A 57,671-nucleotide genomic window follows, 5' to 3' on the forward strand; every position below is an offset into this window, starting at 1 on the left:
CCTCCTCCGTCGATTCCTTTCATGATGAGCATGAACGCTATAAAGGCAATGCCTATTCCAAGAAACACCCGCATTTTCCTCAGTATGATCCCCGGCGGGATCTTCCCACCGATGCAGCCGAGGAGCAGCGCCATCAGAAAGGTACATAGCGGCAGCACCGGATAAAGGGACAGGCTGATCAGTATAGTGACAATAACTATGAGACATAGCTTTATAAGCGGATTCCTTCTGTGAAGGAACGAATCCCTCCATTCATATGTGAACATGTTCAAGCCTCCTTTACACACCGGATCAAGTAATCTGTCATCTGCTTTCTGCTGACGAAAAGCGGGACTTCTTCCGCATATTTGTGAAGTTCTTCCGAAAACCGCCAGACAGACGGGACCTCAAGCTTTCCTTTTCTGACCGCGTCCGCATCACGGAAGATGTCTTCAGGCGCGCCGCAGAATTCTGTCTGTCCGTCTGCGAGCACGACCACCTTTTTCGCGTAGTCGGCCACAAGCGTCATATCGTGAGTGACGACGATGATCGTGACCCCTTCCCGGTTCAGTTCCAGCATCAGTTCCATAAGCTCCCTCTGGTTGTCGAAATCCTGCCCGTAAGTAGGTTCATCCAGTATGAGGACTTTCTGTCCGGTGAGCAGCATGGCCGCAACGCTCAGTCTGCGCTTTTGTCCCTGGCTCAGAAGAAACGGGCTCTTGTTCTTCTCGGAACTGAGGTGAAATCTCTCCAGCATGCCGGCGGCCCGCTTTTTCTTTTCCGTCTCATCCATTCCGTTCTTCTTCAGGCTGAACATGAGCTCGTCAAAAACATTGTTTGTCACAAACTGGTCCTCCGGATTCTGAAATACGAGACCAAAGTCACGGTACAGGCGCTTTTTGTCACAGCAGTCAAGCTCTCTGCCGTCCGCCTTGACGGAACCGCCGTACGGGGAGAGCACCCGGAACAAGACTTTGAGAAAAGTAGACTTGCCGGCCCCGTTGGCCCCCACGACAGCGACGAACTCCTCTCTTCCGATCTCAACGTCAACACTTTTTAATACCTTGTCTGCCTGTCCGCCGTATGCATAGGCGAGGCTGTTCGCCTCTACCACATTCTCCCGCGCACGCGCTGACACGGCGGCGCTCCTGTCGGCAGGCGGAAACACCGCCAGTTCCCGCAAAAGTTCTGCGAACCGTCTTACGGGCAATATGTCCCCTTCCCCGCATAGAAGCTGCTGTTTTTGAAAGTTCCTCACTTGCGGAATATGATCCAGCGCGTTTATCCACTCTTTCATGATAAGATATTTCTCCGGCAGAAAAATGTTGAGGCCGCGGTAGTTTTCATCGTACACGAGACTCCGGATGACAGAAGGCGCGCTGCCTTCCAGACATACTTTGTTCCCGCCATCCATCACGATCACATGACCTGCTTTATCGAGCAGATGCTCCAGATTATGTTCTACAAGTATGATCGTTTTGCCGTATCTGCCCACAAGCTGCCCAAGAAGCGAAAAGACTTCCGACCTGCTTGCCGCGTCGAGATTGGCCGTCGGCTCGTCGAGTATAAGGATCTCCGGCTGCATCGCAAGGACAGATGCAATGGCGATCTTCTGCTTCTGTCCTCCTGAAAGGCTTGTGAGCAGAGTGCTGCGCAAGGCTCTCATTCCGACCATGCCGAGCGCCTCATCTATACGGCGGTCCATCTCCTCCTGCGGCGTGTTCTCGTTCTCCAGCCCGAAAGCGATCTCGTCCTCTACTGTAAATGTACAGAACTGTGTCTCCGGATTCTGGAACACCATGCCCATGTGGCGTACCATGTCTTTCGTCCTTTTCGTCAGGATATCTTCCCCTTTAAACCAGATATGTCCTTCGGCTTTTCCTTCATAGAAGTTGGGAATGATCCCGTTGAGCATATAGAGAAGCGTACTCTTTCCGCAGCCGCTCGGCCCGAGCAGCAGATTGACCGTACCTTCCTCGAAATAACAGTTTAAGCCCTGCCATACGGGGAGTTCTTCCCCGTCATAGACAAAGCTTACATTTTCCATTTCCACTATTTTTTTATGTACCATCTGCTCCATACCGGCTATACCTGCGCGCATTTAAAACCACGCAGAACCCCAGTCTTTTTAAGCCCTGCCGTAATGCCCTTCGTCAGAATGATCCCGATGACTACCGCACTTATAAGCCTTACGATCACAATACCTGTAAACGTCTTTGCCCCTAACGTGAGATAACCGAAAACGACACAGTCTCTTCCGAGCACACAGAGCGCGCCGAGCACAGCGCCCACTGTCATATTTGCCATATTTCCCCCGTACCGCTTACAGACCGCATAGCCGATCTCCATTCCGACTGCCTGCAGCGTGCCTGCAAGGATAAGCTGGATGCCGTAGGCGCTGCCAAGCAGCAGATTCACAAATGCCGTGACGAGCGCACCGAACAGTGCAAATCCCGGCTTGCGTACTATATACATCGGCAGGGACGCCGACAGCAGATATATGCCGAACGTCAATTCCATAAACACAGGCCCAAGCAGAGAGGATAGCGGCATATAAAGATAATCCATTATCGTGTATACGACACCTATCACTGCTGCGACCATTGCTACGACCACTACTTCTTTTGTTTTCCATTTCAGTTCCATTTTCTTCCTCCTCTTCCATCCCTAATGTCCGTTTTTTACTATATCATATCTTTTGAAAGTATCAATATTTTTGCTTATTCATAATTTTCATATATCATATTGACATCATCTATAAGCGATTGAGTACTTGTAAATTCTGCAAAATGTGGTAAACTAATAAAGTTGTATATAATAAATAGGTAGAAATCGTACAGGAAAAGGGAAATATTTATGAAAACAAAACGAGAAGATATACGTAATATAGCCATTATCGCCCATGTCGACCACGGAAAAACAACTCTTGTAGATGAGTTGTTAAAGCAAAGCGGTGTGTTCCGTGAAAACCAGGATGTAGAGGAACGTGTCATGGATTCTAACGACATCGAACGGGAACGGGGGATCACCATCCTTTCCAAAAACACGGCCGTTTACTATAAAGGAACAAAGATCAATATCATCGACACACCCGGACATGCTGATTTCGGGGGTGAGGTAGAACGTGTACTGAAGATGGTAAACGGTGTCGTCCTTGTAGTGGATGCATTTGAGGGCGCTATGCCTCAGACGAAGTTTGTGCTCAGAAAAGCACTGGAACTAAAGCTGCCGGTCATCGTATGTATCAACAAGATCGACCGTCCCGAGGCGCGCCCCGAGGAAGTGATCGATGAAGTGCTGGAGCTTTTTATCGACCTGGATGCCGACGACGAGCAGCTCGACTGTCCGTTTGTCTACGCTTCCGCCAAAGCCGGTTACGCGCTCGTGGAACTGGACGACAGCCCGCAGAATATGCTTCCGCTGTTTGAGACGATACTTGACTACATCCCCGCCCCGGAAGGTGACCCTGATGCAGATACCCAGGTATTGATCAGCACGATCGATTATAACGAATACGTCGGACGCATCGGCGTGGGCAAGGTAGACAACGGAACGATCCGGGTGAATCAGGATATGGTCGTCGTCAATGCCCACGACCCGGAGCGGAAAGATAAGGTGCGCATCAGCAAGCTGTATGAATTTGACGGGCTTAACAAGGTGGATGTAAAAGAGGCGACCATCGGTTCAATCGTGGCGATCTCAGGGATCTCCAACATATCGATCGGAGACACACTCTGCTCACCTGAGAACCCGGAAGCGATCCTGTTTCAGAAGATATCGGAGCCGACCATCGCCATGCAGTTTATCGTAAACGACAGTCCGTTTGCGGGACAGGAAGGTAAGTTTGTAACTTCCCGGCATCTGAGAGACAGACTCTACAAGGAACTGAACACAGATGTCAGTCTCCGCGTGGAAGAGTCTGACAGCACCGACAGCTTTAAGGTATCCGGCCGGGGTGAACTCCATCTGTCCGTCCTCATTGAGAACATGCGCCGGGAAGGGTATGAATTTGCGGTGAGCAAGGCGGAGGTCCTGTATAAAAAAGACGAACACGGCAAGTTATTAGAACCGATGGAAGCTGCATATATTGATGTACCGGATGAATTTACCGGCGTTGTCATCGAAAAGCTCGGACAGAGAAAAGGGGAGCTGCGCGGCATGGGTACGTCCAACGGTGGGTACACGCGCATGGAATTCTCCATACCGGCCCGCGGTCTCATCGGCTACCGCGGCGAGTTTCTCACCGACACGAAGGGCAACGGCATCCTGAACACGTCATTTGACGGATACGCGCCGTACAAAGGTGACATCCAGTACAGGAAACAGGGCTCTCTCATCGCGTTTGAGACAGGAGAGTCAGTCACTTACGGCCTGTTCAGCGCCCAGGAACGGGGAACGCTTTTTATCGGACCCGGCGAAAAGGTATATTCCGGCATGGTGATTGGACAGAACGGCAAGGCGGAAGACATTGAGCTGAACGTCTGCAAAATGAAACATCTGACCAACACCCGTTCTTCAGGGGCAGACGAAGCTCTCCGCCTGACGTCACCAAAGGTGCTGAGCCTGGAGGAAGCCCTCGACTTTATCGATACGGATGAGCTTCTGGAGGTAACTCCTGAAAATCTCAGGATCCGCAAGAAAATATTAGATCCGAAAATGAGAAAAAGAGGAATAAAATAATGGCTTTTTTATCGCTGCTGGAAGGAATCCGAACACCCTTCCTTGACAGACTGATGCAGTTTATCACTTATTTTGGACAGGAAATTGTTATCATAGCGGTTATCTGCGCCCTTTACTGGTGCGCGGATAAGCGCTTTGCTTATATGCTCGGCTTTACCTATTTTACCGCCGGCCTTCTCGTACAGAGCCTGAAGATCACCTTCCGCGTCCCAAGGCCCTGGGTGATCGACCCTTCTTTTAAAGCCGTCGAAAGCGCCGTCCCCGGCGCCACAGGCTATTCCTTTCCAAGTGGACACACACAGGGCGCTGCCTGCCTGTTCTTTCCACTTGCGCTCAGGACTAAGAACACGTGGCGGAAGCTTTTATGTGTTCTCGCCTTTATACTGATCGGCTTCTCCAGAATGTACCTGGGCGTCCACACACCGAAGGATGTGATCGTATCCATGCTCCTCTCTGTCGCCGTCTCCTGTATGATCTGGCATTTTCAGCGGTTTTTTCTGGACAGTACGCAGTACGTGAAACAGACCGCCGCTGTGCTGGCCGCCCTGTCCCTCGCCGTGGCAGCCTATGCCCTCCTCCTTAAAAGCCGCGGCACCATCGACATGGAATATGCCCTGGACTGCTGTAAAGCCGCAGGCGCCGGACTCGGATTTTCGCTCGGCTATTATATTGAACGGACACGGCTTGATTTCGACACACACACCGGCCAATTCGGCAGTCAGGCGGTAAAACTCATTGCAGGCCTTGGCCTTACACTCTTAATAAAAGAAGGCTTTCCTCTCATATTCGGAGCATCCATTATCGCCAAAATGGCCGAATATTTTGTGCTCGTTTTGTGGGTGCTCGTCCTCTACCCGTGTATCTTCACCCGGTTGGGAAGGCGGCATTCATAATCCCATTTTTTAGGTCTTGGCAAAATCCCGGGGATAATTTATACTTGTAATGTACGCAGACGGTTCCGGCCGCAAGGTCTGAAACGATATGCCGTACATACGATGAAAACCGACCTGAAGGGGGAACTATATGAAGCACTATGTCGCTAAATTTTTAAAACGACTGGCGGTAACACTTGAATTTTTCATATCGCTCATGCTGGCGCTTGGGATCATCCTGCTCTGCCTGCGCATGGCAGTCTCGATGATCCACATTCCAAATCTGGACGTGTGGCCTAACTACAACGATCTGCTTGAAACATGCTTTAATCTCATCATCGGGGTCGAGCTCATAAGAATGATGTATTACCACACTCCGAACACAGTATTTGAAGTGCTGCTGTTCGCCATAGCACGACAGATCATCATAGACCACTCTTCTGTCTGGAGCAGCCTTATCGGAGTCTGCGCCATTGCGGTGCTGTTTGCCACACGCAAGTATCTGTTCTGTGAGTTCGACGTGGCTGACGAGATCATCTTCCGCGCAAGTACGCGGGTGAAAACAGTAAACAAGATTCTCGGCATCAGTATACCTCATGAACAGAATGAAACTCTGCTCAGCGTCATCGAACAGAAGTTTCTGGAATATAAGATCGAGACAGGCGTGGGCGCCTGTGTATACTTTTCCGACTTCGGCCTGAGAGTCGCGAAGATGCATGAAGGAAAAATTTCGAGAATTGAGGTAATACGTTCTATACATTAGTGTCCAAACATGTTATACTACATATATCAGATAGATTATTAGTTAAAGACCGAATTGTCAGACTATAGACATCTGAAATTATGTCGAAAAGGAGTTGGACAGCATGAAGTTTATTATTAGCGGAAAGAACATCGATGTAACACCTGGCTTAAGGGAGACCGTGGAGCACAAATTGGGGAAATTAGAGAAGTATTTTACTTCCGATACGGAGATCATCGTTACCTTAAGTGTGGAAAAAGAACGTCAGAAGATTGAGGTAACGATCCCTGTGAAAGGAAATATCATCCGTTCTGAACAGGTAAGCAGTGACATGTATGTCTCTATTGATCTAGTGGAGGAGGTTATTGAACGCCAGCTTCGCAAATATAAAAACAAATTGGTCGCAAGACATCAGGAAGGCGGCAACTTCCGCCAGGAATTTTTCGAGAGTGAATATGCTACAGAAGATGATGATGAAGTGAAGATCGTTCGAACCAAACGTTTCGGCATCAAACCAATGTACCCGGAAGACGCATGCATACAGATGGATCTGCTCGGCCATGACTTTTTCGTTTTCTGCAATGCAGATACCGATGAAGTAAATGTAGTCTACAGAAGGAAAAACGGAACCTTCGGCCTCATTGAGCCGGAGTTCCAGTAAAATATAAGAACAGAGCGTCACCAGTGAAATGTATGTGATACAAAGAGAGGGCGGACAGGTTTAAAACCTGTCCGCCCTCTCTTTGTACTTCTATCCTTCCAGCACTGCCGGCTGTCCGCCAATCTGTGCAAACCAGCAGCTCTCTCCTGCTTCCAGCGATGCCTGTCCGTTTGTCCCTTCCGTGATCTCTGAACATACAGCTTCAAGTTCTTCCCCGGGGACAAGTACATGGATTTCTACTTTGTCCGTATATTCAGATTCCAGGATCTTAAGCCCATTCTGCCCGAGAATATACTGTATTTTACCGAGACCGGTATAATCTGTTGCGATCTTAAGTTTAACCCCCCGAATTTTGGTTATAATTACAGAAGAGGCCAGGCCTTCCTTCACAGCCTGTGAGTATGCGCGCACAAGCCCGCCTGTTCCAAGAAGCGTTCCTCCGAAGTAACGGGTCACTACTACAGCAGTGTTGCAGAGCGCCTCCCCTTTCAGTACGTCGAGCATCGGCTTTCCGGCTGTTCCCCCCGGTTCTCCGTCGTCACTGTACCGGGCAAGCTCAGACCTCTCTCCGATCACATACGCAAAGCAGTTATGACTGGCGTTCCAGTGCTTCTTTCTTATCGTTTCAATAAAAGCCAGCGCTTCTTCTTCCGTGGAGACGGGCCTGACAGAAGCGATAAAACGGGACTTCTTCTCCACGACCTCCCCCTCTCCGCCTTCGTAAACTGTCCTGTACTCTTTCGTCATACTTTGCACCTTTCTTTCATATTACATACTGGTTCAACTAATACTATAGCGAATTTCTTAAGTTTTTCCTACTGAAATATGAAGTTTTCATTTTTTTCTTTATTTCAATTACTATATTTGCTATAATGACTTGGTATGAAGGAGGCAGACATTCATGAATTATGGTAAAAAGAAAGCTTCGCAGAAGCAAAAAAAAATAACGTCCAAATCAACCATGCAGGGAAAAAGAGTTGGTGTAAGACTTTTTAAAGCATTTCTGCTCTGCCTGCTTGTTGTGGCAGTCGTCGGCGTCATCGGCGGCGGACTGTTCCTGAAGAAAATATTAGACAACACCCCGGACGTATCCCCGGCTGATGTACAGCCAAAAGGCTTTACGACCATGGTATATGCCGACGACGATAAGACGGAGATCGAACGTTTTGTCGCTTCGGGTGCCAACCGTATATATAAGAAAATAGACGAAGTGCCGAAGGATCTGCAGCATGCCTTTGTAGCGATCGAGGACGAGCGTTTCTACAACCACAACGGAATCGACCTCCAGGGTATCGCCAGAGCCGCAGTGGTCGGCCTGACGAGCGGCAACTTCTCAGAAGGCGCCAGCACCATCACCCAGCAGCTGATCAAAAACAATGTCTTCCCCAACTTCACGGAAGAGAAAACCTTCTTTGACAGGCTGGAACGTAAAGTTCAGGAACAGTATCTCGCAGTGGCCATTGAAAAACAGATGGACAAAGATACGATCCTGGAAAGCTATATGAACACGATCAACCTCGGCCAGAACTGTCTCGGAGTACAGTCCGCGGCCAAGAGATATTTTAACAAGGATGTGTCTGAACTGACGCTGTCCGAAAGCGCGGTGATCGCAGGCATCACGCAGAATCCGTCGGATTACAATCCGATCACCAATCCGGAACTGAACGCAAAACGTCGGGATAAAGTGTTAAAAAATATGCTGGACCAGGGATATATCGACCAGGCCGCGTACGACGAGGCAAAGGCAGACGATGTTTATTCCCGTATTCAGACGGTAAACAACTCTGAGACTGACGACACTCCTTACAGCTACTTTGTGGATGCGCTCGCGGATCAGGTTACACAGGATCTGATAGACCAGCTCGGCTATACGGAGACGCAGGCATACAATGCAGTCTACAGCGGCGGCCTGAGCATCTACTCCACACAGAATCTGGATATGCAGAAAATCTGTGACGAAGAGATGAACAACGATTCCAACTATCCGGGGCTGAAAGAATACGGTCTCGATTACGCCCTCACTGTTACACGGGCGGACGGAACGGTGGAGAACTACAGTTCCGGACATATCAAACAGTATGTAAAAGAAACGTACGGCAAAGAACAGGGGCTTCTCTACTCCAGCGAGGATGAAGCGCGCGCCATGGTGGAAGAATGGAAAGCGACCATCGCCAAGGAGGGCGACACATACGACGAGTATATCAATATTTCCCCTCAGCCGCAGGCATCAGTGACCGTCATGGACCAGTACACAGGACAGATCAAAGCCATGGTAGGCGGACGGGGCGCCAAAACAACGAGCCGAAGCCTGAACCGTGCGTATAAAGGCTCCCCAAGGCAGCCCGGTTCTACATTCAAGATACTTGCCGGCTACGCGCCTGCACTCGATTCCGCGGGACAGACGCTGGCCACGATCATAAAAGACGAACCATATACGTACCGCGACGGTACGCCTCTGAAAAATGCCAGCGCAACACACCGCGGCGATATCACAATGAGGGAAGCGATACAATGGTCCGTCAACGTATGTGCGGTTAAGACGATAGAAGCGATAACTCCAAAGCTTGGATATGAATACTGTACAGAAAAATTCGGCATCACTTCGCTGGACCCGCAGAACGATGTATATGATACTCTCGTTCTCGGCGGTCTGAGCAAAGGTGTGTATAACTACCAGCTCTGTGCTGCCTATGCATCGATCGCCAACGGCGGCGTATACAATACGCCTACCTTATACACAAAGATACTTGACCACGACGGTAATGTGCTTCTGGAAGGCGCCGGCGAATCTCACACGGCCCTCAAGGACAGCACGGCCGCTCTTCTCACAAGCGCGATGGAAACGGTTGTAGAGAGCGGTACCGGTACCGCCTGCCGGCTCGACAACATGCCGGTGGCCGGTAAGACAGGTACGACAGACTCCAACAAGGACCTCTGGTTCTGCGGTTTTACCCCATACTACACCTGTGCCGTATGGGGCGGGTATGACGACGGAAAAGTAAACGGCTATGACTTGAATTTCCGCTTCCGTATATGGCGCGGCATTATGAGCCGGATCCATGCCAACCTGGAATACAAAGACTTTGAAATGCCAAATTCCATCGAGAAGAAGACGGTATGTACCAGAACAGGAAAGCTTGCGGCGCCGGGCTGCCCGACGATAACAGAATACTTCGCGAAGGATACCGCACCGACAGAGTCTTGTCCTGGCCATGTAGATACAACGCCGAAGGAAGACGACACCGACGATAAGGATACAACCGATAATCCGGACGCAAATACACAGACTCCGACAGATCCGAACCAGGGCGGCGGGACTCAGGAGCCGACTCCTACACCGACGCCCCCCACAGATCCTGAACCGACACCGCCTGTGGATCCGCCGGTAGATCCAAACCCGCCGGTGGTAGATCCGTCGACGCCCTCAACGCCTTGACGTCTGTTTCCGAGAATACAGCATAACAAATAAAATATATGTAAAAAGATAAAAGCATCTGAAAAAATATCAGATGCTTTTATTTTATCTTATACCGCACATTTCCTATCCGATTATCAGCTTCGCCGCCCCGCAGATTCCCGCATCGTTGCCGAGCTCTGCCAGCACAAACTTCGTTTCCTTGTTCGCAAAAAAGGCCCGTTCCTTAAAATGTTTTTCCACATATTTAAGCAGAATGTCTCCGGCTTTGGAGACACCGCCTCCGATGACGATCACAGCGGGATCGGTGATCGCAGCCATATTTGCCATGGCATGTCCGAGGTACGTGCCGAATTCCTCCACGATCTCCTCCGCAGCCTTGTCCCCTTCCTTCAATGCGTCAAAGACAGCTTTGGCGCTTAAGTTTTCCTTCTTCAGCACTGTGTCACTGCTGTTCTTCTCCAGACGCCGTCTCGCAAGTCTCGTGATGCCTGTAGCCGACGTGTACTGTTCAAGACAGCCTCTGCTGCCGCAGCCGCACGTCTCATCTTCTTCGTAATTCACACAGATATGGCCTATCTCTCCGCCGGCGCCGTTCTCTCCTACGATCGGACAGCCGTTGACGATGACGCCTCCTCCTACGCCTGTGCCGAGGGTGACCATGATCATATTCTTCTGCCCCTTGCCTGCCCCGAGCCACATCTCCCCTAGGGCCGCAACATTGGCATCATTTCCTGCCTTAACCTTCAGCCCGGTAAGTTCTCCCATCTCCCGCTTTACTTCTTTATAGCCCCAGCCTAGATTTGCCGTATTCTGAACGATACCGCGGTCGTCTACCGGTGCAGGTATTCCGATCCCGATTCCTGCGATCTGCAGATGCCCTATCTCTTTTTCTTCCATCTTAGACTTCAAGGATGCGGCGACATCAGGAAGTATCGCTTCTCCGCGGTTTTCTGTCCTGGTCTTTATCTCCCACTTCTCCACAAGGGTGCCCTCTGTCCTGAAAAGCCCCATCTTAACCGTAGTTCCTCCGATATCTACGCCAAAACAATACTGCATTCTTTAAACCCCTCCTATTTCTTTGTAAGATTCTGCTGTACCCGCTTATAAAGCTCATGAGCCGCATTGTAACCCATCTTTTTCTGCCTGTGGTTGATAGCGGCCGTCTCTACGATAATGGCAAGATTACGGCCCGGCCGTATCGGGAGCTGATGGCATACGACTTTGTTGCCAAGAAATTCTGTATACTCCTCTTCCATGCCAAGACGGTCATATTCCTTCTCTTTATTCCAGTCTTCCAGCGTGATCACCAGATCGATATTCTGTGTCTCACGGACGCTCTGAACACCGAACAGCGTCTTTACATCTACGATCCCGATCCCCCGCAGTTCAATAAAATGCCTGGTGATATCCGGCGCCGTCCCGACCAGTGTCTCGTCGCTGACCTTATGGATCTCCACCACATCGTCGCTGACCAGGCGGTGTCCTCTCTTGATGAGCTCAAGCGCGGATTCGCTCTTTCCGATACCGCTCTCCCCCATGATAAGTACGCCGACGCCGTACACGTCCACAAGTACGCCGTGGATGGAAATGCAGGGAGCCAGCTCCACGTTCAGCCAGCGGATGATCTCCGCTGTAAATTCAGATGTCTTTTTTTCCGTCGAAAATATCGGTACCTGCGCCGCATTTGCCTTCTCCAGAAGCCGCTGCTCAGGCACAAGATCGCGGCTGAAGATGATGCACGGTATCTGATAAGACAGCAGTGTATCGTAGATATGTTCCTTTGTCTCCTCATCCAGAGTTTCCAGAAATGTATATTCCACATAGCCGATTATCTGTACGCGGTCAGAATCAAAGTGTTCAAAAAAACCGGTCAGCTGAAGCGCGGGCCGGTTGATATCCGGTACCTCCACCTCTCTTTCTGTCAGATCAACATCCGGCGTCAGATTCCGGAGATTCATCTTTTCGACAATCTTTTTCATCTTTACTTTCTTCCCCATGGCAGTCTCCTTTTCCTTTCAGTCTTCCTGCTCCCTGAAATGCACCTGCATCACAAGGTCCTGCATTTATTATATCATATCAGTGAAAAAAATTGTACACGTCACGGGCCGATTTTTCATTCATGGACGGCAGTCTCCCCAGTTCCTCCACCGTGGCATTCTTAATGGCATCCAAATTGGAAAAATGGCTCATCAAGTCTTTTCTCCTAGCCGGGCCAACACCTGGTATGTCATCCAGGACAGAATGCACCTGCCCCTGGCTTCTCAGCTTTCTGTGGAATGTGATGGCAAATCGGTGGGCCTCATCCTGGATCCTTGTTATGAGCTTAAATCCCTCAGAATCTTTTTCGATCGGAATTTCCTCATTTTGATAAAACAACCCTCTCGTCCGGTGATTGTCATCTTTTACCATGCCGCACACAGGGATATTGAGCCTCAGCCTGTCCAGTACCTGGACAGCTACATTGACCTGTCCCTTACCTCCATCCATGAGAATCAGATCCGGGAATGCGGTAAAGCTTCCCATGTCTTTTCCTTCCTCCATCTCTTTCATCCCGTGGACGAATCTCCGCGTGAGCACTTCCTCCATGCTGGCATAGTCGTCAGCGCCCTGCACGCCCTTGATCTTAAACTTCCGGTAGTCATTGCGCTTTGGCTTTCCTTTTTCATATACGATCATGGAACCGACAGAAGCGAATCCGTTCGTGTTGGAAATATCGTACGCCTCCATCCGGACGATCCCCTTCAGACCAAGTAATTTCTCCAGTTCCTTCACCGCGCCTATCGTACGTCCCTCTTCCCGTTTCAGCCGTTCTTTGTCCGTGCTGAGTACGAGGGCCGCATTCTTCTGCGCCAGCTCCACCAGCTTTTCCTTTGCCCCCTTCTTAGGTACGCGCAGATGGACCTTATGCCCTCTTCTACGCGTGAGCCACTCTTCCACAACTTCCAGATCCTCTATCTCTTCCTGCAGCATGAGCTGGGAAGGAATGTACGGTGTGCCGGCATAGAACTGCTTGATAAAGCTGGAGAGGATCTCTGCTTCGCTCTCTCCCTTTGTGATCCTTAGATAAAAATGATCCCGGCCGATGAGGCGCCCGCCCCGGATAAAGAATACCTGTACGACCGCGTCCTCTTCCTCTGTGGCCACCGCCAGAATATCCCTGTCATCCCCGGCAGTGTCGGTTATCTTCTGCTTCTGGGCGATCTTCTGGACACTGTTTAGAAGTTCCCGGTATTCAATGGCTTTCTCAAATTCCATCGCCTCGGAGGCGCACTGCATCTTCTCCTCCAGCTCCTTCAGGATGAGATCATAATTACCGTTCAGAAATCGTAGGACTTCATCGATGGACTTCCGGTAGTCCTCCTGTGATATATACCCCTGGCACGGCGCCTTGCACTGATGGATATGGTAATTCAGACAGGGGCGTTCTCTGCCAATATCCCGGGGCAGCTTCCGGCTGCAGCTGCGGATATTATAAAGCTTGCGTATAAGCTCGATCGTATCTTTCACTGCCCCCGCGCTCGTATAGGGACCGAAATATTTTGCCTTGTCTTTTACCATCTTTCTGGCAAGCATGATCCTCGGAAACGGCTCATCCACCGTAACCTTAATAAACGGATAACTCTTGTCATCCATAAGCATCGTATTGTATTTAGGACGGTGTTCTTTTATGAGGTTGCACTCCAGCACGAGCGCCTCAAGCTCAGAATCCGTCACAATATATTCAAATCTTGCTATATGGGTGACCATCTGGTCTATCTTGACGCCTTTGCTGCGGCTCATCTGAAAATACTGGCGTACCCTGTTTTTCAGGCTGATGGCCTTCCCCACATAGATAATATCATCCTTCTCGTCGTGCATGATATAGACCCCCGGCTTACCGGGCAGTTTCTTGAGTTCCTCCTGAATATCAAACATACATCTGCTGTCTCCTTGTCTGTCATCCTATAGCATTTACAAATGCGGCTTTCCCTGAATATTCCTGATTCAATAGATCTACATCATCATACCATATTACGGACGAAAAGTTAAATAGCCGGCTATATTTTTAAACCAAAAGCTTCATATGGTTTCAGCGTTATATTTTTATCTATGCTATCTCTGTTATAATTGCTGATAAGCACTTCTGCATCGGCCTCTTTAAATTCTGCCGGCAGTGCAAACGGTACCGCATCCTCTGTAAAACTGCATACCACGAGCAGTTTATGCCTTTCCGACGTTCTCGTATATACGTACAGTTCCTCGCTGTCCGGCAGGAGAAGTTCATAAGTCCCGGACACAATGATCTCCTCTTTCTTGCGCAGACGGATAAGCTTCTGATAATACCGGAACACAGAATCCTCCCTTGACAGTTGTTCTTCTGCGTTGATCTCTTTATAGTTTGGGTTCACCATGATCCACGGAGTACCGGCGCTGAACCCTGCGTTCACCCCGTCATCCCACTGCATGGGCGTCCGGGCATTGTCCCGCCCCTTGTATCTGATATACCTCATCATCGCAGACGCATCGACGATACCACTTTGTACAAATTCATGATATGCATTGATACTCTCTATGTCTCTGAAGTCTTCAAGAGTTTCAAACGGCGCGTTGGTCATGCCAAGTTCCTCCCCCTGATATATATACGGCGTTCCCTGCATCATATGCAGGCAGGTGGCGAGCATTTTGGCGGACAATTCCCGGTATGCAGGGCGGTCATCTCCGAACCTGGAGACGATTCTCGGCTGATCATGGTTACACCAGTAGAGACTGTTCCACGCCTTTTGGTAAAGTTCTGTCTGCCATTTCGACATCACAGCTTTCAGCTGCGGGAGTGAGACTTTCCGGTCGCTCCACTTATAACCTTCCCCCTCGTCAAGCCCCATATGCTCGAACTGAAATACCATATTGAGTTCTTTTCCGTCCAGCGACGCATATTTCTGCGCCTCCTCCACCGTAACGCCGGCACACTCTCCCACCGTCATCAGATCGTAATGGGACAATACCCTGCGGTTCATTTCCTGCAGGTATTCATGGACGTGAGGTCCGTTCTGCGCGTGAGGCGAAGGGTCTCCATAGAGCTGTGACTCTCCCTTCGGTCCGTCCGGAAGACCTTCAGCCTTTGATATCATACTGATGACGTCCATCCGGAAGCCGTCGATTCCTTTCCGGCACCACCAGTCCATCATCTCATACACCTTATCACGCACCTCAGGATTATCCCAGTTCAGATCAGGCTGCTTTGAAGAAAACAGATGCAGGTAGTACATATGTGTGGACTCGTCGTAGCTCCAGGCGGGACCGCTGAAGCAGGACCCCCAGTTGTTCGGCTCTTTCCCGTCCTTTCCCTCCCTCCAGATGTAATAATCCCGAAAGGGATTGTGTTTTGATCTTCTGCTTTCCACAAACCATCTGTGTTCGTCCGACGTGTGGTTTACAACGAGATCCATCACAATACGGATGCCTCTTTCATGCGCTTGCGACAGCATCCGCTCAAAGTCCTCCATTGTGCCGAATTCCTGCATGATCGCCTGATAGTCGCTTATGTCATAACCATTGTCATCATTCGGCGACTCATAAACGGGCGACAGCCAGATCACATCGATCCCCAGTTCCTTCAGATAATCCAGCTTTTCCGTGATCCCGTTGATATCCCCGATTCCGTCACCGTCAGAATCATTGAAGCTTCTTGGGTATATCTGATAAACAACACTTTGTTTCCACCATGTCTTTTCCATAATTTTTCACTCCTCTTAAAATTTTGATTGACGTTTTGCGCAAAACCTACCATACTTGAATTATAAGCAGTGGATCCGTGAACTTTCAACACGTTTTACGCAAAACGTAACTATGTACAAATATGGATTGTAACTTTTATCTATTCTTTACATTTTTACTTCCGGATCAACGAAAGGAGCGCTCATATGACAGTACGTATCAAAGATATCGCCAGGGAGGCCAACGTAAGCCCTACCACCGTGTCCAACGTCATACACGGCAATACAAAAAAGGTGTCTCCCGCAACGCTTGAGCGGATCGAGGCGATCCTGCACAAAAGACAGTACATTCCGAGTATGGGGGCCAGGATGCTGGCCGGAAACTCTTCGCACCTGATCGGAGTATTGATCGGCAGTAAGAGAAGACAGGAACGTGGCATCGACCGCGACCCGTTTACGAGTATTCTTCTTGAAACACTGGAGACAGAAATATTCCGCCAGGGCTATTACATGCTTTTTCATATTTCAGACAGGCCGGAGGAAAACTGGGCGCTTGCCGCCACCTGGAACATTGAAGGACTGATCACCATCGGGCTGAGTCCGGAAGAAAATGAAGGGATCAGGGAAAAATGCGGCATTCCCCTTGTGACCGTGGATGTCTATTATGATATCCCGGGAATGGCAAATATCGGTCTTAAGGATGAAGAAGGAGGGTATCTGATGGCGCAGTTTCTGTTTGATCAGGGACACACGGACTTCCTTTTTCTTGCAGACAACGACACTGGAGTAGATCATATGCGGTGGGAGGGAATCGTGACGTTTCTGAAAGAGCAGGGAAGCTCTGAAGGAGCCCTCCGGGAGCGTCACCTCCTCATACCTTCCGACATTGACGGAAGGCAGGCCTATTATCAGAAAAAGCTCCCTCTGTTTCTGGAGAAACAGGCGCTTTTTTTCGCTTCTGATTATTACGCCGCAGAAGCGGTACAGTATCTCAGACAGAATAACATACGCATACCGGAGCAGATCTCCATCGCAGGATTTGACGATAACGTATACGCTTCTATGTGTTCGCCGCCACTCACCACGATCCGGCAGAATGTTCCCCAAAAAGCAGCCGCCGCAGTACGCAAGCTGGCCGCTCTCATAAGGGGGGAGACAGGTATCCAGCTGGAGGAACGGTTTCCGGTGGAATTGATCATACGGGATTCTGTCGCTCTTAGAAGATGACCCAAAAGGAGCCGGGGCCCTTCCTGCAGAGGTCTTATCTTTGCCGGAAGGGGCCCGGCCCCTTTGATCATTCTTCTGTTTCTTCTTTTACAGCTTCGTTTGATTCCATATTTGAATCAATTGCCGCTTCACTCTTTTGCTCGATCTGCGGCTCTGCTTCTTTGACGGTGACCCTTTCTCCCTGTTTCTTCTCAGTCTCAGGATCGATACCCTCTGCCTCATGGAAGATCTCCATAAATTCTTTGCCTGTGATCGTCTCCTTCTCGATGAGGAAGGCTGCTATCTTATCCAGTGACTGCCTGTGTTCACTCAGCAGTCTTCTGGCCTCACTGTAAGCATTTTTCAGCATTTCCATGACTTCCCTGTCGATCTCAGCAGATGTCGCTTCACCGCAGTTTCTAACGGCCCTGCCGTCCAGATAACGGTTCTGAATGGATTCCAGTCCGATCAGTCCGAACTTCTCACTCATGCCGTACTGTGTTATCATGGCTCTTGCTATGTTTGTCGCCTTCTCAATATCATTGGCGGCCCCTGTCGTCACAGTGTCAAATACGATCTCTTCCGCCGCACGGCCTGCCAGCATGCCGACGAGCATCGCCTCAAGCTCTTTCTTCGTATTGAGGAACTTCTCTTCCTCCGGTGTCTGCATTACATATCCGAGCGCGCCCATGGTTCTCGGCACGATCGTGATCTTCTGTACAGGCTCTGCATCTTTCTGCAGTGCACTGACAAGCGCGTGGCCGACTTCATGGTAGGACACGATCTTCCGTTCCTCCGTACTCATGATACGGTCTTTCTTCTCTTTTCCTACCAGTACGACTTCCACCGCTTCAAACAAGTCACCTTGCGTAACCGCACTTCTTCCGTTCTTGACCGCGTTGATCGCAGCCTCATTGATCATGTTGGCCAGATCAGAGCCGACAGCCCCGGATGTAGCCAGAGCGATCGCCTCCAGATCGACGGTCTCATCCATTCTCACGTCTTTGGAATGCACTTTTAATACGTCCACACGGCCTTTCAGGTCCGGCTTCTCAACAATGATACGGCGGTCGAACCGTCCCGGGCGCAGCAGCGCCGGGTCAAGTATCTCAGGCCTGTTGGTAGCTGCCAGAAGCACGAGCCCATTGTTCATATCAAATCCGTCCATCTCCGACAGGAGCTGGTTCAGCGTCTGCTCCCGCTCGTCATTGCTGCCGAGCTGATTGTCACGGCTCTTGCCGATCGCGTCGATCTCATCGATAAAGATGATACACGGTGCCATCTGCTGCGCCTGCTTGAACAGATCGCGCACTCTCGATGCGCCGACACCGACATACATTTCTACAAAAGAGGAACCGGTCAGTGAGAAAAACGGCACCTTTGCCTCTCCGGCGACAGCTTTTGCAAGCAGCGTCTTTCCTGTACCCGGGGGACCGACAAGCAGCGCGCCCTTTGGCAGCTTTGCGCCTATCTGTGTATATTTACCCGGATTGTGCAGAAAATCAACAACTTCCTGCAGTGATTCCTTAGCCTCGTCCTGTCCGGCTACGTCTTTGAAGGTGATCCCCGTCTCCTTCTCCACATACATCTTGGCATTGCTTTTTCCAATGCCCATCATTCCGCCGCCCTTTGACATCCGCTTTGTCATCCAGACAAACATGCCTACGATGAGCGCTATCGGAAGCAGCGTCAGAAGTACGTTCAGTATGACGGCAGATGTCGTGTCCGGTATCTCCTGGCCAAACTTCACTCCAGCCTTGTCAAGCCGCTCTGCCAGTGTGTCATCCCGCACAACACCGGTGTAATACTGCTTGGATGTCCGGGCGTCTTTCTCTTTCTTCATTGTTATGGTGATTCTGTCACTGCTGATGATGACTTCTTCCACCTCTTTATCGTCCACGTATTTCAGGAACTGGTCATAACTGATTTCCTGGGAACCTGCGGAACCCTGGAACTGATACAGAGCCAGCACCAATATGGCGGTGATTAATGTTACTAAAATAATGAAGGAAAAACCCTGTCTGTTATTCTTGTTATTGGGCCCTTGATTATTTTTGTTCTGATTATTCTGGTTGTCCATTTTTATCCTCCTGTATCACCCTTTTATTATACGGACAGCCTACTTAGAAATCAATAAAAACATTATGAAAAGATTGTAAACTTCCTATATCTTGTAGTATACTTGGAATGAGATTGCTTATACTGAAGTTTATAGCTAATTTATAGGAATTAAGAGGGAATTTACGAATGAAAAAAGGATTTGACAATGAAAAATACTTGAAAATGCAGTCAGCCCATATCCGGGAACGCATCGACCAGTTTGACAACAAACTGTATCTGGAATTCGGGGGGAAACTTTTCGATGATTTTCACGCTTCCCGCGTTCTTCCGGGATTTCAGCCTGACAGTAAGCTGCGCATGCTGAAGCAGCTTTCGGACCAGGCGGAGATCATCATCGTAATCAGCGCTGAGGACATTGAGAAGAATAAAGTCCGCGGCGACCTTGGCATCACTTATGATTCCGACGTGCTCCGGCTTATGCACGCTTACCGTGAAAACGGTCTCTATGTGGGCAGTGTTGTCATCACAAAGTACAGCGGCCAGAGCAGCGCCGATTTATTTAAAAACAGGCTTGAGAAGCTTGGCATCAGGGTCTACCGGCACTATGTGATCCCCGGCTACCCTTCCAATGTACCGTTCATTGTCAGCGATGAAGGTTACGGAAAGAATGATTATATAGAGACAACGAGACCGCTCGTCGTTGTCACAGCCCCCGGTCCGGGCAGCGGAAAGATGGCAGTGTGCCTGTCCCAGCTCTATCTGGAGCACAAGAGGGGCATCTGTGCCGGATACGCCAAATTCGAGACGTTTCCCATCTGGAATATACCGCTGAAGCACCCGGTCAATCTGGCATATGAGGCCGCCACGGCTGATCTCAACGACGTCAATATGATAGATCCCTTTCATCTGGAAGCCTATGGCAGGACAACGGTCAACTACAACCGCGATGTAGAGATATTCCCGGTGCTGAATGCCATGTTTGAACGCATTTACGGAAAAAGCCCTTATAAGTCGCCGACCGACATGGGGGTCAATATGGCCGGCAAATGTATCTGCGATGACGAAGCGTGCAGAGAAGCTTCCTGCCAGGAGATCATCCGCCGTTATTACGACTCTCTGCGGCGGCTTCTCGTGGGCGCATGCCCGGATGAAGAGGCATACAAGATCGAGATGCTTATGAATCAGGCGGGCATCACGGTCCACGACCGGCCTGTCGTGGACGCCGCGCTGTCACGCGCCGAGGAGACAGGAGGGCCGGCGGCGGCGCTTCAGCTGCACGACGGCCGCATGATCACAGGCAAGACGTCAAATCTCCTAGGCGCCTCTGCCGCGCTTCTGCTCAATGCTCTGAAAGAACTGGCGGGCATTGACCACGAGCTGCACGTGATCTCTCCGGATGCCATTGAGCCGATCCAAAAGCTGAAGACACAGTATCTCGGCAGCCGGAATCCCCGCCTTCACACAGACGAGGTGCTCATCGCCCTCTCCGTCAGTGCGGCAGACGATGCGATGGCCCAGCTGGCGCTTGATCAGATACCGAAGTTAAAAGGCTGTCAGGCGCACACGTCCGTTATGGTAGGCTCCGTGGATATGAAGCAGTTTAAGAAATTATCCATCCAGGCCACATTCGAGGCAAAATTTGAAAAAAGTTCTGTATTTTTTAATGGAAAAGGTATATAATATACGGGTATTTTTTTTACCAACATTACATAGCCTAAGCTAAAGATATCAATTGCGATAAGATTAGCTTAGGCTAAAACATTTTATACAAGGAGGAATATATGGCAGTAAAATACGTATTCGTAACAGGCGGAGTAGTATCCGGGCTTGGCAAGGGAATCACGGCGGCCTCTCTTGGACGGCTGCTCAAAGCCCGCGGCTATACAGTGACCATGCAGAAATTTGACCCTTATATCAACATTGACCCGGGCACGATGAACCCGGTGCAGCACGGCGAAGTGTTTGTGACAGACGACGGCGCGGAGACCGACCTTGATCTGGGACATTATGAAAGATTTATCGATGAAAGTCTGAGTAAGAATTCCAATGTCACGACCGGCAAAATATACTGGTCTGTACTGCAGAAGGAGCGCCGCGGTGATTTTGGAGGCGGGACCGTGCAGGTGATCCCTCATATCACCAATGAGATCAAAGGACGTTTCTACCGCAGCCCGGCCGCAGAGAATACGGAAATCGCCATAATAGAAGTGGGCGGGACTGTCGGTGATATTGAAAGCCAGCCTTTTCTTGAGGCTATCCGCCAGTTCCAGCACGAAAAAGGGCGGGAAAATGTGATACTGATCCACGTTACTCTCATTCCGTACCTGCGCGCCTCACAGGAGATGAAGACAAAACCGACGCAGGCGAGCGTCAAAGACCTGCAGGGTATGGGCATCCAGCCCGATATCATCGTCTGCCGCTCCGAGTACGCGCTGGACGCCGGTATAAAGGACAAGATCGCGCTCTTCTGCAATGTGCCGGCCAACCATGTGCTCCAGAACCTGGACGTCGATTATCTCTACGAGGCCCCGCTCGCCATGGAAAAAGAAAAGCTCGCCGATGTAGTGTGTGAATGCCTGAACCTTCCGTGCCCCAAGCCGGACTTAAAAGACTGGGAAGAGATGGTGGACTACCTGTGCCACCCGAACACCGAAGTAACTGTGGCGCTCGTCGGAAAGTATATCCAGCTCCACGACGCCTACATCAGCGTCGTCGAGGCGCTCAAACACGGCGGCATCTTCAGCCGCGCCACGGTAAATATCAAATGGATCGACTCCGAATCTGTCAGCGCGGACAATGCGGACGAGCTCTTTCAGGACGTCAGCGGTATCCTCGTCCCGGGAGGCTTCGGCCACCGGGGCATAGACGGCAAGCTCGAAGCCATCCGATACGCCCGCACACACAAGGTGCCTTTTCTCGGACTCTGCCTCGGTATGCAGCTCTCCATCGTAGAATTCTCCCGTGATGTGCTCGGATATAACGATGCCCACAGCGCGGAGCTCCGGCCGGATACGACACATCCGGTCATCCACATCATGCCCGACCAGATCGGTGTGGAAGATATCGGCGGAACGCTGCGGCTCGGCTCCTACCCATGCGTGCTGGACAAGCATTCCAAGGCATACGAATTATATGGAAAAGAAAAGATCAACGAACGCCACCGCCACCGCTACGAGGTGAACAACGATTACAGGGAAGAACTCACCGCCCACGGCATGAAGCTGTCCGGCCTCTCCCCGGACGGCACCATCGTAGAAATGATAGAAATACCGGAGCACCCCTGGTTCATCGCGACCCAGGCACACCCGGAGCTAAAATCAAGGCCGAACAGGCCGCACCCGCTCTTCAAAGGCTTCATCGAGGCAGCGCTGAATTATCAGACAAATCATTAAATTGAAAGGGGTCAGACCCCTGCCATGTGCAGGGGTCTGACCCCTTTCAATTCAACGAATTGTCAGACACATTGTGACGAATACGATGCCGAGCAGGATGCTGCAGCACCATATGCTCTGTATGCCCCACAGAAATGCCAGGACTGTCCCCGCTACGGCGCCCAGTATGAACAGCAGGATGATCCCAAAGTAATGGGCCGCCTGTATTCCGGCCTTCGTTTCTTTGTTTATGACGTACTGGAACAACTTCTCTGTCCCCGACCTCAGGTTTCCGGTACACATGGTCGAGGCGTAAGGCAGGTTTTTCATCTTTCGGAAGCTGTTCACCTGCAGGGAGCAGACGAACGAGATGGTGACGTTCACGACACTGTCCGGCACAGAGGCCGGTACAAACCCAACAACTGACAATAATATAATTTCTATTGCTATGATCCAGTGCTCATATATATTAAATTCTTTCTCTGTAAAATACTTTTTAAACACCTCTGTTATAAATACACCGAGGGCGAATGCCAATATGGGGATGATGCAGTATCCGGCCTGGCGGTATCTTCCCTGTGCGGCATATACGCCGAGCAGGACCATATTGCCGGTCTGCGCGTTGGCAAACACGCCTCCTCTCAGTATATAGGTATATGCGTCCAGGAATCCTCCTACAACGGCAAGCAGAGCTGCTATCCTGAATGTCTCGTGTATGGGCACCGCCGCCGTGCCCGGCTGTTTTCCTTCCATAGTCTACTCTCCCGTCTCTCAGTCAAAAGACCAGCGTACGCTGCTGCCCTTTTCCGTCTTTGTCACTATGAGCTTGTTGTCGATCTGCTCTTTCAGCTCATTTACATGCGAAATGATCCCGACGAGCCTGCTGTCTCCGGCCAGCTCATTCAGCACCTTTATCGCCTGTTCTCTTGACCCGTCATCCAGTGAACCAAATCCCTCGTCCACGAACATCGTATCGAGATGGACCGCGCCTGCTGTATTCTGTACAATATCCGCCAGTCCAAGCGCCATGGACAGCGACGCCATGAAGGATTCTCCGCCCGACAGCGTCTTCACATCGCGCACCGTACCGCTGAGCAGGTGCAGGACATCCAGATCAAGTCCGGCCTGTCCCTGGCTTCCAAGACTTTTTACATCTCTGCACTGCAAAATGAATTCGTTGTTTGTCATCTGTATGAGCCTCTTGTTGGCGGCCTGGATGATCTGTTTGAAATACTGCCGCTGCACATATGTCTCAAAATCAAGTTTGACCGCTCCACTTAAATTGCCGTTGGCCGTACGGCTCAGATTTCCTACGAGCTCGTACTGCCGCTGCAGGCCCCCCTTTTTCTCAAATTCTTTCCGCAGTTCCTCTCTGATCTCTCTGTTCTTACTGTTCATCCCTCCAAGCCGGATCTGTCCGCCTCTTATATCCCTGATCTTCCGGCTGAGTTCTTCCGCCTCCAGCTTAAGCGCCTCCACATCCGCGCGCTCTTTCCCCTCGATCTGTGAGCCGAGCAGCTTAAGCGCCGCTTCATTGTCTCTGACCTGCGACAGGTACTGCTCCAGGGCAGATTCCATCTCCTTTGCCGACTCCAGAAGCGGCTTTTTCGCTTCGTACTCTTTGGCGGACGCAAATGCTTCCTGAGCGAGCGCCTCTCTGAAGCCTTCCTCCGCTTTCCGGCGCTGCACATCCAGCTGTCTGCCGCGCTTTTCCTCGCCGCTTCGCTCCCCTTCCGTCCTTCTCTGATCCTGCAGCGCACGCTCGTATCTCTCCCGGGCTTTGGCGCAGCGCTCTCTCAGTTCTTCAAGCAGCCCGTATACTTCATTGCGGCGCTTTTCGGCCTCGTCCTTAGAACGGTACTCCAGCTTGTTCTTCTTTTCCTCTGCAAGCGCATTCTGGCGGCTGTACTCACGCTCAAGTTCCTGCAGCTTCTGCCGGGATTCCTTTAACGCGTTATTTTTAAGCGAAAGTTCCCGCTCCTGCTTCTCGTATTCTTCCTGTACCGCGGCATACCGTTTGACATTCTTCTGCGCGCGGCAGAGCGCCTGCTTCGTATCTTCCGCCTCACGGCGGCACGCGCCAGCCTCCCTCCTTATCTCTGCCTCAGCTTCTGCCGGATCTGCCCCCGCTCCCGGACCAAGTATCTTTCTGCACTCTCTTTCAAATACTTCTCTTTCCGTCCGAAGTCTTCCTGCCGCCTCCCCAAGCGCCTGGGCCGCACTTTCACGTACGAGCTCTGCCTGATTCCTGCGCTCTTTTGCCGCTTCCACCTCTTCCTGTGACGGTGCATCATCCGACAGATGCGCCGGCGCCGGATGCCCGCATGAACCGCACACAGGACAGGGCTTTCCTTCCTCCAGCACTCCGGCCAGGACGCCGGCCTGCTCATCCAGAAATGCCCGGTACTTCTGCTCATAGACCGCCGACGCTTCCACATAGGCGGCCGAGCATTCCGCCTCATTTTGCTGTTTCTCCCTGCATGCCGTCTCAAATGCCCGGATATGCTGCGCCGACTGCTCCAGCGCTTCCAGTGCAGACGCTCTGTCCGTCAGAATACCGGCTTTTGCAGACAGCCGGTCCCTCTCTGCCTGACTGCCGGCCAGTTCTTCCTGCTCCTTCCTAAGTCCCCTGACGTACACTTCCAGGCGGTCCGCCTCCGCAGCTGCTTTCTCACACTCGTCTCTCATTTTGCAGAGCAGCGCAGACAGCCGGTCTCTCTCTTCTTCCTGCTCCTTCAATGCATCATACTGGCGCAGAGCGTCTCCGAGACGAACGAGCGTCTCCGTATACTCAGGCTCCTTCCGACTGAGTTCTTCCCGCGCAGCCTCCTCCTGAGCGTAAGCCTCACGGGCGGCTGCCGCGGATTCCTTTTCTTTCCTTTCCAGTCTGAGGAGGCTCTGTCCTGACTCCTCTGCCGCCGCCCTTATCGTTTCAAACTCTGCCTCTTTTGCGCGTACCCGCTCCACTCTGCGGGCACACGCAATGCCGGCCTCTTTCTCCCGGAAGGCCTCCTTCCTTTCCCGCAGCCGCATCCCCGTTTCACACGCCTCTTCATATGCCTGAAACAGACGGTTCACCGTCTCCCCTTCTTTCATGGCGCCGTGGAGTTCATCCAGCCGCCCCTGCAGCCGGTCCGCCTCCGCCCTTCGGCGCTTTTCCTTCTCCCCGCCTTCTTTTATGATAAGGCCGAGCAGCCGCAGCGTCTCTTCCCGGTCCGGGATCGGAAGTCCCTTAAGCGCGCTCCACTCTGTCTCATATGCACTGTCCGCCTCACATTCCGCCCGCCCGATCTCCCGGCGCACGCTTTTGACATTGTCTTCCAGTTCAATGTACAGACTTGTCGACTGCCGTTTCAACTCCTCCTGTACGCGGTAATAAAACCTCGTGTGAAATATCCTGGAGAATATTTTCTTCCGCTCCCGCGACTGTGCATGCAGCAGTTTTAGAAAATCTCCCTGTGCTATCATGGCGATCTGAGTAAACTGATCTGCATCCAGTCCGATGATATCCGCGATCTTCTGGTCGATCTCCCGCTTCTTCCCCTGAAATACCTTTCCGTCCGGAAGTGTCAGTTCCACCTTGGGCGCCTCTTTGACAAAACGGGGCGAACCATCTGCGCGGCGCCGTTTGCCAAGCCGTATATACTCCGGATTCCTCCTGACAGTATACACGTCCCGGCGGTAAGAAAATGTATACTCCACATAGGTCTCCACATCCTCGGACGCATACTGACTCCTCATCATACTGCCATCCCGCCTTCCTCCGCTCGTCTGGTCATAGAGCGCATAGGTGACGGCGTCAAAGATCGTGGTCTTCCCCGCCCCGGTATCACCCGTGATCAGGAAGATCCCGGACTGTACCCGGGTGAAATCAAGCTCCGTCCTGCCCGCATAGGAACCAAAGGCCGACATCACTAATTTTATTGGTCTCATCTGCGGCTCTCCTCTTCTCCTGCCCTGTCAATTACCTGTTCCAATATCTCTTTTTCCTCGTCTCCAGGCTCCCTTCCCTGTATCTCTGCGTAAAAATCGCAGAACACTGCCATGGGATCTTTTAATACGAGTTCCTCGTCAAACTCCGAGAGCTTCTGCCTTACCCTGTCATTGTCAAGCCTCACTTCGAGTATATGTGAATACACCTTTTCCAGCTGCTCTTTCGGCTTATACGGTTCCGACTCATCTGTCAGCGTTATGCTCACATAATCCTCTCTCTCTTCTTCCCGGGACACACGGAGAATATCCTTAAGCTTCCCCCTCTTCCTTATGACGTCCCGCAACGGGTGGAGAGGAAGTCTGACAACCTCTGGTTCTTCCCCCTTTTCCCGCAAAATAACCATAGCAAGCGACTTATTATGCCCGCTTTCACTGACAGAATACTTCATCGGACTGCCGCAATATTGTATGTGCCCGCAGCCGACACTCTGGGCCCCGTGCAGATGCCCGAGCGCCACATAATCAAACGGCTTCACAGCACTCGTGTCCACATTGTCGATGCCGCCCACCGCGATCGTCTCAGAATCACACGTACCGGGCGCGGTCCCCTCCCCGGTATAAAACTGATGAGATATAAGCACATTCCGGCGTCCCGCGAAATCTATACCCTCCCGCTCAATGAGCATCCGCACAGCGTCACTGTAGCTCTCCGGCGCATCATTTTCCCACAGATGCTTCACATACGCAGGCTTTAAAAATGGAAGCAGATAAAAATCCACTTCCCCGAATTCATCCCTGAGCGTCACTTTGGAGATTCGTTCCACACCCGTATCCGGCGCGCTCCCGGCCACATAGACCTGATGTGCCTTCAAAAATCCGGAGGCATAGCTGAGCCGTTCCGGCGAATCGTGATTTCCGCTTATAACGAGCACCGGAACCGGAGGCTCAATACCGGACAGCGCTGTCAGAAATTCATCGAATACAGTGACCGCCTCAGCCGACGGTACAGACTTATCATAAATATCTCCCGCGATGACAATGGCGTCAGGATGTATATCCCCGGCGTACGCGGCTATTTCCCCGAGCACCTTTCTCTGGTCCTCGATCAGGTTGTAATGATGCAGCTGTCTGCCGATGTGCAGATCAGACAAATGAAAAAATCGCAAAGTAACCCACCTCTTTTCAGACGTTTCCGCCTTCTATCTCATCCACAGCGCTGATGACGGCGTCCCGAAGGCCCGCCCGCTCCAGCGCAGCCACGCCTCTGATCGTCGTCCCGCCCGGTGAACACACCGCATCCTTCATCTCGCCCGGATGCTGTCTCTTCTCCATATAAAGCTTCCCAGTTCCGCAGAGCATCTGGGCGGCAAGTTCATATGCCGTACGCCTCGGCAGTCCGTATTTCACTCCCGCGTCCCCAAGCGCTTCCAGAAACATGCTGGCAAACGCCGGACCGCAGCCCGCCACCGTGCCTGCAGCTCCCACAAGATGTGTCTCTACCGGTGTCACAACCCCTATAGAGGAAAACAGACGGTAAAATATGTCATATTCCTGTCCGTCAAGCGAGTGTCTGTCCTCACACACAGTCACCCCTTCCCCGACAGATACCGGAGTATTCGGTATCGTGCAGATATAGTGCACTTCTGTTCCCAATATATCCCTGTATGTGTCAAATGTATATCCCGCAGCGATGGAAACAACGATCTTCCCTTTCAGCGCCTTTGCAAGAGGCTTCATGACTTCTTCCACCATATGCGCCTTCAGCGCTATGATGACGATATCAGAATTGTCGATCACCTCTTCATTCGTCCGGCACGGATTGCATCCGAACCTTCTGCAGTTCTTTTCAAGTCTCTCATAACTTCCTCCGCTCGCATATACCTGTCTTCCCTCAAGCGCTCCGCCTTTGATAAAACCTTCTAAAATAGCCTGCGCCATACTTCCCAGTCCTATAAAACCTGTCTTCATACTCTCTCTCCTCTCAAATCTTTATATAACAAGCTGTTTCAGACGATTTTTACCCCGAGCAGCCTTGCAATCTCCGCCGCCTGAAACATGTTTATTTTCATTCCTTCCAGCTCCCGGTGCTCTTCCGATACAGTAATGCCTTCGATGATACTGTCCGAAAAGTCGATACCTTTAAGCGGCGTGCGAAAGAAATCGGCCTTTGTAAAATCAGATTTTACAAACCGGACTGTACGGAACCGGACTTCTGAAAAAAAAGACTCCGCAAAATTACATTCCTCTGCACTGCAGTTTTCCCACACAGAACGTGTGAAATTCGTCAGATCCAGCCTGCAGTCCTCCAGACTCACATGCTTGAGCACCGCCATGTCAAACTTTGCCCCGTTTCCCTTGCATTCCCTTACAGCGGAAGCTTTCCAGTAGCTCCTGCTGAACCGGCAGTTGGAAAAATCACATTTTTCAAACAGTACACTGTAGAATCCTGCTCCACTGAAATCACAGTCAAAAAATCTGCACCTTAAAAATCTCGTGTTTACGAATTCTGTTTTCTGCATGTCTTCTTCCGTCAGCTGTTCGTCCGTATATTCCCTTTCCCGCAGCGGATACTCCTCCGCCCGGGCAAACTCGATATCCTCTGCGAGCATGTACCGTTTCCTCCGTCAAAATATTCTACTGTCTTCCTGTATCTTCTGTTAACTTTCTCATGATACACAGCCTGCTTCGCGCCTGTCAAAGCGTCAGCAGTCGATGCCCGCCTTCCTCGCCTGGCTTCCAAGCTCCCGGACGTTCAGTGTGTATTCTCTGCCGTCCTTTATAAAATGCGTGCCGCACTGCCGGAATTCAAAATGGACGCCTCTGTTCACACACTGCTCCCGCAGGGCGAGCACCCAGTCATAATGAAGCGGCCTCGCGTTCCGATCCGACTCGCCTCCGACGACGACCAGTTCCACACCATCCAGGTACTTTTCGATATCAATTCTTTCGATCAGCGGCTGACAGATAATATTCCTGTGCCGGATCGGCAAGGTCCCGAAAAAGGACAGCCGTTCGTCCGCCCTGGCCTGATTCTCCACTGTACAGCCGATCGTTACATTCTCATAGCCGTCTCCCCAGTCGCCGGGAATACAATCCCAGAAGCGCTCGATCCGTTTCGTCAGAAAGAGAAACTGAAGGTCCGGGCGCTCCCGCATCATCTTCCAGCATTCCTTCCTCCACTCGTCCGCTTCCTCGATAAAAAAGTCGGTGGAAAAACAGACGTACACCGTCTGCCCCGGCTTCATTTTATACTCTCCCTTTTTCGTCTTTCTGACCGGGGCGTCAAAACCACTCAGTTTCACGATATCTCCAGTGTCCATTCCCCTCTTTGCATCTCCCTTGTGGATGTAACAGAACTTACACCCTTCACTGTATTTGTGGCAGCCACGCCATGGATTCCACATCGCCACGGCTCATCACCTCCTTCATCAGGTTATCCCATTCTCCCGCCTAAAATTTTCTTTTGTGGCATATAAAGCTTTTGACAGCGAAAAGCACCGCTGCGTACCCGGCAAGCGCCGCAGACAAAAGTACCGTCTGAACGAAACGGAATTCATCCGCGTCGCCGTACACGGACGCTATCTTGTCCACCGGCGGGAGAAGCCACAGCACAAACCGGAAGAGTGGTATCTCCTGGACGAGACCTGTCCTGACCGCGGTAAGGACCGAAAACAGGACGGTCAGCACGACCGCGAGCTTACGGTCGCTCATGACTCTCGGATGCAGAAGGCCGCCGAGCGCACCGCCCGCAAAAGAACAGCCGGCCACGAGCAGGAAAGCGTTCAGCACGTCATACGCCGTGAGAGGCCTCATGAAAAGCGCCTTGTGGTTCAGCACGTTCTGAATGACAGGAAACAATACGCACACAGCGCTCACGAGAAGTCCGAGTACCACCGGAACCGCAGCCCTGCTCACATAATAGCAAAAGCTGCTCCTGACACGCAGCAGCTGAACCTGCTCCATCACCGGGTTCTCGTCCGCCGCCGTACTTAAGCCGGTCCATACAAGGACAAAAAACACAAAATAACACGTCATGACAAAGCTGTCCACAACGCCGACCGGCATGATCGTATACATCGTATACTCATAAATGATAATGACCACGAGCGGCATGATAAACCTGCTCCCTTTAAAATAAACCTGCAGCCCGTAACCTGTCAGCTCAATCATCTTCTTCATCATACATTCCTCTCAGTTTCCAGCCGCCAGAGAGCAGCCCGGGCAATATGCGGTCACATTCTTTCTCCTCCGCCTTCAGCCTGTAGTAACGTCCATATTTTGTCATGCCGCCTGGAACCGCAAAGTCTCCCCCATGTTCCAGCAAAACAGTACGCATCTTTACCTCTTCTGCCTTATATGCCTTAAGCCGCCCGTCCCGTATCGTATATACCTCTTCCGCCACCGCCTTTACGATATGTGTCTCGTGGCAGGACAGGAACACCGTCACATCCTTGCCGCGCAGCTCATTGACTTTATCTGTCAGCACCTTCTGAGACTCTCTGTCCTGTCCCGATACCGGTTCGTCCAGCAGCAGTACGTCCGGCCTTGTAAGGAGCGCCTGGATCACACCCACTTTCTGCAGTGTCCCCTTGGAGAGTGATCTCATGGGCACATCCAGAAGCCCGCCGAGAAAAAAGTCATCACCGAGAGACTCGATGCGCTTTCCCGCCTCGTCTCTTCTCATGCCGTCCAGCGCCCCCATCCGCAGCAGGTACTGCCTTGCAGTGACCGCAGCCGGCGGAAATTTCTCAGGAATATAGTGAAACAGCAGCGGCCGCTCGTGTACGACTCTTCCTCCCGACGGGACCGTAAGACCCGCGATGATTCTAAGCAGCGTACTCTTGCCGCAGCCGTTATGTCCTACAAAAGCAGCGGACTCCCCCTGGCAGAATCCCTTCTCTATACCGTCCAGGACAAGCTTAGCTCCATATTTTTTTGATACATTTTCTAATCTTATTATTTCCATTCCACTCCCTGCCCTGAATCAGCGGATCAAAGAAGATACCCCACCGCTATCAGGAGATAGCTGTATGCAGGCCTCCTCTTAACTTTCAAATACATAAAACCACTCAATACAGAAAAAATCATACACGAGATCCCATTCCACAGTTCCAGTCCCACGCCGCGGGATATAAAATGAAAGCTGCCCCACGTCAGAGCCAGCACGATACCGCCAAACGGTATGCCGCTCTCTCTTTTCAGCAGAACCTCGGCTGCCTTCTGTCCATATAGGATGATAAGCAGGACAAGCCCTGCCTCAAACATGTAGTAGATATACTGTGTGACGATCCGGGACATATCCTGTCCCCTGGATTCCCCGATAATCTTCAGCGTATGCCAGTCAATGAAGGTCAGCGCCTTACAACCCGCCAGAGCGAGCAGCGCAGCCGCCCAGTCCCCGGGCGGTATCCTGCCTGTATCTTCTGCCTTCCCCGGAAACTGATACCGCCTCCGGCTGTAATACAGCAGAGACAAAATGAAGACAGCCCACAGGCACGCCGTTATCACACTGTGGACACTTCTCTGGCCCGGTGTATAATTTCCGGCGTCTACATGGAGAAATACTCTTTCTATCACAAATATGGAGAACAACTCCAGCATGAACGCCGCAAACGAAAGCAGGCTCATCCAGAGATAGCCCGTCCATTTTCCTTCTCTGTCCATTATTATATCCTCATACCTCTTCCCTCAGACTGTTTCTGTCAAAAACCGTCCAAACCTTTCTGACTTCCGGCGGTTTCACCGCCGTCTTCCTTCAGGATCTCGACCCCTTCCACCTCAAAGCAGGTGATCCAGGGATATTCTATATAATTCACTGCTATATGATCTGGTATAATGATACCTTCTCTCGGATAATAGACATTTCCAAGCTCGCTTTCATCTGTCTCGTATCCTTTCGCCAGCATGGCATCGCTGCCCTCGTCGGTAAAGCTTACCGACATCTCCTTGTACGGAGGAGCACATCAGCTCGTTATATCCTCAATGTTCAAAACGATATGTTTCCACTCATATTTCAGCATGTAGGCTTTCGCCTGTTCATTCAGTTCTACCAAAACCATACCCTCCCTTTCTTAAATCAGTATTCCGGTCCGGTAACTATGATAATACAGAAACTTCTGCCTCATCCAATACATTATCAAAACAGCGCAGACCGTACTCTCTACCGCCTGCGCTGTGTATTTTTCACTTATATTCTGTAGTGATGGGCCCTTTATTTCTGCACGATGTTTATGATCTTCTTCGGCACATAGATCTCTTTGACAACCGTCCCCGTCAGCTTGTCGGCCACAGCTTCCCTTCCGGCCGCGATGGCGTCCTCCTTGGACACATCCGCCGGTACGGTGACTACCGCCCTTGTCTTGCCGTTGATCTGAACCGGAACTTCCACTTCATCATCTTTCATGGCATTCACATCATATGACGGCCATCCGGCGTTAAATACACTGCCTTCATGTCCGAGCTGCTCCCAGAGCTCCTCGCCCATATGAGGCGCGAACGGAGAGAGAAGCACTGCAAGTGTTGAAAGCGTCTCTTTGTCTATCCCGCCTTCTCTCTTGGCGATCTCGATCAGCTTGTTATTGTGTTCCATAAATCCGGATATTACCGTATTCAGGCTGAAGCTGTCCAGACGTGTCGTGATATCGTACACCATTTTATTGCGGACTTTGATCATTTCCTTTGTCGCTTTGATATCTTTGTCTTTGCTCTCCATCACAAGATTCCATGCCCGCTTCAGGAAACGGTTTACACCGTCAATACCGCGGTCATCCCACTCTGCGTCCAGCTCCGGGGGGCCGACGAAGAGTTCGTACATCCTCAGAGAGTCGCATCCGTAGTCTCTCACCAGATCGTCCGGAGAGACTACGTTTCCTTTTGATTTGCTCATCTTAATACCGTTCTTACCGGTGATCATCCCCTGGTTGAACAGCTTCTTAAACGGCTCGTCAAAATCTACCGCCCCGATGTCACAGAGGAACTTTGTGTAAAAACGGGAGTACAGAAGGTGAAGCACCGCATGCTCCACACCGCCGATATACATATCTACCGGAAGCATCTCATCTGCTTTTTCCCTCGATACGAGCGCTTCGCTGTTGTGGTTGTCCACATAACGGAGGAAATACCAGGAAGATCCTGCCCACTGAGGCATCGTGTTTGTCTCTCTTTTGGCCGGCTTTTTGCACACCGGACACGTACAGTTCACCCACTCCTCAATTCCGGCCAGCGGTGACTCTCCTGTTCCTGTCGGCTCATAGGACTCTACGTCCGGCAGTGTCAGCGGAAGTTCTTCCTCAGGCACCGGGACCGCCCCGCATTCCGGACAATGTATGATCGGGATCGGCTCTCCCCAGTAACGCTGGCGTGAGAACACCCAGTCCCTGAGCTTGTAATTTACCGTCGCCTTGCCGATCCCCCGCTCTTCGATAACGTGGGGCGCTTCCTTTTTCAGCACAGCAGATTCCATACCGTTCCACTCCCCGGAATTGATCATCGTTCCGTTTGCTTCTGTGTATGCCTCTGTCATATTTTCTATTTCTTTTCCGTCTTTTGCAATGACCTGCACGATCGGGATACCGAATTTCTTTGCGAACTCAAAGTCACGGTCGTCATGGGCCGGAACACACATGATTGCGCCGGTACCGTAATCTGCAAGTACATAGTCGGACAGCCAGATCGGCGTCTTCTCTCCGTTGAGAGGATTGACTGCATAGCTTCCGGTAAATACACCGGTCTTTTCCTTGTCCTGCATACGGTCTACGTTGGACTTCATGGAAGCGTCATAAATATATTTTTCAACTGCCTCTTTTGTCTCAGGAGTGGCCAGACTTGCCGCAAGCTCATGCTCCGGCGCAAGTACCATGAATGTTGCGCCGTACAATGTATCCGGTCTCGTCGTGTAGACTGTGATCTTTTCCTCTCTTCCTTCTACCGGGAAGTCGACTTCCGCGCCATATGATTTGCCGATCCAGTCGGCCTGCATCTTCTTCACTTTTTCCGGCCAGTCGAGCTTGTCCAGATCGTTGAGCAGACGCTCTGCATAGGCGGTGATCTTCAGCATCCACTGGCGCAGGTTCTTCTTCGTCACCTCGGTGCCGCAGCGCTCGCATTTACCGTTGACAACCTCTTCATTTGCCAGGCCTGTCTTACAGGAAGGACACCAGTTGATAGGGAATTCCTTCTCATACGCAAGGCCTTCCTTGAACATTTTCACAAATATCCACTGCGTCCACTTATAGAATTCCGGGTCTGTCGTATTCACTTCCATGTCCCAGTCGTACAGCGCCGCGATCTCATTGATCTGACGTTTGATATTCTCTACGTTCTCCGCTGTGGATCTGGCAGGGTGCACTCCCATCTTGATGGCATAGTTCTCAGCCGGAAGACCGAAAGCATCCCACCCCATCGGATGGACAATATAATACCCCTGCAGTAATTTATATCTGCTCCAGACGTCAGAAATCACATATCCTCTCCAGTGTCCCACATGAAGCCCGTTTCCCGACGGATATGGGAACATGTCCAGACAGTAATATTTCTGGCGTTTTCCATTCTCATCTTCTTTGACGTTCACCGGATTCTCCTCCCAGCGTCCGCGCCATTTCTTCTCTATTGCCTTATGATTATAAGGTGTGCTCATGGTTTATTCCTCCTATTTTAACACTATTTCTAATTGTACCACATGCGTTTTTTGTGTCAAGTTATTCCCTTCAATTTATTTCACTTTTCTGGTTGTCTATCATGGAGAATTAATGTATAATAAAAGACAAGAAAATACGTATGTCAAATACATAAAAAAGGAGTGTTTCCCATGGTAAATTTATTGATTGGCCCTAAAGGCAGCGGAAAGACACAGCAGATGATCGAACAGGCTAACAGCCAGGTGAAAGTCTGCAATGGCAATGTAGTATTTATTAAAAAGACACATCGTGATACGGCAAGTGTGGCGTTTGATATCCGCACGATCTGTATGGATGACTTTAAATCAATCGAAAATATTGATGAGTACATCGGATTTTTATATGGCATGTATAGTTCCAACCACGACATTGAATGTGTATTTATCGACGGGCTTTTGAAGCATGCCGATATCTCACTGGAAAATGTGCCGGAATTTATTGAGAGACTGAAAAAGGTTTCCAGGGAATGCGAAATTGAATTTTACGTAAGTCTCAGCGCTACAAAGGATGAACTGTCCGGAATAGACATGGCGGACTGTACGTTATTGAATTGATCTATTGAACCGTTCGTGTTCAGTATATATATTTATCTGTAACTACATAGTGAGGGAATGCAGGGCAGTTCAGAATTGAACTGCCCCTTTTACAAGAGAAAAAGATTATGAGTGGGATCAAAGACGCAAAACGAAAAAGGGACAGGCGCCGGAAGCAGAGAAAGCTCCGGCTGATGCTTGGCGCTCTCCTCGCCGTCATATTATGTATCGCAGTTGCCGCCGGCATAAAAAGTATCGTTGCAAAAGACAAGCCTGACAGCGGAAAAAAGACGGCAAAGACAGAGACAAAGAAAGAAAAACCTGACACGTCCAAAGTAGAGGTCAAAAATATTGTCATCCATACAAAAAAAGGGGAAAAGGACACAAAAAAATCGACGTCCATCACGGTCAGTTCCATCGGTGACTGCACACTCGGAACAGATGTGAACTTCAATCCCGACACAAGCCTGAACGCTTATTACATTGCCCGGGGCGCCGACTATTTCTTCCAGAATGTACGGCCCATTCTGGAGGCTGATGATCTCTCCATCGTCAACATGGAAGGTACTCTTACCACGGAAGATCAGCGCGAAGAAAAGACGTATGCCTTCAAGGGACCGCCCGAATACGCAGCCATCCTGTCCGGCAGCTCTGTGGAGGCGGCCAACCTTGCCAACAACCACAGCCGCGACTACGGCGAGAAAAGCTACACGGACACGGTCACGGCACTGGAAGACGCAGGCGTTGCCACCTTCGGTTACGAGAAGGTGGATATCCTCGAGATCAAAGGGGTAAAGGTGGGACTGACCGGTATATACGAACTGGCGGAACATATGGAAAAGAAACAGCAGGTGAAGGAAAATATCGCCGCCCTCAAAGAAGCCGGCGCACAGCTGATCATCGTCAATTTTCACTGGGGCATCGAGCGGGAATACGTCCCGAACGACACGCAGAAAGCGCTGGCGCGCCTCGCCGTCGACGAAGGCGCCGATCTCGTTATCGGACACCACCCGCATGTTCTCCAGGGCGTGGAAAAGTATAAAGGACGGTACATCGCCTACAGCCTCGGCAACTTCTGTTTCGGAGGCAACTCCAACCCGGAGGACAAAGATACGATGATATTCCAGCAGACATTCACCATCACGAAGGACGGCGTAAAGAAAGACGATAACATCAACATGATACCGTGCTCACTGTCGTCGGCAGGCGGATACAACGACTACTGTCCGGTTCCGCTGGAAGGTGCAGAAAAAGACAGAGTATTAAATAAGATCGACGAATATAGTCAGGCAATAGATTGAATTTTGAAAGGGGTCAGACCCCTGCTATGGCAGGGGGTCTGACCCCTTTCAAAATTCTTACCAATTATACTAAAAATTCGTACAATAATGTCATGGCCGGCATCGTTACAATACAGAATATGATGGACATTACATTTATGACGCTTGCATACATTGCGTCTTTATTGTATATCTGCGCCAGCTGCGTCACCATGGCAGCGGCCGGCGCAGAACCTGCCAGCAGCACAACGAGCAGTATGTACTCCGCGTCTTTATGAAGCCCCTGCATTCCCGCAAAGCAGAATACTGCGATGAATATGAGCGGAAAAGCGATGAGCCTGATAAAGCAGATAAAATAAGGTCTCTTCTGTCTGAATACCCACTTCAAGTCTATGTTTCCGATGATCATTCCGATGACGAGCATGCTGGCCGGTCCTATCATATCCGCGAACCCGCCGATACAGTCCCGGATCGGAACGGGAAGACGCACGCCCCCGGCAAAAAGAAGCACGCCGATGAATATGGCTATGATATTCGGGTTCAGAAGTATCTTCTTATAATTCTTCTGCGGCTCGCGGTCAATCACTCCGATCCCGTGCGTCCAGAGCAGCAGTGTCTGCACGACCATGTACGCGGTCGAGTAAAATACCCACTCCTGTCCGAGCACGGAAGAGACGAGCGGGACGATAAGATTTCCGGAATTGGAATAGATGACCGACATCTTCTCTATCGGATTCAGATTCAGCGGCTTCTGCACGAGCCTCGTCCCTCCGACAAGAAGGACATGTATAATAACAGCTCCTGCCGCCGCCAGCAGGAGCCCCATGATCTTATCTTTTGTCAGTGTTATCTGAAAGGAATTCACTACAACGCAGGGGGAACAGACATATACGACTATATTGGACAGGACCTTGCTGTCCTTTGACTCAAACAAACCTGATTTCACCAGCACATAGCCTGCCGCCATCATAAGGAACAGAGCCACGATCTGTTCTGCCAACAATATACTAAGTTCCATTATTCCTCCGTTTTCGTATCAGCCGCTGCCTTGCCTTCCGTAAGAGACATCACCGTGTTGGCTTTCTCTCCCTGTTTATATTCGATGGTGACTTCCTGCCCCACATCGTATTTGACGATATCGATGAAATCAACCACGGACACGTCGAAAATTTCATCCGAGCCTTCCAGCATGACATAGTAATGCGATGAACCATCGATAACCGCCTGCGCGATCTTCGTGATCTTGCCGGTGGCCGTCATCACCTCTCTCGTATCCTTCTCCACCTCTTTCACACCGTTGCTCAGCAGCAGATCGAGATAATTCTCCTCACACTGGCTTACGCTGTCGCCGATCGCCACGATCTGGTACTTCTGTACATTGACCATGGCATACTTCTTTACAAGCCCCGCATCGTCCTTCAGCGCCATAAAATAGGTCGGCTCATCCGCGATATTCAGAAGCAGCGGGAATGTGGCTGTGTATTTGAGGTTCTGTACCTGTCCCTCTGCCGAGGACATGGCCGACGTCTCCGTCGCGCCTTCCACCTTGTAATATTTCGTCTCCATCGTCCGCTGGTTGGAAAGCACAAATCCGACATTGGACTGGTCGCCGTTCACAGACGTGACGCCCGTGTACATCCAGACATCATCATCCAGCGCCAGATAATTATATCCGTCGGTCGTCTTCAGACAGTCTTTCTGCCCGAGCACGCTGTTAAAGAACCCATGCTTCAAAGTTCCGTAATAATCAAACAAGTCAACGAGCAGGTCCGCGGAATACGCGCGGTCGACCCACTGCGGGACATCCTCTATCTTATATTCCTCCGTCTCGCCTGTGACCGCGTTGCAGAGCACCACTTTGCCCACTGTCTCGCCGCCGAACAGGCCGATATTAAATTTCTTTACAGGAGCGATCCAGTACGGCGTCCCCTCCTCGTCTATCTCAAAGCTCAGATCATCATAGATGTACGTCGGATGGGCAAATCTGAGATGACGGTATATATTCCGGTTGAAATGCTCACTCGTCGTGTACTTTATCCCTTCCTCCAGCTTGACAAGCTCAGTCGTCTGAGTAGCCATATTGATGCGGATGTAAGCCGGTATTCCGTTTGAACGGTTCGTAAACCACTTGATAAGACTTGCATACTTGAGCGGTGTCACGCGCACCGGATTGCCTTTGTAGTTGATCTGGCTGTAGATCTCATCCGCCTCAAACTGGGAGACCATGTCCACCATACTTCCCATCTTCCTGTCGCCGAGAAGTTCTGCCGTATCCTTATCAAGCAGCGGGATCTTGTCAAATGACAGTTCCTCCACATCCTCCGTAAACTCTCCTTCTTCCACCTTCATAAGCTTCTGGTACTTCTTGGCGTTTACGATCGGCGAGGACAGCAGCGCCCCTATAAGATAGATCACGCCCACACCCAGAACAAGGACTCCGAGCGTCTTCATCACTTTATTCTGCTTCAGTTCTCCTCTTCCAAGCTTCTTGCGCACCGCATACAGTACAGCCGCAGCTGCCAGCAGAAACAGTACAAAGAACCATACATCCGATGAATGAATGTTGATAGCCGGCAAAGAGACATAATAGTAAAGGCCCGCTGCCAGTATGATGATAATTGCCACAATAAGTTTCCTAGACTTTTTCATAAACTTCTCCTTCTCTTGATTCCCTCCGTCAGAACTTTCTCCTCCACGCCGACAGTGTAAACAGCATGAGGAACGGGAATATCTCAAGTCTTCCCGCCAGCATGTCAAAACAGAACACTATTTTGGACAGTGGCGAAAACTCCGCAAAGTTGCCCACCGGACCCACATCGCCGATACCAGGTCCGATATTATTCAGCGTGGCCATGACCGAACTGAACGTAGTTCCAAAATCCAGATTGTCAATGGACACAAGCAGTATGGAGCCCACGACAATTCCCATATACGCAAGCAGGTAGATATATACGACGCGGAGCACATCCGGACCGATCTTCCTGCCGTTGACTTTGATAAGGTTCACAGACTTCGGATGCAGCATCTGCTTTATCTCCCGCTTGATGCTCTTTATGATGATCATGAACCGGGACACTTTGATACCGCCTCCGGTAGAGGAGGCACAGGCGCCGATGATCATGAGCAGTATCAGTATGCACTGCGACAGCATCGGCCATCCGTTGTAATCTGCCGTCGCGTATCCGGTCGTCGTAATGATAGAGGCCACCTGGAAGGAAGCATAGCGGAACGCCTGCAAAGGATTCGGAAACTGGCCGCTGATGTTCAGTGTGATGACCGCGACCGCACCAGCGATAATTCCGAGATACACCCTGAGCTCTTCATTCTTCCAGACTGATTTCGCCTCGCCGAGCAGAAGGAGGAAATACAGGTTAAAGTTGATGCCAAACAGTATCATAAAGACTGTGATGACACCGTCAATATAGGCACTGTCAAAATGTCCCACACTGGCCCCGTAATTGGAGAACCCTCCCGTGCCGGCCGTGCCGAAAGCGTGGATCAGGCCGTCAAACAGATTCATTCCGCCAAATAAAAGAAGAATGACTTCGATAAGCGTAAGTCCCAGATACATGGCGTATAAAATACGGGCCGTCGACATCATCTTCGGTACAAGCTTATCCTTCTCAGGACCCGGAACTTCGGCACGCATAAGGTACATCGTATTTTTTTGTCCAGACTCGTGAGCACCATGACAAAAACGAGCACGCCCATACCGCCGACCCAGTGCGTAAAGCTCCGCCAGAAAAGCATGCACTGCGGAAGTTCCTCTATGTTCTGAAGGATAGAAGAACCTGTCGTCGTAAAACCAGACACTGTCTCAAAGACCGCATCGAGATAATAAGGGATACTTCCGGACAGTGTAAAAGGCAGTGCTCCGAACAGTGACCAGAGAATCCAGGCGCTGGCAACGATTATCATGCCCTCTTTCCCGTATATCGTACGGTTCTGGGGCTTACGCTTCCCCGCGATGAAATAAATGACAAGCAGGACCGCTGATACCGGCAGAAAACAAAGAGCCTCTTTCTCTCCGTAGACAGCGCCCACCAGTGCCGGCAGGAGCAGAAGGGCCGCTTCCACTCCGAGCATCTTGGCCAATATATAACGTATCATTTTTGTATTCATAACTTTTCTTTAGACTCCCTATGCAAGTATATCGCTCAAATCATTGATGACATGTTCTTTTGTAATGATGATCACACTGTCTCCGACTTCCAGATGGTCTTCCCCGCCCGGAATGATGATCTTCCGGTTGCGCCCGATGCAGGCGATAAGGTTATTCGGCTTTGTAGGCAGGTCTTTCAGCGGTATATTTATATAATCGCCTTCTTTTTTGATGATAAACTCCTGCGCTTCTACCTTTCCGTTGATAAGCCGGTACATCGTCTCCATGTTCACGCTTCTGGCCGAATTGTTTCTCGCTCTCACATACCCGAGTATAGCGTCCGCGGTTGCGCTCTTGGCGGAAATGATACTGTCTATTCCAAGACCTTCCACCATCTGTGCCCTCGTATCCTCGTTTACCTTGGCCACGATCTTGTTGACGCCCTGCGTCTTGGCAAACAGCGCCATAATGATATTTTCTTCGTCCATCCCGGTCAGCGCGACAACGGCGTCCGCGCTCTGGATCCCTTCTTCGAGAAGCAGTTCATGGCTTGCGGCATCTCCGTGGATTATGGTCGCCCGCGGAAGGTTCTCACAGAGCACCTCGCATCTCTTCTCATTCTGTTCTATGATCTTAACCTGCATGCCGGCCTGCAGCAGCTGTCCAGTTAGATAAAAACATACGTGGCCGCCCCCGCAGATCAGCACCTTCCTCACCTTTGTCGTCTTACGGCCAAGCGCGCAGAAAAAGGACTTCAGCTCCTGGTGGGCCGCCGCGATGTGCAGCTTGTCTCCCCGCTCAAGCACAAAGTCTCCGTCCGGTATATAGACTTCTGACCCCCGTTTTACCGCGCATACGAGAATTTTGATCTGATATTTCTGATAGATCTCAGCAAGTGACAGCCCGATAAGATGACTCTCTTCACGGACCGGAAATTCAACCAGCTCGACTCTCCCCTTCATAAATGTCTCTACCTTGCTCGTCTCCGGGAAAAGCAGCACCCTCGCTATCTCGTTCGCCGCCGCCAGCTCCGGGTTGACAGCCATGCTCAGATGCAGATCCTCCTTCAGCAGATCTATCTGCCGGTAATAGACAGGGTTTCTTACCCTCGCTATCGTATGTTTCGCTCCGAGTCTTTTCGCCAGCAGACAGCTGAGCATATTGAGCTCATCTGTGGACGCACAGGCAATGACAAGGTCAGCGTGGGGCACGTCGGCCTGTTTCTGAATCTCTACATCAGCGCCATTTCCAGTTATACAGAAAATATCCAGCTGGTTGAGCGCCTCCTTTAACTTTCCTTCATTCTGGTCAATGAGCACAATGTCGTAATTCTCTTCAGATAACTGAGCGGTCAGTTTATGGCCGACTTTTCCGTCACCTATGATCACAATTTTCATTTTCTATTCCTCATATATATTCTCTATTGTTTTCAATATAGCATAGAGATTATAGCACTTTTGTTTTAAGAAAAAAAGCCCTTAAGGGCTTTTCTTCTATAATTATTATTCGCTGTCAGCAGCTCTCTTGGCAACTTCAGCTTCCTGAATGTCAGAAGGAGCCTGTTCATAGCGGCTGAATTCATATTCGTACGTGCCTCTTCCCCCTGTCATGGAGCGGAGAACTGTACAATAACCGAACAGTCCCGTCATCGGGATATCGGCCTCGATCACCTGGAAACCTCCGGCCGTCGGATTCATGCCGAGCACACGTCCGCGGCGCTTGTTCAGATCTCCCATGACGTCACCGGTGTAATCGTCAGGAACGGTCACCTTCAGGGACGCGATCGGCTCAAGCAGAACCGGGGCCGCCTCCATGAAACCTTTCTTGAATGCCTGTACTGTGGCCGTCTTGAACGCCATCTCCGAAGAATCGACCGGATGATAAGAGCCGTCATAGAGCGTGGCCTTTACGCCCACTACCGGATAACCTGCCAGAGGACCCTTTACTACTGAATCCTGAAGTCCCTTTTCCACTGCCGGGAAGTAGTTCTTCGGCACAGCGCCGCCCACTACCGTCTCCGCAAATACGAACGGCGTCTCCAGATCTCCCGACGGTTCAAACGTCATCTTCACGTGGCCGTACTGTCCGTGTCCTCCGGACTGCTTCTTATATTTTGTATCAACGTCAGATTTTTTCTTGATCGTCTCGCGGAAGGCTACCTTCGGAGTGTCAAGGCTGATCTCACATTTATATCTTGCCGCAAGCTTGCTCGCTGCAATGTCGAGATGCTGGTCGCCCATGCCGTAGAGCAGCGTCTGTCTGTTCTCACTGTCGTTGACAGCCTTCAGTGTGACGTCCTCGGCCATCATCTTCTGGAGCGCCTGGGACACTTTGTCCTCGTCTCCTTTGTTCTTGCATATGTATTTCATATAAGTGTACGGCTTGGAATATTCTGTCCTTCCGTACAGTACGGGCGTTCCCTTGGCGGAGAGCGTATCTCCCGTCTTCGTGCTGGAAAGCTTGGCGATCGCGCCGATGTCGCCTGCGAACATCTCCGATACCTCCACCGGCTTGTTTCCGACCATCGTATAGATCTTTCCAAGTTTCTCTTCTGTATCTGAATCTGCGTTATAAAGTATATCTTCGCCCTTGAGCACGCCGGAGCACACTTTTATGAAAGAATACTTTCCGATAAACGGGTCTACCATCGTCTTGAACACATAAGCAGACTTTGCTTTTGAAAATTCGTAGTTTGCCTCGAATATCTCATTTGTCTTACGGTTGATCCCCGCACATTCTCTGTTGTCGGGACTCGGGAAAAATCTCACGATATCGGACAACAGATTTGCCACGCCCTGCGCCTGAATGTTGGAGCCCATGGACACCGGAACGATGCTGCCGTCCATGACCTCGGTCCTCATGGCCGCACGGATCTCCTCCACTGAGAATTCTTCTCCCGCAAAATAACGCTCCATAAACTCGTCGCTCGTCTCTGCAACGGCCTCCAGAAGCTTTTCCCTGTAGATCTCAAGGTTCGGTCTGCAGTAATCCGGGATCTCGCATTCTTCGCGCTCTCCGATTCCTGTATAACGCCTCCCCGCATTTTTAATAACATTGACATACCCGACCAGCTTTTCATTTTCACGGATCGGCTGAAAATGCGGCGCGATCACTTTGCCGTACTTGTCGGTGAGTTCCTGCACCACCTCACGGAAGCTGGCGTCGTCTACGTCCATCTCCGTGACATATACCATACGCGGAAGATTATATTTGTCGCACAGCTGCCATGCCTTTTCCGTTCCGACCTGCACGCCCGCTTTTCCGGACACTACGATGACCGCCGCGTCGGCCGCGCTTACCGCCTCTTCCACTTCTCCCACGAAGTCAAAGTATCCCGGTGTGTCAAGCACATTGATCTTGGCTTTCTCCCACTCGATGGGCACTAAGGTTGTACTAATTGAGAATTTACGTTTTTGTTCTTCTTTATCAAAATCACTAATCGTGTTGGCATCTGATATCTTTCCCATCCGATTTGTTGCTCCTGATACATAAGCCATAGCCTCTGTAAGGCTCGTCTTTCCGCTTCCTCCGTGTCCTAAAAGGACTACGTTTCTAATCTCATCCGTTCTGTAAACCTTCATAATTCGCTGCCTCCTTATATTGGTAAAATCTCATGTATATATTGTACTAAAACTTGTGCCTTTTTACAACTCTTTTATGCATTCTTTACAACAAATAGTGCTTTTTCACTTTAAAGCGCTATAGTATTGACAAAACCGGAAAGAAAAGTTAGAATTTAGGACGTAAACTTTTGAGTAAAGCTGCGTTTTGCAATACATTTCAGCCCCTGCTCAAAGGAAGAAAGGTGTGTAGCTATGCATAACAAAATTGGTTTTATCGGCCTTGGTCTCATCGGTGGTTCGATCGCCAAAGCCATCCGGCAGTATTTTCCGGACTATGAGATCGTGGCTTTTGACAAAAACAGAGAGACGCTTGCCCTCGCCACGCAGGAGTCTTTGATCCATGTGGCGGCAACTTCAATAGACAACAACTTCAAAGACTGCAGCTTCATTTATCTCTGTGCCCCTGTAGCTTACAATACCGCTTATCTGAAGCAGGTCCAGGGTTTCATGCACAGCGGCTGTATCCTGACAGACGTAGGGAGCGTCAAAACGAACATTCATGAGGAAGTGAAAGCCCTCGGTCTTGAAGATTATTTTATCGGCGGCCATCCGATGGCAGGTTCTGAAAAGAGCGGCTATGTAAACTCCAAGGCCATGCTCATAGAAAATGCCTACTATGTCCTGACGCCGTCCGCAAAGGTCCCGCAGGAGAAAGTAAAACGGTACCGGGAGTTTACCGAAGCGCTGAAAGCCATACCGGTCGTCCTCGACTACCGGGAACACGATCATATCACCGGCACGATCAGCCATCTGCCGCATATCATCGCCTCAAGTCTTGTGAATTTCGTGAAGGATACCGACACAGAAGATGAGATGATGAAGCAGCTGGCCGCCGGCGGATTCAAAGATATCACGAGGATCGCGTCGTCGTCGCCTGCCATGTGGCAGCATATCTGCCTGAAAAACAGAGAGAATATATCCGGCATTCTCGGGGAATACATCGCCGCGCTCCAGAGGGCAAAAGAGACCGTGGACCGCGCCGACGAGCAGGGACTTTACGACCTGTTTGACAACTCCAGAAATTACCGGAATTCCATCCCGGAATCTTCCGCAGGTCCAATCAAAAAGGCCTTTGCCGTATACTGCGACATTATAGACGAAGCCGGCGGTATCGCGGCTATTGCGACCATACTGGCATCGAACAGTCTGAACATCAAAAATATCGGGATCGTACATAACAGAGAATTTGAAGAAGGGGTTCTGCGCATTGAATTCTACGACGGGGTTTCCTCCTCGAAGGCGGCGGATTTACTGCAGAAATTCAGGTACATTGTATATGAGCGTTAAAAACATAGGAAGATCTTCCGGGCTGAAAGGAACGGTGCGCGTGCCGGGTGACAAATCCATCTCCCACCGCGCCGTCATGTTAGGTTCCATCGCGCTCGGAACGACGGAGATCACCAACTTCCTCGAGGGGGCGGACTGTCTGGCAACGATCGGCTGCTTTCGTAAGATGGGCGTAGAGATCGAACAGCGGCAGGAATGTATTCTCGTCCACGGAAAGGGCCTTCGCGGCCTGCGTCCGCCGGCCGGGATACTGGACGTTGGAAACAGCGGCACGACCACCCGCCTCATATCCGGCATCCTCTGCGGGCAGGATTTCACCTCTGTCCTCTCCGGCGACGCGTCGCTAAACTCGCGTCCCATGGGCCGGATCATCACCCCTCTTAGGAACATGGGCGCGTCCGTCACAAGTGTGAACGGAAACGGCTGCGCGCCGCTGAAGATCGAACCCGGCCGCATACACGGCATCCACTACGAATCCCCCGTGGCATCTGCCCAGGTAAAATCAGCCGTGCTGCTCGCCGGATTATATGCGGACAACACGACCTCTGTGACAGAACCGAGTCTCTCACGGAACCATACCGAACTGATGCTGCAGAACTTCGGAGCCGCACTGTCGGCCGCCATGCACCCCGACGGCCGCGCCACAGCGGAGCTTGCCCCGTGTACAGAGCTTTACGGCCGGCAGATCCATGTGCCCGGAGACATCTCCTCCGCGGCATACTTCATCGCCGCCGGACTCACCGTTCCAGGCTCAGAACTGCTTTTAAAAAATGTGGGCACCAACTTTACGAGAGCCGGTTTCCTAACGGTATGCCAAAATATGGGCGCCCGCGTCACCCGTTTAAATGAAACGGTACAGGGCGGAGAAGCCAGAGCCGACCTCCTCGTGACGCCGGGCCGCCTGCACGGAACTGTCATCGAGGGGGATCTCATACCTTCCCTCATAGACGAGATCCCGGTTATCGCTGTCATGGCCGCCTGCGCGGAAGGGACGACCGTCATCCGCGACGCGGCGGAGCTTAAGGTCAAGGAGACGGACCGCATCGCTACCGTCACGGAGAATCTGCGCGCCATGGGAGCCTGCGTCACACCGACGGAGGACGGTATGATCATAGAAGGCCGCGGCGGGCTAAAGGGCGCCTTCATTGAAAGCCATATGGACCACCGTATCGCCATGGCCTTCGCCGTGGCCGCTCTGTCCGCCAAAGGAGAGAGCCGCATCAACAACAGCCAGTGTGTGGACGTGTCCTATCCCGCCTTCTGGGAGACACTTGACATGCTACGTTAATACTGCCGCCTCCCAGCATGCTCCGCAGTGCCGGGCAGCACAGGAAAACAAACAGGACGCAGAGACCCGCAACGGGACCGCGTCCTGTTTTATACTGTCATTATAGATTTAAATGTGCATCCATCAGATATACGCCGTCCACATCCGGGTCTGCCAGCAGTTCCAGCAGTTCGTCCCGGCCGGCATTGACGACCGCGCCGTATCCGTTTACCCCGTTCTTTTTCACGTAATCGAGCGCCGATTCAAATTTTATCCTGTTAAACACATTCTCCCCCGGCACTTCCGACGCAAATATCCGTCCGAACCGCTCGTTGTCCGTCATGTAAGCCAGCAGGGAAATGACATGCTTTTCCAGGACATCTGCCGGTATCCTGCCGTCTTTTTCGTATTGTGCCAGATCCAGGTACGGGTACTTCTCCGCATCATAGCTGTCTGTCCTCACATAGCCCGCCGCGTCAGGCCGGTATCCCATATATTCCGTCATCGTTCCTTTTTGATCCTCATACGTCTCAAAAGGTACGTACAGGAATTCCCCGCTGTATTTATCCATAAACTGTACGAGCCGGCCGGTATCTTTTGGCTCTTTGAACGATATGGCCGCACGGACGGCCATCGTATCCGGCAGCCCCTGCAGTCTGTCCGCCGCCTCCCTGGCGGATATCCCTGAGAACGAGTCCCTCTCCTCCACGCAGTAAGTGAACGCATTTCCGGGAACTTCAGACTGGTTCCAGCTCATATCGGTCCAGTACAGATGGTTCTTGTTCAGTTCCAGATAATGATGGTCTGTTCTGCCGTTCCTCTGTGTCTGTACATCAATGGAATGCCTCCCGTATCCCTCCGGGCGCACATGTACATTGGCATATCCTTTGTCTGCGCACATAAGTTCCATGTACACCGCCATATTAAGGTCGATGGGCGGATCCGAAGCCTTCGGCCGCGACGGATTATAGTAAAGCGCGTCCAGCGCAGGGGACAGCACATTGACGCCGATAAACACAAGCAGCAGCACGACCGCCCCTGTAACAGCGGCATAACGGCGCAGCTTTCTGTTCACGGCACGGGATATGCGGCGGCTCAAGTCATGCTCCCGGCCATTCCACTGCGCCCTCCCCGGCTTATCCTTTCCGGCACTTTCATCCTCAGCGGAAAACAGTTCTTCATCTATGCTGCTGTCGAGATAGTCGAGCAGCACCTGCGTCTTCTCCAGATCTTCCTCTATCCGGGCTCTCTCCTCCCCCTCAAGCGTCCCGTCCACATATTTCCTGAATCGCTCCCTGTAGTTCATACGTCACACCCTCCTTTTGGTATCACTGCCCCCATGCCTCTTTCCGTCAGACTCCTTCAGCATCTCTTTCAGCTTTCGTTTGGCCCGGTGCAGTATCACCCGGACATTCCCATGCCCGATCTCCATCTGCCGTCCGATCTCTTCCTGGGAAAATCCGGCAAAGTAATAAAGCACGACCGCCTCCCGCTCTCTGTCGCTCAGGCAGAGTATCGTCCCGTACAGTCTCCGGTTCTGTTCCTTCTTTATGAGCTGCTCCAGTATCTCCTCTTCCTCGTCTGTCAATTCCCTTTCTTGCTGCATCCGGGATGCCCTCTCTCTTCTCCAGACGTCTATATACAGGTTCTTCGCCACCCTGAGAAGCCACGGAAGGATCCGCTCTGTCTGCTCCAGGGAGCAGAGCGCCCTGAGAAATGTTTCCTGCGTCAGATCCTCCGCTGTCTCATGGCTGTGACAAAGGGAGAAAAGATAGAGGTAAACCGGCTTCATATATTCCATATAGACCTGCTCGAGCAAATCCTTCTCCACTTTATCACCCCCTTTATCATAGAAACGGATAACTCACAATAATGTTACACAGGCGGAGAATCCCACTTGTGGGAATCTCCGCCTGTGTTCTGTCCTTCTTCTCAATAATACTTTACATTTACATTTTTCCCGATGTGCTCCGCACATTCCTTCAGCTGGTCCACAAGGTTCATGCGGATGCTCAGATCAAACGGCAGATTGGAATTCTGGTGCGCCGTGTTGACCGCTTTCCCGACAAACATGTTCAATTCCGTACACTCTTCTATGATCAGCTTCGCCAGCTTTGCCGCGCCATTTTCCGCGTCCAGCTCATCAAAGAACGCCTCATCAAATTCGTCCTGCTCGTAACGCCGCAGAAGATTGAGCGCCTTCCCGAGTGTCAGGACGCCTTCCGTCACAAGGTCTAATCCATCTATGGACGCTGTCGGCGGGACATTCGGGTCCGCATAGTTCAGCGATGTGACGATATCTTTATGCAGGATCCTTGCAACTATATTGGCGCTCGTACCACCACAGACGACCTTCCTGCCTTCGCCCCTCATAAAGTCCTTCACCACGCGCTCATCGTCTTCCTTCTGTGTCGGCGGTCCGGTGAAGAGATTGACGATGCGCCGTTCGATCACTCTGGTGACGGCCACTGTCGTGTCGTCCCCGGGCTTCTGCCCGTACAGGTCATCACATGCTTTGCTCAGCATAGCCGCCAGACGGGAGGCGGAAAGTGTCTCTTTTGTACATTTCAGTGTGTATTCCGCCATGCTGTCCCACGTCCAGCCAAAGTTCAGCAATTCCCCCACTCCAGCATAGATGACGCCGTCGCTCATAAGTACGAAGCAGTCATTCAACTGCACTTTGAACCGGTACAGATGGATGACCTTGTCCTCTATGACCCGCTCTTCATAAGGATAGTCCACGACTTTTCCGTCTCTTACAAACACACAGGACGGGTTGTCAAATTCCACGAGATACGCGTCCCCATTGTGGAATATCTGCAGGATGCTGAACGTGGCATATGCCACCTCCCTCACCTTGCAGACCGGCAGCGTCTTCGCGATCGTCTCCACACAGGCTTCGATCGGGGCGCCCTCCAGATACATGGTCGCCAGTATCTTGGATGTGAGCGTCGCCAGAATATTTGCCTTCACGCCGCTCCCCATACCGTCCGCCAGTATGACGATCTCGGAGTCCCCGGTCTTGAGCACTTCCACCTTGTCGCCGCACAGTTCTTCCCCGTGCTTGTTCAGGCTCTTCCATGCCACATCTACACTTACATTCATACTACTCTCCTTCTTCTTCAAAAAGAATAGAATCTCTGAGCTTGGACAGCGTCACCTTTGTCTCCGCCGTCGTCTCCCCGAGCAGTCCCGCGATCTCCTGTGCAACCATCATCTGCTTGTCAATGACTCTCTGCGCCATCTCCACAGTCTCTATCTTCAGGTTGTAATGCTGCTCCTTTGCCTTCTCTTCCTTCGTGATATCCTGATATGTCACAAGTACGGATTCCAGACTCTCGATATAAATGATCGATTCCACCACAGTCATTCCGATGGATTCCAGCCCCACCTTCTTATGGATGACCTGCCGCTTCGTGCGCAGGACTTCCGCGATATCTCTGTCGTCCAGGAATTCAAATATGTACCGCTCCAGCGCTTCCTCACGGGAGACGTCAAGCATCTCCTGCGCTTTCTTGTTGCACTCCCGGATGCGCATATCTTTATCCACGATGAGGATCATACTCGGCGTCACATCCATGACGACATTGGACATGGACTCGGCCTGTTCCAGCGCATGGGGAAGGCACATGCCTATCTCTGCCTTCTTCTGGTACACGGCCACTGCCTTTGCACGGCACGTCGGATACCCGCAGGCGCCGCAGTTCAATTCATCCTCCGCCGTGTATTTTCCCATGGCTTTCAGGACGTCCCGCATCTCGCTTCCATCCGGCATCCTGTCCGCAACGTGACGGTCATGGAATTGCTTTTCCATGGAAATGCTGCTGCCGTCGATCCCTTCCGCAGGTTCCCTGTGTCCAACCTGATCTTCCACGTTCATCTTCGCCTTGATGACCGTCTGCTGCCATTTGTCGGAAGCCGGACCCTTGATGCATCCGCCCTCACATACATTCACTTCAAAGAAGCAGTCGGAGATCTCGCCCTTCATAAGCTCCTCGAACAGCTCCATACAGGGCTTCAGGCCGTCCACATACACTTTATAGTAATTGTCCTCCACGGAATCCGCCAGTATCGACTTTACGATCCCCCCGCCGACGGGATACAGCTTGTTCACCCTCGGATCCGGGTTGCCGAGCGGGCGGTCCTCACAGGCATTCACGTCAATTCCCTCTGCCGCCCACCACTTTGTGATCTCCTCAAAGGTGAGAATGGCATCTACCGCGCCGATGACCCTCTTGTCCCCGACAGCCTCTTCCTTTTTTGCGATACACGGCCCGAGAAATACAACCTTCGTGTCCTCACCATATATCTGCTTTATGAGACGTCCGTGGGCGATCATAGGGGACACGACAGGCGCCATCTGCCCGGTCAGGGCAGGATAATATTTTTCGATCAGATCATTGACGCTTGGACAGCACGTTGTGATGATATTTTTCATTGTTCCGTCTTTCAGAAGCTTCCGGTACTCCTGCGTCACAAGGGCGGCTCCTTCCGCCGTCTCACGCACCTCATAAAACCCCAGCTTCAGCAGCGCGTCCACCACCTGTCCCGGCTTTTCATATTCCAGAACGCCGAGGTAGGACGGCGCTATGGAGATGACTGTTTTCATCCCCTGTTTCAGATACCCCTTTACCCGCTCCATATCACTGGCAAATGTCTTGGCGTTCTGGGGACAGACTTCCAGGCAGTGGCCGCAGTTGATACAGTGGTCCTTCATGATATGCGCCTGCTCGTTCTGTACCGAGATCGCCTTTACCTCACAGTTGCGTACACATTTATAACAATGTCTGCAGCTTGCATCTTTAAAATCGATTACCCTCACCTGGCCGCCTCCTTCCGTATGACTTCACGGAAGAAATCTTCCGCGTCTTCCGGCTTCACATGATAAATATTTTCCCCGATCTTCACGCTTACCCCTTTGGAACAGGCTCCCATACAGAAGGAACCGCACAGTTCTACCTGCGCCTCCAGCTTCTCCTCTTTCAGAAGCCTGTTAAACGTCTTTACGATCGTCTCCGATCCCCGCAGATGGCAGGAACTTCCGATACATATCTGGACTTTCATAATGTGCCCCTTTCCGCTCCTCGCGCAGATATCCCGGTCCGCTTTCGCCGCATAAGATCATCCGGTCCGTCCGCACTTAAATATTTGCAATCATTATAACATTACCGGCGTATTAACGCAATTCGACTTCTGCATCCGCATCCATCATTATTTGTATGACCGCGGACGCGTAAGGACCGGCCTGCGCATGATTCAGCACGATGACTCTCAGCCCGGCGCATTCCGTGAGACAGTCGTAAAACGCATCCAGATTGGCCCCGTAATAATCCGGAAATCCAAACTTCTCCCTGAGGTATACATGAGTCTCTTCTTTCTTCTGCATATGTGCGGCATCCAGTATAACTTCCTTCATCTTTCCCTCCTGTCATTTCCCTTCGTATAACAAGTCAAAACTCTCATAATGGTCTTCCGTATAATAGACAAGGCCGTCGTCCGAATAGACGATCCGCTCTGCCCCCCGGTACCCTCCGTCTCCGCCGATATCACACTCATAATATTTCCGGCCCGGCTTTTCCGGCAGAAGCCCTTCATAGTTGCCGAACGGGTCACCGCCGATGCTTTTTCCCGGCGCCGCCTCGTCCAGGTTCCCCTTCCTGCTGTCCCAGCCGAGCGCTTTTGCCTCTCTCTTCGTGATATAGTTATCCGGCAGATGCCCATATGTATGAATATAAGCCGCAACTTCTTCTTTTGAAGTATATTCCCCCGACTCCTCAACTTTGACTGTATTTCCTCTGTCTCCTGTCTCCTGTCCGGCTCCGCCGGCGGATATTCCATAATCGTCCGCACCGCCGCAGCCGCCGGCCGTCAGACAGAACAGCAGGACTAATACCCCTGCCAGGCAGCGTAACTTTCTGCTCATAGTTCTCCCTTTCTGCTCACATGGATCTGATATGTTCATTATACAGATTCTTCCCAGTGACTGTAAACATTCCGCTCACTTTTTCCTGATTTTCTATTCCATTGCGAATGTATGTTTGGTATAATGAGTGATACAGATCCATGTCTTAGATAAGGAGTGACCAGTTATGAACGAACAACTCTCTCTTTTTGATAACGAACGGGAGCTCACCCCGCTCGCCAGCCGGCTCCGGCCTGAAAGCCTGGACGATTTTGCCGGGCAGGAACATCTGCTTGGTCCCGGCAGACTGCTGCGGCAGCTCATTGACAAAGACCAGATATCATCCATGATATTCTGGGGACCTCCGGGCGTAGGCAAGACGACGCTGGCCCGCATCATCGCCAGGAGGACAAAAGCGGATTTTATCGATTTCAGCGCTGTCACAAGCGGAATCAAAGAAATCAAAGAAGTAATGTCCAAAGCAGAGAAGGACAGGCATGCCGGCATCCGCACGCTCGTCTTTGTGGACGAGATCCACCGTTTCAACAAAGCCCAGCAGGACGCCTTCCTGCCATATGTGGAAAAGGGAAGCATCATCCTCATCGGAGCCACGACGGAAAATCCTTCGTTTGAGATCAATGCTGCTCTTCTGTCCAGATGTAAAGTATTTGTCCTTCAGGCGCTCACAGAAAAGGACCTGCTGCGCCTGCTCGGCCACGCGCTCTCCTCCCCGGCCGGATTCGGGCATCTCAATGTAGATATCACACCGGAATCCCTCCAGATGATCGCCGGCTTTGCCAACGGGGATGCGCGCACTGCCCTGAACACGCTTGAGATGGCTGTTCTCAACGGCGAACTCACGCCCGAAAAGACCATTGTCACGAAAGCATCCATCGAACAGTGCATCAGCAGGAAATCACTGCTCTACGACAAAAATGGGGAGGAACACTACAACCTCATCTCCGCGCTTCACAAGTCCATGCGCAACAGCGACCCCGACGCGGCGGTCTACTGGCTTTCACGGATGCTTGAAGCAGGGGAAGACCCGCTCTATGTCGCGCGCAGGCTCGTCCGCTTTGCAAGTGAAGACGTCGGCATGGCAGACAGCCAGGCTCTTCCGCTGGCCGTGGCCGGCTATCAGGCCTGTCATTTTCTCGGAATGCCGGAGTGCAATGTACACCTCACCCATGTTGTCACCTATCTGTCCATGGCGCCCAAGTCCAACGCTCTGTATATCGCCTGTGAGACATGCCGCGCGGACGCACAGAAGTGTCTGGCGGAACCGGTGCCCCTCCACCTGCGCAACGCGCCAACAAAGCTGATGAAAGACCTGCACTACGGAAAAGGCTACGAGTATGCCCATGACTCTGACGATAAGCTGACAACGATGCAGTGTATGCCCGACAGTTTAAAAGACAAGACCTACTATCATCCGACCGACGAGGGCGCAGAAGCACAGGTCAAGGCCAGGCTTGCGCAGATCAGGGCGTTCCGCGGTACAGGCATGGACAGCGGGAAAAAATAAAATAAATACAATTTGCGGTTGACAATTCTTTATTACTGCATTATAATAAAGCAAAATTAACAACCGATGAGCAAGAGTAGTAGCTTTGACGACATATTTACAGAGAGTCACGGACGGTGGAACCGTGATAATATCCGTCTCAGTGAATGGACTTGCGAGGGCAAACCAAAATGACGCGCACCGCGTCAGAGTAGGGGCGACGGAATCCAACCGTTATCATATGGAGCATGTATGATCGTACATGGCTGAGCGCATTCTTTTTATTGTTGCAGAAAGAATGAATTTAGGTGGCACCGCAGGAATCCACTCCTGTCCTAATGATTTAGGACGGGAGTTTTTTTATTTCAAATGAAAGGAAGGAAACCATGATGAAAGACACGAAACAAATCCCCTACAAAATCTACCTTGAAGAAAGTGAGATGCCGAAACAATGGTACAATGTACGCGCCGATATGAAGAATAAACCCGCGCCTCTTTTAAACCCCGGAACTTTAGAACCTATGACTTTTGATGAACTGCGCGGCGTATTCTGCGATGAACTCGTCAGACAGGAACTGGATGACACGACGCCGTTCTTTGATATCCCCCAGGAGATCCAGGATTTCTATAAGATGTACCGGCCTTCCCCTCTCGTCCGGGCGTACTGCCTCGAGGAGGCGCTTCAGACGCCGGCCAGGATCTACTACAAGTTCGAGGGCAACAACACATCCGGCAGCCACAAACTGAACTCTGCCATCGCACAGGCATATTACGCAAAGAATCAGGGGCTTAAGGGAGTGACGACAGAGACAGGCGCCGGCCAGTGGGGCACCGCGCTCTCCATGGCGTGCGCCTACCTCGGGCTGGACTGCCAGGTATACATGGTCAAATGCTCCTATGAACAGAAGCCGTTCCGCAGAGAAGTGATGCGCACCTACGGCGCAAATGTGACCCCTTCCCCGTCGGAGACTACCAATGTGGGCCGCAGGATTCTGGCCGAACATCCGGGAACTTCGGGTAGTCTCGGCTGCGCGATCTCAGAGGCTGTTGAAGCTGCCCTCTCCCAGGACGGTTACCGCTACGTACTTGGCTCTGTCCTGTCACAGGTCCTGCTGCACCAGTCAATCATCGGACTTGAGACGAAGGCGGCGCTTGACAAATACGGCATAACGCCGGATATCATTATCGGATGCGCAGGGGGCGGCTCCAACCTCGGCGGGCTCATCTCCCCGTTTATGGGAGAAAAGTTAAGAGGGGAAAAGGATTACCAGATCATCGCTGTGGAGCCGGCCAGCTGCCCGAGCCTCACCCGCGGCACATATGCATACGATTTCTGCGATACCGGCATGGTATGCCCGCTCGCTAAGATGTACACGCTCGGAAGCGGATTCATTCCGTCGCCGAACCATGCGGGAGGGCTGCGCTATCACGGCATGAGTTCCGTACTCTCCCAGCTGTATGATGACAAACTTATGGAAGCCGTCTCCATAGAGCAGACGGCAGTGTTTGAGGCCGCCACGAGATTCGCCCGCATCGAAGGCATCCTGCCGGCGCCGGAGAGCAGCCACGCCATCAAGGCCGCCATGGACGAAGCCATAAAGTGCAGGGAAAGCGGCGAAGAAAAAACCATCGTCTTCGGGCTCACAGGAACCGGATACTTCGACATGACCGCCTACGGAAAATTCAACAACGGCGAGATGACCGACTATATCCCGACCGATGAAGACCTGGCAGAAGGATTTGCCGGACTTCCGGCCGTATAGATTGCTTTTCATTCGCCGTTATATCACAGACAGGGCACAGCCGTTTCGACGGCTGCGCCCTGTATTACATATCAGTCCATTCTTTACAATTCAAGATACTCCTCCAGACAGATCCCCCTCCGCATGATCTCCTCCGCCGCCTCTCTGCCCACATAGCGGTAGTGCCACGGCTCATATCCGATTCCGGTCATCTCGCTTTTGTCCGTGGGGTAACGGAGAATAAATCCGTATTCACTGCAGTGTTCCATCAGCCACTGTTGTTCTGCTGTTTTTTCCTGGTGCCTGTCCAGAAGCTGATACGACTCTGCCACAATGTCAACAGCCAGTCCAAGCTGATGCTCGCTTGTCCCCGGCGGGGCGACCCATATGGCCGCCTGCTTTTCTGCCTCTTCCCTCAGGTCTCCCTGATCCATGCAGGAAGCGACTTTTGCCTCGTACAACGCTCTCTGCTTTTCTTCTGTCCGGTAGGAAGAGCATATTAATGGGGAAAGCCCTTCACTTCGGGCGGCATCCATCATATCCTGAAGCTCCCTGAATATCCGCGAATCTACAGATTGTCCATTTTTAAGCAGTGTGATATCGAAAGAATAACCTTCATCGATCGGATGTGACGCATTGACGAGCCTCAGATTCCATGCGGATGCGTCTGTTCCCGTCTGTGCATTCTCCTGTGTGCCGCTATTTACGCGCGCGCTGCCCGCCGGCTTTTTTGCCGCTCCTGCCTGAGTTTTTGCGAACTCTCTCGCACAGGTAAAACCACAGACAAATACGAACAGGCAGATAATGATCATTAAAATACCGTAAAAAATCATCCTCTTCCTTCTTTTTCCCCGCCCTGGCGACGCGGTCATATATCGGTTCATAAAAATCTCCCCTTTCCTTCAGGAATCTTTATTACACCGATATTCTATTACCGCACTGCATCAATTGAACTGCCCTCTCGCATCGTATTTGCATCATCTTCTGAATAGCCAAGTGAAAATGAGTCTGCTATGCTGATGTAATTTCCTTCTATATATTCCGGCCTGGTAAACATATAGAAAACATCTGTGTCTTCTGTCTCATACACCACTATATTCTCCATTGGCTGCGCGCTCATCTTCTTTAACGTTATCCCGA

Annotated in this window: 47 protein-coding genes, 1 pseudogene and 1 other annotated feature (2 of these 49 cut by a window edge); of the genes and pseudogenes, 14 read left to right on the top strand and 34 right to left on the bottom strand. The window is 51.3% G+C overall.

Features of this window, described 5'->3' with window-relative positions:
* The 3 genes in view from LAJLEIBI_RS11725 to LAJLEIBI_RS11735 are tightly spaced (at most 2 nt apart) and all read right to left on the bottom strand, a layout consistent with a single transcriptional unit that may run on beyond the window.
* Window positions 1-266: the 5' end (the start) of an energy-coupling factor transporter transmembrane component T family protein gene (locus LAJLEIBI_RS11725; protein WP_006442283.1), read on the bottom strand. Its footprint begins 541 nt before the window's first position; only the first 266 of its 807 coding nucleotides appear in the window; it begins with the start codon at window positions 264-266; the stop codon falls past the left edge of the window.
* Between the two features lie 2 nt (window positions 267-268).
* A complete protein-coding gene (locus tag LAJLEIBI_RS11730; RefSeq protein ID WP_006442284.1) occupies window positions 269-2,080 on the bottom strand; it encodes an ABC transporter ATP-binding protein in 1,812 nt (603 codons plus the stop codon).
* Window positions 2,065-2,625 carry an ECF transporter S component gene (locus LAJLEIBI_RS11735; RefSeq protein ID WP_006442285.1) on the bottom strand — a complete coding sequence of 187 codons (561 nt, stop codon included), beginning with the start codon at window positions 2,623-2,625 and terminating at the stop codon, window positions 2,065-2,067. The genes LAJLEIBI_RS11730 and LAJLEIBI_RS11735 overlap by 16 nt, the downstream gene beginning before the upstream one ends.
* A 210-nt stretch (window positions 2,626-2,835) precedes the next feature.
* Here LAJLEIBI_RS11735 and typA point away from each other — a divergent pair, with 210 nt between their 5' ends.
* From typA to hpf, 4 genes are all read left to right on the top strand, one after another.
* Window positions 2,836-4,659: a translational GTPase TypA gene (gene typA / locus LAJLEIBI_RS11740; RefSeq protein WP_006442286.1), complete on the top strand. Its 1,824-nt coding sequence runs from the start codon at window positions 2,836-2,838 to the stop codon at window positions 4,657-4,659.
* Window positions 4,659-5,552, top strand: coding sequence for a phosphatase PAP2 family protein (locus LAJLEIBI_RS11745; RefSeq protein ID WP_006442287.1), 894 nt, complete (start codon window positions 4,659-4,661; stop codon window positions 5,550-5,552). Before typA ends, LAJLEIBI_RS11745 begins: the two co-directional genes overlap by 1 nt.
* Window positions 5,553-5,682: 130 nt before the next feature.
* Window positions 5,683-6,294 carry a hypothetical protein gene (locus LAJLEIBI_RS11750; protein ID WP_006442288.1) on the top strand — a complete coding sequence of 204 codons (612 nt, stop codon included), beginning with the start codon at window positions 5,683-5,685 and terminating at the stop codon, window positions 6,292-6,294.
* A 103-nt stretch (window positions 6,295-6,397) separates the two neighbouring features.
* A complete protein-coding gene (gene hpf, locus LAJLEIBI_RS11755) occupies window positions 6,398-6,934 on the top strand; it encodes a ribosome hibernation-promoting factor, HPF/YfiA family (protein ID WP_006442289.1) in 537 nt (178 codons plus the stop codon).
* Window positions 6,935-7,024: 90 nt separating this feature from the next.
* Here hpf and LAJLEIBI_RS11760 read toward each other — a convergent pair whose 3' ends face one another.
* Window positions 7,025-7,681 carry a YigZ family protein gene (locus tag LAJLEIBI_RS11760; RefSeq protein ID WP_006442290.1) on the bottom strand — a complete coding sequence of 219 codons (657 nt, stop codon included), beginning with the start codon at window positions 7,679-7,681 and terminating at the stop codon, window positions 7,025-7,027.
* 154 nt (window positions 7,682-7,835) lie between these two features.
* Here LAJLEIBI_RS11760 and LAJLEIBI_RS11765 point away from each other — a divergent pair, with 154 nt between their 5' ends.
* The gene (locus LAJLEIBI_RS11765) at window positions 7,836-10,370 is read left to right on the top strand and encodes a transglycosylase domain-containing protein (protein ID WP_006442291.1); all 2,535 of its coding nucleotides are present in this window, start codon (window positions 7,836-7,838) and stop codon (window positions 10,368-10,370) included.
* A gap of 105 nt (window positions 10,371-10,475) precedes the next feature.
* Here LAJLEIBI_RS11765 and LAJLEIBI_RS11770 read toward each other — a convergent pair whose 3' ends face one another.
* The 4 genes from LAJLEIBI_RS11770 to LAJLEIBI_RS11785 form a co-directional block, all read right to left on the bottom strand.
* The gene (locus tag LAJLEIBI_RS11770; RefSeq protein ID WP_006442292.1) at window positions 10,476-11,408 is read right to left on the bottom strand and encodes an ROK family glucokinase; all 933 of its coding nucleotides are present in this window, start codon (window positions 11,406-11,408) and stop codon (window positions 10,476-10,478) included.
* Window positions 11,409-11,422: 14 nt separating this feature from the next.
* A complete protein-coding gene (gene hprK, locus LAJLEIBI_RS11775) occupies window positions 11,423-12,349 on the bottom strand; it encodes an HPr(Ser) kinase/phosphatase (RefSeq protein WP_006442293.1) in 927 nt (308 codons plus the stop codon).
* 79 nt (window positions 12,350-12,428) lie between these two features.
* Window positions 12,429-14,267, bottom strand: coding sequence for an excinuclease ABC subunit UvrC (gene uvrC, locus LAJLEIBI_RS11780; protein ID WP_006442294.1), 1,839 nt, complete (start codon window positions 14,265-14,267; stop codon window positions 12,429-12,431).
* 122 nt (window positions 14,268-14,389) lie between these two features.
* Window positions 14,390-16,066 (bottom strand): glycoside hydrolase family 13 protein, encoded by a 1,677-nt coding sequence (locus LAJLEIBI_RS11785; protein WP_006442295.1) that lies wholly within the window; start codon window positions 16,064-16,066, stop codon window positions 14,390-14,392.
* Window positions 16,067-16,252: 186 nt separating this feature from the next.
* Between LAJLEIBI_RS11785 and LAJLEIBI_RS11790 the strand changes: the two genes are divergently transcribed.
* Window positions 16,253-17,272 (top strand): LacI family DNA-binding transcriptional regulator, encoded by a 1,020-nt coding sequence (locus LAJLEIBI_RS11790; protein ID WP_006442296.1) that lies wholly within the window; start codon window positions 16,253-16,255, stop codon window positions 17,270-17,272.
* A 67-nt stretch (window positions 17,273-17,339) separates the two neighbouring features.
* Here LAJLEIBI_RS11790 and ftsH read toward each other — a convergent pair whose 3' ends face one another.
* Window positions 17,340-19,331 carry an ATP-dependent zinc metalloprotease FtsH gene (gene ftsH / locus LAJLEIBI_RS11795; protein ID WP_006442297.1) on the bottom strand — a complete coding sequence of 664 codons (1,992 nt, stop codon included), beginning with the start codon at window positions 19,329-19,331 and terminating at the stop codon, window positions 17,340-17,342.
* Between the two features lie 167 nt (window positions 19,332-19,498).
* On the opposite strand from ftsH, the gene LAJLEIBI_RS11800 reads away from it, so the two are divergent.
* Together LAJLEIBI_RS11800 and LAJLEIBI_RS11805 are read left to right on the top strand one after the other, a co-directional pair.
* Window positions 19,499-20,992, top strand: coding sequence for a DUF1846 domain-containing protein (locus LAJLEIBI_RS11800; RefSeq protein WP_006442298.1), 1,494 nt, complete (start codon window positions 19,499-19,501; stop codon window positions 20,990-20,992).
* 101 nt (window positions 20,993-21,093) lie between these two features.
* Complete coding sequence (locus tag LAJLEIBI_RS11805; protein WP_006442299.1) at window positions 21,094-22,704, top strand: CTP synthase; 1,611 nt, start codon at window positions 21,094-21,096, stop codon at window positions 22,702-22,704.
* 51 nt (window positions 22,705-22,755) lie between these two features.
* Here LAJLEIBI_RS11805 and LAJLEIBI_RS11810 read toward each other — a convergent pair whose 3' ends face one another.
* The 11 genes from LAJLEIBI_RS11810 to leuS all read right to left on the bottom strand — a co-directional run bounded on the left by LAJLEIBI_RS11810 (window position 22,756) and on the right by leuS (window position 35,251).
* A complete protein-coding gene (locus tag LAJLEIBI_RS11810; RefSeq protein ID WP_006442300.1) occupies window positions 22,756-23,436 on the bottom strand; it encodes a YoaK family protein in 681 nt (226 codons plus the stop codon).
* A gap of 18 nt (window positions 23,437-23,454) precedes the next feature.
* Entirely contained in the window at window positions 23,455-26,616 is a 3,162-nt protein-coding gene (locus LAJLEIBI_RS11815; RefSeq protein WP_006442301.1) for an AAA family ATPase, read from the bottom strand.
* Window positions 26,613-27,782, bottom strand: a complete 1,170-nt coding sequence (locus tag LAJLEIBI_RS11820) for an exonuclease SbcCD subunit D (protein ID WP_040434765.1) — start codon at window positions 27,780-27,782, stop codon at window positions 26,613-26,615. Before LAJLEIBI_RS11820 ends, LAJLEIBI_RS11815 begins: the two co-directional genes overlap by 4 nt.
* 16 nt (window positions 27,783-27,798) lie before the next feature.
* Window positions 27,799-28,584 carry a pyrroline-5-carboxylate reductase gene (proC, locus tag LAJLEIBI_RS11825; RefSeq protein ID WP_006442303.1) on the bottom strand — a complete coding sequence of 262 codons (786 nt, stop codon included), beginning with the start codon at window positions 28,582-28,584 and terminating at the stop codon, window positions 27,799-27,801.
* Between the two features lie 38 nt (window positions 28,585-28,622).
* Window positions 28,623-29,225 (bottom strand): pentapeptide repeat-containing protein, encoded by a 603-nt coding sequence (locus tag LAJLEIBI_RS11830; protein WP_006442304.1) that lies wholly within the window; start codon window positions 29,223-29,225, stop codon window positions 28,623-28,625.
* A 93-nt stretch (window positions 29,226-29,318) separates the two neighbouring features.
* Window positions 29,319-30,026 (bottom strand): DUF5131 family protein, encoded by a 708-nt coding sequence (locus LAJLEIBI_RS11835; protein ID WP_040434780.1) that lies wholly within the window; start codon window positions 30,024-30,026, stop codon window positions 29,319-29,321.
* A gap of 40 nt (window positions 30,027-30,066) precedes the next feature.
* Entirely contained in the window at window positions 30,067-30,798 is a 732-nt protein-coding gene (locus LAJLEIBI_RS11840; protein ID WP_006442306.1) for a hypothetical protein, read from the bottom strand.
* The gene (locus LAJLEIBI_RS11845; RefSeq protein ID WP_006442307.1) at window positions 30,779-31,582 is read right to left on the bottom strand and encodes an ATP-binding cassette domain-containing protein; all 804 of its coding nucleotides are present in this window, start codon (window positions 31,580-31,582) and stop codon (window positions 30,779-30,781) included. Before LAJLEIBI_RS11845 ends, LAJLEIBI_RS11840 begins: the two co-directional genes overlap by 20 nt.
* 26 nt (window positions 31,583-31,608) lie before the next feature.
* Window positions 31,609-32,280, bottom strand: coding sequence for a hypothetical protein (locus tag LAJLEIBI_RS11850; RefSeq protein ID WP_006442308.1), 672 nt, complete (start codon window positions 32,278-32,280; stop codon window positions 31,609-31,611).
* A 38-nt stretch (window positions 32,281-32,318) separates the two neighbouring features.
* The gene (locus LAJLEIBI_RS11855) at window positions 32,319-32,558 is read right to left on the bottom strand and encodes a hypothetical protein (RefSeq protein WP_006442309.1); all 240 of its coding nucleotides are present in this window, start codon (window positions 32,556-32,558) and stop codon (window positions 32,319-32,321) included.
* 269 nt (window positions 32,559-32,827) lie between these two features.
* A complete protein-coding gene (gene leuS, locus LAJLEIBI_RS11860) occupies window positions 32,828-35,251 on the bottom strand; it encodes a leucine--tRNA ligase (RefSeq protein WP_006442311.1) in 2,424 nt (807 codons plus the stop codon).
* Between the two features lie 171 nt (window positions 35,252-35,422).
* Between leuS and LAJLEIBI_RS11865 the strand changes: the two genes are divergently transcribed.
* Together LAJLEIBI_RS11865 and LAJLEIBI_RS11870 are read left to right on the top strand one after the other, a co-directional pair.
* Window positions 35,423-35,845 carry a hypothetical protein gene (locus tag LAJLEIBI_RS11865; RefSeq protein WP_006442312.1) on the top strand — a complete coding sequence of 141 codons (423 nt, stop codon included), beginning with the start codon at window positions 35,423-35,425 and terminating at the stop codon, window positions 35,843-35,845.
* Between the two features lie 107 nt (window positions 35,846-35,952).
* The gene (locus LAJLEIBI_RS11870; RefSeq protein WP_006442313.1) at window positions 35,953-37,125 is read left to right on the top strand and encodes a CapA family protein; all 1,173 of its coding nucleotides are present in this window, start codon (window positions 35,953-35,955) and stop codon (window positions 37,123-37,125) included.
* A gap of 64 nt (window positions 37,126-37,189) precedes the next feature.
* Here the strand turns inward: LAJLEIBI_RS11870 and LAJLEIBI_RS11875 are convergent, their stop codons facing one another.
* The 5 genes and pseudogenes from LAJLEIBI_RS11875 to LAJLEIBI_RS11895 form a co-directional block, all read right to left on the bottom strand.
* A complete protein-coding gene (locus tag LAJLEIBI_RS11875; protein WP_006442314.1) occupies window positions 37,190-38,122 on the bottom strand; it encodes an AEC family transporter in 933 nt (310 codons plus the stop codon).
* The gene (locus LAJLEIBI_RS11880) at window positions 38,122-39,753 is read right to left on the bottom strand and encodes a hypothetical protein (protein ID WP_006442315.1); all 1,632 of its coding nucleotides are present in this window, start codon (window positions 39,751-39,753) and stop codon (window positions 38,122-38,124) included. Before LAJLEIBI_RS11880 ends, LAJLEIBI_RS11875 begins: the two co-directional genes overlap by 1 nt.
* A 28-nt stretch (window positions 39,754-39,781) precedes the next feature.
* Window positions 39,782-41,226 (bottom strand): annotated as a pseudogene (locus LAJLEIBI_RS11885) (TrkH family potassium uptake protein).
* Window positions 41,227-41,244: 18 nt separating this feature from the next.
* Complete coding sequence (gene trkA / locus LAJLEIBI_RS11890) at window positions 41,245-42,603, bottom strand: Trk system potassium transporter TrkA (RefSeq protein ID WP_006442317.1); 1,359 nt, start codon at window positions 42,601-42,603, stop codon at window positions 41,245-41,247.
* 105 nt (window positions 42,604-42,708) lie between these two features.
* Window positions 42,709-44,787 (bottom strand): elongation factor G, encoded by a 2,079-nt coding sequence (locus tag LAJLEIBI_RS11895; protein WP_006442318.1) that lies wholly within the window; start codon window positions 44,785-44,787, stop codon window positions 42,709-42,711.
* A gap of 234 nt (window positions 44,788-45,021) precedes the next feature.
* Between LAJLEIBI_RS11895 and LAJLEIBI_RS11900 the strand changes: the two genes are divergently transcribed.
* Both LAJLEIBI_RS11900 and aroA read left to right on the top strand, forming a co-directional pair.
* The gene (locus LAJLEIBI_RS11900; RefSeq protein WP_006442319.1) at window positions 45,022-46,116 is read left to right on the top strand and encodes a prephenate dehydrogenase; all 1,095 of its coding nucleotides are present in this window, start codon (window positions 45,022-45,024) and stop codon (window positions 46,114-46,116) included.
* Window positions 46,106-47,404 (top strand): 3-phosphoshikimate 1-carboxyvinyltransferase, encoded by a 1,299-nt coding sequence (aroA, locus tag LAJLEIBI_RS11905; RefSeq protein WP_006442320.1) that lies wholly within the window; start codon window positions 46,106-46,108, stop codon window positions 47,402-47,404. The genes LAJLEIBI_RS11900 and aroA overlap by 11 nt, the downstream gene beginning before the upstream one ends.
* Window positions 47,405-47,504: 100 nt before the next feature.
* Here the strand turns inward: aroA and LAJLEIBI_RS11910 are convergent, their stop codons facing one another.
* The 7 genes from LAJLEIBI_RS11910 to LAJLEIBI_RS11940 all read right to left on the bottom strand — a co-directional run bounded on the left by LAJLEIBI_RS11910 (window position 47,505) and on the right by LAJLEIBI_RS11940 (window position 53,306).
* The gene (locus tag LAJLEIBI_RS11910) at window positions 47,505-48,689 is read right to left on the bottom strand and encodes an anti sigma factor C-terminal domain-containing protein (RefSeq protein WP_006442322.1); all 1,185 of its coding nucleotides are present in this window, start codon (window positions 48,687-48,689) and stop codon (window positions 47,505-47,507) included.
* Window positions 48,690-48,692: 3 nt separating this feature from the next.
* Window positions 48,693-49,214 carry an RNA polymerase sigma factor gene (locus LAJLEIBI_RS11915; protein ID WP_006442323.1) on the bottom strand — a complete coding sequence of 174 codons (522 nt, stop codon included), beginning with the start codon at window positions 49,212-49,214 and terminating at the stop codon, window positions 48,693-48,695.
* Between the two features lie 101 nt (window positions 49,215-49,315).
* Window positions 49,316-50,488: a SpoIIE family protein phosphatase gene (locus LAJLEIBI_RS11920; RefSeq protein WP_040434800.1), complete on the bottom strand. Its 1,173-nt coding sequence runs from the start codon at window positions 50,486-50,488 to the stop codon at window positions 49,316-49,318.
* Between the two features lies 1 nt (window position 50,489).
* The gene (locus LAJLEIBI_RS11925) at window positions 50,490-52,205 is read right to left on the bottom strand and encodes a [Fe-Fe] hydrogenase large subunit C-terminal domain-containing protein (RefSeq protein ID WP_006442325.1); all 1,716 of its coding nucleotides are present in this window, start codon (window positions 52,203-52,205) and stop codon (window positions 50,490-50,492) included.
* Complete coding sequence (locus LAJLEIBI_RS11930) at window positions 52,202-52,447, bottom strand: (2Fe-2S) ferredoxin domain-containing protein (RefSeq protein WP_006442326.1); 246 nt, start codon at window positions 52,445-52,447, stop codon at window positions 52,202-52,204. Before LAJLEIBI_RS11930 ends, LAJLEIBI_RS11925 begins: the two co-directional genes overlap by 4 nt.
* A gap of 112 nt (window positions 52,448-52,559) precedes the next feature.
* Entirely contained in the window at window positions 52,560-52,799 is a 240-nt protein-coding gene (locus LAJLEIBI_RS11935) for a barstar family protein (RefSeq protein WP_006442327.1), read from the bottom strand.
* 12 nt (window positions 52,800-52,811) lie between these two features.
* Window positions 52,812-53,306, bottom strand: coding sequence for a ribonuclease domain-containing protein (locus tag LAJLEIBI_RS11940; protein ID WP_147570443.1), 495 nt, complete (start codon window positions 53,304-53,306; stop codon window positions 52,812-52,814).
* Window positions 53,307-53,472: 166 nt separating this feature from the next.
* Here LAJLEIBI_RS11940 and LAJLEIBI_RS11945 point away from each other — a divergent pair, with 166 nt between their 5' ends.
* Window positions 53,473-54,810, top strand: coding sequence for a replication-associated recombination protein A (locus tag LAJLEIBI_RS11945; RefSeq protein WP_006442330.1), 1,338 nt, complete (start codon window positions 53,473-53,475; stop codon window positions 54,808-54,810).
* Window positions 54,811-54,867: 57 nt separating this feature from the next.
* Window positions 54,868-55,130, top strand: a binding site (T-box leader).
* Between the two features lie 45 nt (window positions 55,131-55,175).
* The gene (locus tag LAJLEIBI_RS11950) at window positions 55,176-56,552 is read left to right on the top strand and encodes a TrpB-like pyridoxal phosphate-dependent enzyme (protein WP_006442332.1); all 1,377 of its coding nucleotides are present in this window, start codon (window positions 55,176-55,178) and stop codon (window positions 56,550-56,552) included.
* Window positions 56,553-56,635: 83 nt separating this feature from the next.
* Here the strand turns inward: LAJLEIBI_RS11950 and LAJLEIBI_RS11955 are convergent, their stop codons facing one another.
* Complete coding sequence (locus LAJLEIBI_RS11955) at window positions 56,636-57,343, bottom strand: M15 family metallopeptidase (protein WP_147570444.1); 708 nt, start codon at window positions 57,341-57,343, stop codon at window positions 56,636-56,638.
* Window positions 57,344-57,462: 119 nt separating this feature from the next.
* Window positions 57,463-57,671, bottom strand: the 3' portion of a protein-coding gene (locus LAJLEIBI_RS11960) for a hypothetical protein (protein ID WP_006442334.1). Its footprint extends 589 nt past the window's final position; only the last 209 of its 798 coding nucleotides appear in the window; its start codon lies beyond the right edge, outside the window; the stop codon is at window positions 57,463-57,465.

The sequence above is a fragment of the [Clostridium] hylemonae DSM 15053 genome, assembly GCF_008281175.1.
GTDB classification, from domain to species: domain Bacteria; phylum Bacillota; class Clostridia; order Lachnospirales; family Lachnospiraceae; genus Extibacter; species Extibacter hylemonae.

Coding starts and splice junctions, on each gene's coding strand:
- LAJLEIBI_RS11730 (WP_006442284.1), bottom strand. CDS start 2,080: ATGCGCGCAGGTATAGCCGGTATGGAGCAGATGGTACATAAAAAAATA.
- LAJLEIBI_RS11735 (WP_006442285.1), bottom strand. CDS start 2,625: ATGGAACTGAAATGGAAAACAAAAGAAGTAGTGGTCGTAGCAATGGTC.
- typA (WP_006442286.1), top strand. CDS start 2,836: ATGAAAACAAAACGAGAAGATATACGTAATATAGCCATTATCGCCCAT.
- LAJLEIBI_RS11745 (WP_006442287.1), top strand. CDS start 4,659: ATGGCTTTTTTATCGCTGCTGGAAGGAATCCGAACACCCTTCCTTGAC.
- LAJLEIBI_RS11750 (WP_006442288.1), top strand. CDS start 5,683: ATGAAGCACTATGTCGCTAAATTTTTAAAACGACTGGCGGTAACACTT.
- hpf (WP_006442289.1), top strand. CDS start 6,398: ATGAAGTTTATTATTAGCGGAAAGAACATCGATGTAACACCTGGCTTA.
- LAJLEIBI_RS11760 (WP_006442290.1), bottom strand. CDS start 7,681: ATGACGAAAGAGTACAGGACAGTTTACGAAGGCGGAGAGGGGGAGGTC.
- LAJLEIBI_RS11765 (WP_006442291.1), top strand. CDS start 7,836: ATGAATTATGGTAAAAAGAAAGCTTCGCAGAAGCAAAAAAAAATAACG.
- LAJLEIBI_RS11770 (WP_006442292.1), bottom strand. CDS start 11,408: ATGCAGTATTGTTTTGGCGTAGATATCGGAGGAACTACGGTTAAGATG.
- hprK (WP_006442293.1), bottom strand. CDS start 12,349: ATGGGGAAGAAAGTAAAGATGAAAAAGATTGTCGAAAAGATGAATCTC.
- uvrC (WP_006442294.1), bottom strand. CDS start 14,267: ATGTTTGATATTCAGGAGGAACTCAAGAAACTGCCCGGTAAGCCGGGG.
- LAJLEIBI_RS11785 (WP_006442295.1), bottom strand. CDS start 16,066: ATGGAAAAGACATGGTGGAAACAAAGTGTTGTTTATCAGATATACCCA.
- LAJLEIBI_RS11790 (WP_006442296.1), top strand. CDS start 16,253: ATGACAGTACGTATCAAAGATATCGCCAGGGAGGCCAACGTAAGCCCT.
- ftsH (WP_006442297.1), bottom strand. CDS start 19,331: ATGGACAACCAGAATAATCAGAACAAAAATAATCAAGGGCCCAATAAC.
- LAJLEIBI_RS11800 (WP_006442298.1), top strand. CDS start 19,499: ATGAAAAAAGGATTTGACAATGAAAAATACTTGAAAATGCAGTCAGCC.
- LAJLEIBI_RS11805 (WP_006442299.1), top strand. CDS start 21,094: ATGGCAGTAAAATACGTATTCGTAACAGGCGGAGTAGTATCCGGGCTT.
- LAJLEIBI_RS11810 (WP_006442300.1), bottom strand. CDS start 23,436: ATGGAAGGAAAACAGCCGGGCACGGCGGCGGTGCCCATACACGAGACA.
- LAJLEIBI_RS11815 (WP_006442301.1), bottom strand. CDS start 26,616: ATGAGACCAATAAAATTAGTGATGTCGGCCTTTGGTTCCTATGCGGGC.
- proC (WP_006442303.1), bottom strand. CDS start 28,584: ATGAAGACAGGTTTTATAGGACTGGGAAGTATGGCGCAGGCTATTTTA.
- LAJLEIBI_RS11830 (WP_006442304.1), bottom strand. CDS start 29,225: ATGCTCGCAGAGGATATCGAGTTTGCCCGGGCGGAGGAGTATCCGCTG.
- LAJLEIBI_RS11840 (WP_006442306.1), bottom strand. CDS start 30,798: ATGATGAAGAAGATGATTGAGCTGACAGGTTACGGGCTGCAGGTTTAT.
- LAJLEIBI_RS11845 (WP_006442307.1), bottom strand. CDS start 31,582: ATGGAAATAATAAGATTAGAAAATGTATCAAAAAAATATGGAGCTAAG.
- LAJLEIBI_RS11850 (WP_006442308.1), bottom strand. CDS start 32,280: ATGGACAGAGAAGGAAAATGGACGGGCTATCTCTGGATGAGCCTGCTT.
- LAJLEIBI_RS11855 (WP_006442309.1), bottom strand. CDS start 32,558: ATGTCGGTAAGCTTTACCGACGAGGGCAGCGATGCCATGCTGGCGAAA.
- leuS (WP_006442311.1), bottom strand. CDS start 35,251: ATGAGCACACCTTATAATCATAAGGCAATAGAGAAGAAATGGCGCGGA.
- LAJLEIBI_RS11865 (WP_006442312.1), top strand. CDS start 35,423: ATGGTAAATTTATTGATTGGCCCTAAAGGCAGCGGAAAGACACAGCAG.
- LAJLEIBI_RS11870 (WP_006442313.1), top strand. CDS start 35,953: ATGAGTGGGATCAAAGACGCAAAACGAAAAAGGGACAGGCGCCGGAAG.
- LAJLEIBI_RS11875 (WP_006442314.1), bottom strand. CDS start 38,122: ATGGAACTTAGTATATTGTTGGCAGAACAGATCGTGGCTCTGTTCCTT.
- LAJLEIBI_RS11880 (WP_006442315.1), bottom strand. CDS start 39,753: ATGAAAAAGTCTAGGAAACTTATTGTGGCAATTATCATCATACTGGCA.
- trkA (WP_006442317.1), bottom strand. CDS start 42,603: ATGAAAATTGTGATCATAGGTGACGGAAAAGTCGGCCATAAACTGACC.
- LAJLEIBI_RS11895 (WP_006442318.1), bottom strand. CDS start 44,787: ATGAAGGTTTACAGAACGGATGAGATTAGAAACGTAGTCCTTTTAGGA.
- LAJLEIBI_RS11900 (WP_006442319.1), top strand. CDS start 45,022: ATGCATAACAAAATTGGTTTTATCGGCCTTGGTCTCATCGGTGGTTCG.
- aroA (WP_006442320.1), top strand. CDS start 46,106: ATGAGCGTTAAAAACATAGGAAGATCTTCCGGGCTGAAAGGAACGGTG.
- LAJLEIBI_RS11910 (WP_006442322.1), bottom strand. CDS start 48,689: ATGAACTACAGGGAGCGATTCAGGAAATATGTGGACGGGACGCTTGAG.
- LAJLEIBI_RS11920 (WP_040434800.1), bottom strand. CDS start 50,488: ATGAATGTAAGTGTAGATGTGGCATGGAAGAGCCTGAACAAGCACGGG.
- LAJLEIBI_RS11930 (WP_006442326.1), bottom strand. CDS start 52,447: ATGAAAGTCCAGATATGTATCGGAAGTTCCTGCCATCTGCGGGGATCG.
- LAJLEIBI_RS11935 (WP_006442327.1), bottom strand. CDS start 52,799: ATGAAGGAAGTTATACTGGATGCCGCACATATGCAGAAGAAAGAAGAG.
- LAJLEIBI_RS11940 (WP_147570443.1), bottom strand. CDS start 53,306: ATGAGCAGAAAGTTACGCTGCCTGGCAGGGGTATTAGTCCTGCTGTTC.
- LAJLEIBI_RS11945 (WP_006442330.1), top strand. CDS start 53,473: ATGAACGAACAACTCTCTCTTTTTGATAACGAACGGGAGCTCACCCCG.
- LAJLEIBI_RS11950 (WP_006442332.1), top strand. CDS start 55,176: ATGATGAAAGACACGAAACAAATCCCCTACAAAATCTACCTTGAAGAA.
- LAJLEIBI_RS11955 (WP_147570444.1), bottom strand. CDS start 57,343: ATGATCATTATCTGCCTGTTCGTATTTGTCTGTGGTTTTACCTGTGCG.